General features: G+C 74.3%; 34 protein-coding genes (1 of these 34 cut by a window edge). 16 read left to right on the top strand and 18 right to left on the bottom strand.

Going from position 1 to position 44,860, the window contains the following annotated elements; all coding sequences use genetic code 11:
• The 3 genes from ACFQ9Z_RS28450 to ptsP form a co-directional block, all read left to right on the top strand.
• Positions 1-180, top strand: a 180-nt coding sequence (locus ACFQ9Z_RS28450; RefSeq protein ID WP_383024782.1) for a hypothetical protein, incomplete at its 5' end; no start/stop codon positions are given.
• A gap of 237 nt (positions 181-417) precedes the next feature.
• Positions 418-867: a PTS glucose transporter subunit IIA gene (locus tag ACFQ9Z_RS28445; RefSeq protein ID WP_383024780.1), complete on the top strand. Its 450-nt coding sequence runs from the start codon at positions 418-420 to the stop codon at positions 865-867.
• 75 nt (positions 868-942) lie between these two features.
• Complete coding sequence (gene ptsP / locus ACFQ9Z_RS28440; protein WP_383024777.1) at positions 943-2,613, top strand: phosphoenolpyruvate--protein phosphotransferase; 1,671 nt, start codon at positions 943-945, stop codon at positions 2,611-2,613.
• Positions 2,614-2,683: 70 nt separating this feature from the next.
• On the opposite strand, the gene ACFQ9Z_RS28435 is transcribed toward ptsP, so the two are convergent.
• On the bottom strand, positions 2,684-3,577 hold the full coding sequence (locus tag ACFQ9Z_RS28435) for a hypothetical protein (protein WP_383024773.1): 894 nt from the start codon (positions 3,575-3,577) through the stop codon (positions 2,684-2,686).
• Between the two features lie 154 nt (positions 3,578-3,731).
• On the bottom strand, positions 3,732-5,699 hold the full coding sequence (locus ACFQ9Z_RS28430; RefSeq protein WP_383024770.1) for an acetoacetate--CoA ligase: 1,968 nt from the start codon (positions 5,697-5,699) through the stop codon (positions 3,732-3,734).
• A gap of 212 nt (positions 5,700-5,911) precedes the next feature.
• Here ACFQ9Z_RS28430 and ACFQ9Z_RS28425 point away from each other — a divergent pair, with 212 nt between their 5' ends.
• On the top strand, positions 5,912-8,272 hold the full coding sequence (locus tag ACFQ9Z_RS28425) for a TIM-barrel domain-containing protein (RefSeq protein ID WP_383024767.1): 2,361 nt from the start codon (positions 5,912-5,914) through the stop codon (positions 8,270-8,272).
• 9 nt (positions 8,273-8,281) lie between these two features.
• Here ACFQ9Z_RS28425 and ACFQ9Z_RS28420 read toward each other — a convergent pair whose 3' ends face one another.
• A complete protein-coding gene (locus ACFQ9Z_RS28420) occupies positions 8,282-8,818 on the bottom strand; it encodes an NUDIX domain-containing protein (protein ID WP_383024764.1) in 537 nt (178 codons plus the stop codon).
• A 201-nt stretch (positions 8,819-9,019) separates the two neighbouring features.
• Here ACFQ9Z_RS28420 and ACFQ9Z_RS28415 point away from each other — a divergent pair, with 201 nt between their 5' ends.
• From ACFQ9Z_RS28415 to glpK, 3 genes are all read left to right on the top strand, one after another.
• Positions 9,020-10,669 (top strand): EAL domain-containing protein, encoded by a 1,650-nt coding sequence (locus ACFQ9Z_RS28415; RefSeq protein ID WP_383024760.1) that lies wholly within the window; start codon positions 9,020-9,022, stop codon positions 10,667-10,669.
• Positions 10,670-11,032: 363 nt separating this feature from the next.
• Positions 11,033-11,782, top strand: coding sequence for an MIP/aquaporin family protein (locus tag ACFQ9Z_RS28410; RefSeq protein WP_383024757.1), 750 nt, complete (start codon positions 11,033-11,035; stop codon positions 11,780-11,782).
• Positions 11,783-11,856: 74 nt separating this feature from the next.
• The gene (gene glpK / locus ACFQ9Z_RS28405) at positions 11,857-13,377 is read left to right on the top strand and encodes a glycerol kinase GlpK (protein WP_383024752.1); all 1,521 of its coding nucleotides are present in this window, start codon (positions 11,857-11,859) and stop codon (positions 13,375-13,377) included.
• Between the two features lie 126 nt (positions 13,378-13,503).
• Here glpK and ACFQ9Z_RS28400 read toward each other — a convergent pair whose 3' ends face one another.
• Genes ACFQ9Z_RS28400 through ACFQ9Z_RS28380 form a run of 5 tightly spaced genes read right to left on the bottom strand, consistent with a single transcriptional unit; the run spans position 13,504 to position 21,423 of the window.
• A complete protein-coding gene (locus ACFQ9Z_RS28400) occupies positions 13,504-14,109 on the bottom strand; it encodes an ATP/GTP-binding protein (protein WP_383024746.1) in 606 nt (201 codons plus the stop codon).
• A complete protein-coding gene (locus ACFQ9Z_RS28395) occupies positions 14,090-17,728 on the bottom strand; it encodes a hydantoinase B/oxoprolinase family protein (protein ID WP_383024743.1) in 3,639 nt (1,212 codons plus the stop codon). Before ACFQ9Z_RS28395 ends, ACFQ9Z_RS28400 begins: the two co-directional genes overlap by 20 nt.
• A 24-nt stretch (positions 17,729-17,752) precedes the next feature.
• The gene (locus tag ACFQ9Z_RS28390) at positions 17,753-18,148 is read right to left on the bottom strand and encodes a DUF742 domain-containing protein (protein WP_383024739.1); all 396 of its coding nucleotides are present in this window, start codon (positions 18,146-18,148) and stop codon (positions 17,753-17,755) included.
• Between the two features lie 9 nt (positions 18,149-18,157).
• The gene (locus ACFQ9Z_RS28385; protein WP_143637991.1) at positions 18,158-18,592 is read right to left on the bottom strand and encodes a roadblock/LC7 domain-containing protein; all 435 of its coding nucleotides are present in this window, start codon (positions 18,590-18,592) and stop codon (positions 18,158-18,160) included.
• The gene (locus tag ACFQ9Z_RS28380; RefSeq protein ID WP_383024735.1) at positions 18,589-21,423 is read right to left on the bottom strand and encodes a nitrate- and nitrite sensing domain-containing protein; all 2,835 of its coding nucleotides are present in this window, start codon (positions 21,421-21,423) and stop codon (positions 18,589-18,591) included. The genes ACFQ9Z_RS28385 and ACFQ9Z_RS28380 overlap by 4 nt, the downstream gene beginning before the upstream one ends.
• 419 nt (positions 21,424-21,842) lie before the next feature.
• Here ACFQ9Z_RS28380 and ACFQ9Z_RS28375 point away from each other — a divergent pair, with 419 nt between their 5' ends.
• Entirely contained in the window at positions 21,843-22,373 is a 531-nt protein-coding gene (locus ACFQ9Z_RS28375) for a hypothetical protein (RefSeq protein ID WP_383024816.1), read from the top strand.
• A 61-nt stretch (positions 22,374-22,434) separates the two neighbouring features.
• Here the strand turns inward: ACFQ9Z_RS28375 and ACFQ9Z_RS28370 are convergent, their stop codons facing one another.
• The 4 genes from ACFQ9Z_RS28370 to ACFQ9Z_RS28355 form a co-directional block, all read right to left on the bottom strand.
• Positions 22,435-27,111 (bottom strand): hypothetical protein, encoded by a 4,677-nt coding sequence (locus ACFQ9Z_RS28370; protein WP_383024732.1) that lies wholly within the window; start codon positions 27,109-27,111, stop codon positions 22,435-22,437.
• Positions 27,112-27,148: 37 nt separating this feature from the next.
• Positions 27,149-28,027: a hypothetical protein gene (locus tag ACFQ9Z_RS28365; RefSeq protein ID WP_383024728.1), complete on the bottom strand. Its 879-nt coding sequence runs from the start codon at positions 28,025-28,027 to the stop codon at positions 27,149-27,151.
• Positions 28,028-28,058: 31 nt separating this feature from the next.
• Positions 28,059-29,585 (bottom strand): hypothetical protein, encoded by a 1,527-nt coding sequence (locus ACFQ9Z_RS28360; protein ID WP_383024725.1) that lies wholly within the window; start codon positions 29,583-29,585, stop codon positions 28,059-28,061.
• Positions 29,586-29,714: 129 nt separating this feature from the next.
• The gene (locus tag ACFQ9Z_RS28355) at positions 29,715-30,416 is read right to left on the bottom strand and encodes a GntR family transcriptional regulator (RefSeq protein WP_383024722.1); all 702 of its coding nucleotides are present in this window, start codon (positions 30,414-30,416) and stop codon (positions 29,715-29,717) included.
• A gap of 164 nt (positions 30,417-30,580) precedes the next feature.
• Between ACFQ9Z_RS28355 and ACFQ9Z_RS28350 the strand changes: the two genes are divergently transcribed.
• From ACFQ9Z_RS28350 to ACFQ9Z_RS28330, 5 genes are all read left to right on the top strand, one after another.
• Complete coding sequence (locus ACFQ9Z_RS28350) at positions 30,581-31,900, top strand: MFS transporter (protein WP_383024718.1); 1,320 nt, start codon at positions 30,581-30,583, stop codon at positions 31,898-31,900.
• Entirely contained in the window at positions 31,900-32,736 is an 837-nt protein-coding gene (locus ACFQ9Z_RS28345; RefSeq protein ID WP_383024712.1) for a putative hydro-lyase, read from the top strand. Before ACFQ9Z_RS28350 ends, ACFQ9Z_RS28345 begins: the two co-directional genes overlap by 1 nt.
• A 71-nt stretch (positions 32,737-32,807) precedes the next feature.
• Positions 32,808-33,566 (top strand): LamB/YcsF family protein, encoded by a 759-nt coding sequence (locus tag ACFQ9Z_RS28340; RefSeq protein WP_383024709.1) that lies wholly within the window; start codon positions 32,808-32,810, stop codon positions 33,564-33,566.
• A gap of 5 nt (positions 33,567-33,571) precedes the next feature.
• The gene (locus tag ACFQ9Z_RS28335; RefSeq protein ID WP_383024813.1) at positions 33,572-34,189 is read left to right on the top strand and encodes an allophanate hydrolase subunit 1; all 618 of its coding nucleotides are present in this window, start codon (positions 33,572-33,574) and stop codon (positions 34,187-34,189) included.
• Between the two features lie 40 nt (positions 34,190-34,229).
• Positions 34,230-35,099 carry a biotin-dependent carboxyltransferase family protein gene (locus ACFQ9Z_RS28330; protein WP_383024704.1) on the top strand — a complete coding sequence of 290 codons (870 nt, stop codon included), beginning with the start codon at positions 34,230-34,232 and terminating at the stop codon, positions 35,097-35,099.
• Here ACFQ9Z_RS28330 and ACFQ9Z_RS28325 read toward each other — a convergent pair.
• The 5 genes from ACFQ9Z_RS28325 to ACFQ9Z_RS28305 all read right to left on the bottom strand — a co-directional run bounded on the left by ACFQ9Z_RS28325 (position 35,000) and on the right by ACFQ9Z_RS28305 (position 40,861).
• On the bottom strand, positions 35,000-35,959 hold the full coding sequence (locus tag ACFQ9Z_RS28325; RefSeq protein ID WP_383024700.1) for an SGNH/GDSL hydrolase family protein: 960 nt from the start codon (positions 35,957-35,959) through the stop codon (positions 35,000-35,002). The two genes, ACFQ9Z_RS28330 and ACFQ9Z_RS28325, sit on opposite strands and share 100 nt — an antisense overlap.
• Positions 35,956-37,305: a glycosyltransferase gene (locus ACFQ9Z_RS28320; protein WP_383024695.1), complete on the bottom strand. Its 1,350-nt coding sequence runs from the start codon at positions 37,303-37,305 to the stop codon at positions 35,956-35,958. The genes ACFQ9Z_RS28325 and ACFQ9Z_RS28320 overlap by 4 nt, the downstream gene beginning before the upstream one ends.
• Positions 37,302-38,432, bottom strand: a complete 1,131-nt coding sequence (locus ACFQ9Z_RS28315; RefSeq protein WP_383024692.1) for a glycosyltransferase family 4 protein — start codon at positions 38,430-38,432, stop codon at positions 37,302-37,304. The genes ACFQ9Z_RS28320 and ACFQ9Z_RS28315 overlap by 4 nt, the downstream gene beginning before the upstream one ends.
• 317 nt (positions 38,433-38,749) lie before the next feature.
• Positions 38,750-40,168, bottom strand: a complete 1,419-nt coding sequence (locus ACFQ9Z_RS28310) for a HEAT repeat domain-containing protein (RefSeq protein WP_383024689.1) — start codon at positions 40,166-40,168, stop codon at positions 38,750-38,752.
• Positions 40,169-40,468: 300 nt separating this feature from the next.
• Positions 40,469-40,861 carry an ankyrin repeat domain-containing protein gene (locus tag ACFQ9Z_RS28305; RefSeq protein WP_383024686.1) on the bottom strand — a complete coding sequence of 131 codons (393 nt, stop codon included), beginning with the start codon at positions 40,859-40,861 and terminating at the stop codon, positions 40,469-40,471.
• A 264-nt stretch (positions 40,862-41,125) separates the two neighbouring features.
• Between ACFQ9Z_RS28305 and ACFQ9Z_RS28300 the strand changes: the two genes are divergently transcribed.
• Positions 41,126-41,320 (top strand): hypothetical protein, encoded by a 195-nt coding sequence (locus ACFQ9Z_RS28300; protein ID WP_143638022.1) that lies wholly within the window; start codon positions 41,126-41,128, stop codon positions 41,318-41,320.
• Positions 41,321-41,377: 57 nt separating this feature from the next.
• Entirely contained in the window at positions 41,378-43,006 is a 1,629-nt protein-coding gene (locus tag ACFQ9Z_RS28295; protein ID WP_383024681.1) for a hypothetical protein, read from the top strand.
• A 69-nt stretch (positions 43,007-43,075) separates the two neighbouring features.
• On the opposite strand, the gene ACFQ9Z_RS28290 is transcribed toward ACFQ9Z_RS28295, so the two are convergent.
• A complete protein-coding gene (locus ACFQ9Z_RS28290; RefSeq protein WP_383024677.1) occupies positions 43,076-44,581 on the bottom strand; it encodes a PLP-dependent aminotransferase family protein in 1,506 nt (501 codons plus the stop codon).
• A 102-nt stretch (positions 44,582-44,683) separates the two neighbouring features.
• Between ACFQ9Z_RS28290 and ACFQ9Z_RS28285 the strand changes: the two genes are divergently transcribed.
• Positions 44,684-44,860: the 5' portion of a YitT family protein gene (locus tag ACFQ9Z_RS28285; RefSeq protein WP_383024674.1), read on the top strand. Its footprint extends 477 nt past the window's final position; 177 of the gene's 654 nt are visible here — the first part of the coding sequence; the start codon lies at positions 44,684-44,686; its stop codon lies off the right edge, out of view.

Here is a 44,860-nt window from a genome sequence, read left to right as displayed (position 1 = left end):
CTGGCGTTGATTTTTGGCACGCTGTTGAGTTCTCAAGGAACGGTCGCTTCCTTTGTACTCACCCTCTCGGGCTTTCCTCCGGGCGCTTCCCTTCGATGTTCCAAACTCTATCAGTGTTTTTCCGGCTCTCAGACCACCCTCCCGCAGACATGCGGAAGCGACCCTGAGAAAAGGATCTGACCAGTTTGGTTGCTGCCGGGCCGCGACACTTTCGCGTCGCACCGCCCCAGGCAGGGGTACGACAGTACACGGGGTCTCGGAGGGCATGCAAATCGACAGTGTTGGTGGTCTAGACCACTAGCTGGTAGGTTCCGTACGGAACCGTCACTTCCTTTGGCATACGCTGCTGCTCAGCGCGCCGTTCACGGGACAAGCAGTGACGGCCCTACCTGCAGCTCCACTCCTGGGAGGCTTCCCATGACCACCGTGACGTCCCCTCTCGCCGGACGGGCCATCGGACTGGCCGAAGTGCCGGATCCGGTCTTCTCCGGGGCCATGGTCGGCCCGGGTACCGCGATCGACCCCGTGCGTGAGCCCTCCGAGGCCGTGGCACCGGTGGACGGCGTCGTCGTCTCCCTGCACCCGCACGCGTTCGTCGTGGTCGACGCGAGCGGGCACGGGGTGCTGACCCACCTCGGCATCGACACCGTTCAGCTCAACGGCGAGGGCTTCGAGCTGCTCGTGGGCAAGGGCGACACCGTGACGCGCGGGCAGAGCATCGTGCGCTGGGACCCGGCCGCCGTGGAAGCGGCGGGCAAGTCCCCCGTGTGCCCCGTCGTGGCGCTCGAAGCGACCGCCGAGTCCCTCTCCGACGTGCGGGACAGCGGTGACGTGAAGGCCGGCGACAGCCTTTTCTCCTGGAACTGACGGCAGGCCGCCGGCCGGCGGCGTACAGGACGACCACCGCGGCGGCGGCCCCGCCGCAGTATCGGAGACGGTGAGATGGAGACAACGCTGCGAGGCGTCGGCGTCAGCCACGGTGTGGCGATCGGCGAGGTCCGGCACATGGGGACGGCGGTGCTCGAGCCGCCGGCCAAGCAGATAGCCGCGGGTGAGGCCGCACGCGAGCAGGGCCGGGCCCGTCAGGCGGTGGACGCCGTGGCAGCCGATCTGACGGCGCGCGGCAACCTGGCCGGCGGCGAGGCCCAGGCGGTGCTCGAGGCGCAGGCCATGATGGCCCAGGATCCCGAGCTGATGGCGGACGTGGAGCGGCGAATCGCCGTCGGAAGCACGGCGGAGCGTGCCGTGTACGACGCCTTCGCCTCGTACCGCGAGCTGCTGGCCGGTGCCGGGGAGTACCTCGCCGGGCGCGTGGCCGACCTCGATGACGTGCGGAACCGTATCGTCGCCCGGCTGCTCGGCGTGCCGATGCCGGGCGTTCCGGACAGCGACCAGCCCTATGTGCTGGTGGCCCGCGATCTGGCGCCCGCGGACACCGCGCTGCTCGACCCCGCCCTCGTGCTGGGTTTCGTCACCGAGGAGGGCGGGCCGACCAGCCACAGCGCCATCCTGGCCCGCGCCCTGGGCGTTCCGGCCGTCGTGGCCCTGCCGGGCGCCGGAGAACTGGCCGAGGGCACGACGGTCGCCGTCGACGGCAGCACCGGTGAGGTCTTCGTGAACCCGAGCGCCGGTAAGAAGGCGCAGATGGAGTCGGCGGCCGCCGAGCGCAAGGCCGCGCTGGCCGCTTCCACCGGTCCGGGTGCCACGGCCGACGGGCACAAGATGCCGCTGCTGGCCAATGTCGGCGGGCCGGCTGACGTGCCGGCCGCCGTGGAGGCGGGGGCCGAGGGTGTCGGTCTGTTCCGCACGGAGTTCCTGTTCCTGGACGACAGCAAGAACGCGCCGTCCGAGGAGAAGCAGGTGGAGGCCTACCGGCAGGTGCTGGAGGCGTTCCCCGAAGGCCGTGTGGTCGTGCGGGTGCTGGACGCGGGCGCGGACAAGCCGCTGGAGTTCCTGACTCCCGCGGACGAGCCGAACCCCGCGCTGGGCGTGCGGGGTCTGCGGACGCTCCTCGACCATCCCGACGTGCTGCGCACCCAGCTGACCGCGTTGGCCAGGGCCGCGGAGGGCCTGCCGGTCTACCTCGAGGTCATGGCGCCCATGGTGGCGGACCGTACGGATGCCAGGGCGTTCGCGGACGCCTGCCGGGAGGCGGGGCTGCGGGCGAAGTTCGGCGCGATGGTGGAGATCCCGTCCGCGGCGCTGCGGGCGCGCTCCATCCTGCAGGAGGTCGAGTTCCTCTCGCTGGGGACCAATGACCTCGCGCAGTACACCTTCGCCGCTGACCGTCAGGTGGGTGCGGTGTCCCGGCTCCAGGACCCTTGGCAGCCGGCGCTGCTCGACCTGGTGGCGCTGTCCGCCGAGGCGGCCAAGGCCGAGGGCAAGAGCTGCGGTGTGTGCGGCGAGGCCGCGTCCGATCCGCTGCTGGCCTGTGTGCTGACCGGTCTGGGTGTCACCTCCCTGTCCATGGGTGCGGCGTCGCTCCCGTACGTCCGGGCGACGCTCGCGAAGTACACGCTGGCGCAGTGCGAGCGGGCCGCCGCGGCAGCGCGGGCGGCGGACAGCGCGGCGGAGGCCCGCAGCGCGGCGCAGGCGGTGCTGTCCGGGGAGTAGCCGGGCCCGGCTGACAGTGGTTGACCGGTTCAGGGGCGTCCCGCCTTCGGGTGGGGCGCCCCTGGCGCGTTCAGTGGCGGTGTTCCGGTGGCGCGTCCTCCTGTCCGAGGTCGGGCGGTGCGCAGTAGTCGACGTCCGGTTCGGGGCTGATGATGTCGCCGGATTCGGCGTCGGTGCAGTAGGCGTCGAAGACCTCTGCGGCGCTCAGCGGCACGAGGGCGCCCGCGCGCAGTCGCCAGCCGTGCACGCGGTCGGCCGTGCCGGGAGAGGTGACGCGCATGACCAGGCCGCCGGGGCGGCCGGTGGCCAGGCCGAGTGCCAGGACGCTGGTGAACTCCAGGACCTCCGCTTCGTCGAGTCCGACGGCGCCCGCGGCGTCGTGGTCGGCGTGCAGGACGGCGACGAGGGTTTCCGCCGGCGCGGAGACGCTGCAGACGAGGTGGCGGTCGCCGGGCGGGGCGGTGTCGAGGATGCGGGCGACGAGGCCGGAGGCGCGGGTGAAGGCGGCGCGGCCGATGTCCTCCCCGCAGGTGGCGCAGGGGCCGAGGCGGGTCAGGAGGGTGGTCGCGTACTCCCAGGTGGCCTGTCGAACGGCTTCGTCGACGAGGTCGGGCAGGAGTGCGGTGAGGGGACGGCCGTCGTAGGGGATGGTGGGGCCGGTGGCCGCCAGTCGTGCGGTGAACCGGGTGCGGCTGGCGGGTGCCTCCGGGTCGAGGCCGGTCTCCGCGCAGAACACGGCGTAGTCCTCGGGGTCGAAGAGGGCCAGCGTGGTGTGTCCGCCCTGGGCCGCCCGGGTTTTCAGCAGGGATTCCACTTGTTGCAGGTAGGCGGTGTGGTCGTCGAAGACGAAGCTCCGGTAGCGCCGCATGGCGCGGAAGTCGTGCTCGTCGGTGAGCAGGCCGATGGTGCCGGCGATCTCGCGGCGCAGGACGCGTCGCATGGTCCGCTGGTCGGTGTGCGCCATGTTTCCCCCAAGTGCGCGGTCGATCAGTGCTCACTCACAGTAATCAGGGGCACTGACAACGGGCCGTGACGGGGCGGCCGGCCGGGGGACGGAGGCGCCCGGCCTCGGACCTCGCCGGTGTGCCGGGCGGTCCGGGGCCGTTCGCGAGGGCGGGTCAGGCGCGCTTGCGGGCCAGTTCCTCGTAGAAGCCCAGCAGCGTGAGGTCGTCGATGGAGCCGGGGTTGACGGCCTTCTCGAGGGGGGTGCCCTGGAGAAGGCGCTTGACCGGTACCTCGATGCGCTTGCCGGTGAGCGTGTGCGGGATGCCGGGGACCGCGATGACCTCGTCGGGGACGTGGCGCGGCGAGAGCTGTTCGCGGATGGCCTGCTTGATGCGGCCCAGGAGTGCCTCGTCGAGGACGGCGTCCGGTGCCAGGTGGACGAAGAGCGGCATCCAGTAGCCCCCGTCGGGCTGTTCGATGCCGATGACGAGGGATTCCTTGATCTCGGGCAGCCTTTCGACCACCTCGTAGATGTCGGCCGAGCCCATGCGGACGCCCTGCCGGTTGAGGGTGGAGTCGGAGCGCCCGTGGATGATCACCGATCCGCGTGAGGTGACGGTGATCCAGTCGCCGTGCCGCCAGGCGCCCGGGTAGGTGTCGAAGTAGCTGTCGTGGTAGCGGCGGCCGTCGGGGTCGTTCCAGAAGTGGATCGGCATGGACGGCATGGGGTTGGTGACGACCAGCTCGCCCACCTCGTCGACGAGGGGGCTGCCGCTCGGGTCCCAGGACCGCAGGTCGGTGCCGAGGCCGGGCGCCTGGAGTTCGCCGGTGTAGACGGGCAGGGTGGGTACGGCTCCGGCGAAGCAGGAGCAGACGTCCGTGCCGCCGCTGACGGAGGCGATCCACAGGTCGTCGCGTACCTCGTCGTGCAGCCAGCGGAAGCCGTCCGGGGGCAGCGGCGAGCCGGTGGTGGCGACGCACTGGACGCGGGAGAGGTCGAAGTCACGGGAGGGGTGCACGCCTGCCTTGCGGCAGGCCATGACGTAGGCGGCGGAGGTGCCGAAGAGGGTGGCTCCGGTGCGTTCGGCGACGCGCCACTGGGCGCCGGTGTCCGGGTAGCCGGGACTGCCGTCGTAGAGGACGATCGTCGTGCCCGTGAGCAGGCCGGAGACGAGGAAGTTCCACATCATCCAGCCGGTCGAGGTGTACCAGAAGAAGCGGTCCCCGGGGCCGAGGTCGCAGTGCAGGCCGAGCTGTTTGAGGTGCTCCACCAGGATGCCGCCCTGGGACTGGACGATGGCCTTGGGCAGGCCGGTGGTCCCGGAGGAGTACAGGACCCACAGCGGATGGCCGAAGGGGACCTGTTCGAAGACGGGCTCGGTCTCGGCGGCCGTCAGCGCAGACCACTCCAGGGCGCCCTCGGGCGCCTCGGTGCCGAGGAGCGGGATGTGGACGACGGCGCGCAGGGTGGGCAGTTCCCGGCGCAGTTCGGCGACGGTCTCGCGGCGGTCGTGCTCCTTGCCGCCGTAGCGGTAGCCGTCGACGGTGAACAGGACGACGGGTTCGACCTGCTGGAAGCGGTCGAGGACGCTGCGGGCGCCGAAGTCGGGGGCGCAGGAGGTCCACACGGCGCCCACGGCGGCCGTGGCCAGGAGGGCGGCCACGGCTTCGGGGATGTTCGGGAGGTATCCGCTGACCCGGTCGCCGGGGCGGACGCCGAGGGCACGGAGTTCGGCGGCGAGGGAGCCCACCTGCCGGCGCAGCTCCGCCCAGGTCACCGGGCGTGGTTCGTGGGTCTCGTCGACGTACAGCAGGGCCGGCTCGTCCGGGCGGGCGGCAGCGGCGCGCAGGGCGTGCTCGGCGTAGTTGAGGGTGGCGCCGGGGAACCATTCGGCGCCGGGCATGGTGCGGTCGCCGAGCACGCGCGCGTAAGGGGCCGAGAAGCGGACGTCGAACCACTCGGTGACGGCCTTCCAGAACGTGTCGAGCTGCTCCACGGACCACTGGTGCAGCGCGGGGTACCCACCCTCGGCCGGGGCGCCGTGGTACTCGGCGGCCCAGGCCTGGAACTCGGTGATGCGGGCCTGGGCGATCCGCTCGGGATCGGGCTGCCAGAGCGGCTGGGGGTTCGCTGTCGACATGGGGGCTCCCGGGCTGTGCGCTTCGTGTGCGTCGGTCCGCGCACGGGCTGGGGTGTGCGCGTGACGCGGCTGACACGGACGATGCCATGTGATCGACTTCTGCACCAGGGTGGGCCCCACATAGTCCGTGTCGTGAAGATGTGGCCCGGGCACGGGTGAACGGCAGTTGAACGACACGCGCGCGTGGGGCGTTCAGTGGCAGGGTGAACAGCATGGACGGTCGTGACCTGGTGCGTTCGGTGAGTGTTGGCGGTTCGGGGCGGGCGGCTCAGGGGTTTCGTACCGTGCGGGCGGCATGGCGCCGGCGGCGGATCGACGCCGCCGGGCTGCCCCCGCGGGGGGCGGAGCGTGCGCGTGTCCCCGGGCTGGTGCAGGGGGCGGAGCCGGGGCCCGGGGGCGGTCTGATCCGGTTCGGCCGGTCCGAGCTGCGGATCACCGTGACCGTCAGCGGGGCCGTGTTCTGGGGCTGGGACGGGGCGGGCCCGGCACCGTCGTACGCGCTCGCAGGAGCGTGTCCGGAGCCCGATCCGCGGGCCGTGCTGGAGCCGGACAAGGACGGCGGCTGGCGGGTGGTGGCCGAGCGGGTGACGGTCGTCGTCTCGCGGCACGGGGCGCTCGAGGTGTGCACTCCGGGCGGTGTGGTGCTGCGGCGCGAGATGCCGCCGCGGTGGTGGGAACCGGTCGGCGGGGGCGCCGGGCGGTGGCTGCAGCGGTCCGAGGTGGCGGCGGACGCCCGGTTCTTCGGCCTCGGCGGGCGCGCGGCGGGTCCGCGGCTGCGCGACGGCACCTACCGGCTGTGGAACGCCGATCCGGGTCGTGCGTTCGGTCCGGGGGACGATCCGCTGCACGTGACGATGCCGGTGCAGATGGTGGTCGCGGACGCGGCGACCCATCTGATGTTCCACGACAACACGTGGGACGGCACGGTGACCTTGCGGGAGGGCGAGGAGGGCGCCGGGTCCGGACACGACCGGGCGGGACGCTGCGAGCTGCGCATGGACGGCGGGCCGCTGCGCTGCTGGGTGATGGTGGGCACGCCCGCGCGCGTGCTGCTCACCTGGGCCGCGCTGACCGGGGCGCCCGCGCTGCCGCCGGCGTGGGCACTCGGCCACCAGCACCTGCGGCGGGGGTCGGGCGGTGAGCAGGAGGTGCGCCGGACCGTCACGGCCCATCAGGAGCGGGATCTGCCGCTGGACGCCGTCCACCTGGACGCCGGGCACCAGGACGGCCATCAGGTGTTCACCGTCGGCCAGGAGCGGTTCCCCGAGCTGCCGGTGCTCGCCGAGGAACTGCGCCGGGACGGCATCCGGCTGGTGTCGGCCGTCGGCCCGGCGGTGAGGGCCGCGCCCGGCGGCGCGGTGTACGACAGCGGTTCGGCCCTGGACGCGTTCGTGCGCGACGGTGCGGGGCGGACGGTCCGGGGCGAGGTGCGGGCCGGCGAGTCGGTCTTCCCGGACTTCACGCACGCGCGCGTGCGCAAGTGGTGGGGCGGCCTGTACGAGGAGCGGCTGGGTCAGGGCTTCGCGGGGTTCTGGCACGACATGAACGAGCCCACGTCGTTCAGCGCCTTCGGTGAGACGACGCTGCCGCGCTCGGCCCGGCACGCCGTCGAAGGACGCGGCGGCGACCACCGCGAGGCGCACAACGTGTACGCCCTGTGCATGGCCAGGGCGGGTTACGAGGGGCTGCGCGAGCTGTCGCCCCAGGAGCGGCCGTTCCTGTCCTCCCGGTCCGGCTGGGCGGGCATGCAGCGCTACGGCGGCGCCTGGTCCGGCGAGGTGGCGCCGGGCTGGCCGGGGCTGCGGGCCGCGCTGTCGCTGGTGCTGGGGATGGGACTGTGCGGGGTGCCCTACTCGGGGCCGGACGTGGGCGGCTGCGACGGCGGCCCTTCGCCCGAGCTGTATCTGCGCCGGCTCCAGCTCGGTGCGTACCTGCCGTTGTTCCGGACGCACTCCGGGCCGCCGACGGGGGGCGGGGAGCCGTGGGAGTCCGGTGCCGAGGTGCTGCGGCACGCGCGCGGGGCGCTGCTGGAGCGCCGGCGTCTGCTGCCGTACTTCGTGACGCTGGCGTACCTGGCGCGGCGCACCGGCGCGCCCTATGTGCGGCCGTTGTGGTGGGGGGCGCCCGAGGACCGCGCGCTGCGCGACTGCGAGGACGCGTTCCTGCTCGGGGACCATCTGCTGGTGGCGCCGGTCCTCGGCCCCGGCAGCGAAGGGCGTACGGTGCGGCTGCCGCGGGGCCGCTGGTACGACACGGTGACGGAGGAGGCGTTCGAGGGGCCGGGGCGGGTCCGTCTGGACACGCCGCTGTCGCGGATACCGGTGCTCGCGCGCGCGGGAGCGGTCGTTCCGGTGCGGGGTGAGGACGGCGTGCTCGAACTGGAGGTGTGGGCGCCGGTCCAGGGGCGGGCCGGGGGCGGGCTGGTCGTCCAGGACGCGGGCGACGGCTGGGCCGAGCCGGAGATCGAGCGTTATGCGGCCCGCCGGCAGGGCCGGCGGGTGGTGGTGACCCGGGAGCGGGAGGACGGGGCGGCCGAGCCGCCGCACCGGGTACGCGTACGGGGGCTCGGCTGAGCGGGCGGCTCAGATGTAGCGGCCCTCGAACCAGCCCCGTACGGCCAGGGTGTGCAGCGGGAAGGCGAGTTCCTCGGGTCTGCGCAGCAGGTGCCAGCCCTCGGTCTCGTCGGTGGCGCTGGAGGCCGGGAGCCCCTCGGCCGGGCGTTCGGGCAGGAGACCGAAGAGCAGCAGGTGCCCGTCGGGTGAGCTCATGGCGTCGACGAGGCGCACGTCCCGGGCGGCGGCGTCGATGCCCGTCTCCTCCTTCAGCTCGCGCACGACGGCCTGTTTCCAGTCCTCCCGGTCGTCGACGTAGCCCCCGGGCAGTGCCGTGCCGCCGCGCGCGGGGGCGACGGTCCGGGTGATGACGACCAGGGCGGTGCCCGTGGTGTCGTAGACGGGCTGGAGCGCGACGGCGACCGGGAGCGGGTTGCGGTAGGCGGCGGCGCCGCAGGCGGGGCAGGTGCGCGGCCAGCCCGTGACGCCCTCTCCGTAAGCTGCTCCGCAGCTCGAACAGTGGGAACCCGGCGCGGAGTTGGCGGTTGAATGCTGATTTTCGGACACGCGCGGACTTTATCCGATCGCAGGAGGGCCTTCTTCCGGCACCGGCGGACGGAAAGCCGGCCTGTGCCGGGAGAGCCCGGCCGGTGCGTCGCAGCCGCGGCCGCGACGGCCCTTCCTCACGCTCCGTGATCAGCCGGGAATGCTGTGTGAACGTCTCATGAACTGGGCCTGGGCGTGTTCCGGCGGCGTCATCATGCTCCCGTGCACTCCTGGTCGGATACTCTCCGCTTCGCCTTCCAGCCGGTGGTCAATCTGCGGACCGGCGCGGTCACCGCGCTGGAGGTGCTCGCCCGCCCGGAGACCGGCGACGTCCTGGCCGAGGCCCGCCGTGACCCCGAACTCGACGGCCGGCTGGCCGTGCTGGCGTTCTGCGCGGCGGCGCGCAAGGAGACGCTGCTGCCGCTGCACCTCAACGTGTTCGCGGCCACCCTCGCCGACCTCGGCGGCCTCGCCCCGCTGTACGACGTCGTCCGCGGCGCGGGCCGGATGCCCTGGGAGGTGACCCTCGACATCGTGCCGCCCTGCACCCACGTGCCGCACCGGGCGCTGCTCGAGGCGGTCGGCGCGCTGCGTGAGCAGGGGTTCCGGATCAGCGCGGACGGCATCGGGGACGGAGACGTGCCCCTGCGGCTGCTCACCGACCTCTCCCCCGACCTGGTCAAGCTCGACGCCTCGCTGCTGGCCAGGCCGGCCGCGGTGCGGGCGATGCGGACGCTGTGCGAGCAGCTGGGCGCCCTGGTGGCGGTGGAGGGCGTGGAGACAGAACTGCAGTGCGCGGCGGCGCTGTCGGCCGGTGCGCAGCTCGCCCAGGGCGAGCTGTTCGCGCCGCCGGCCCGCATACCGGCAGCCGACGTGTACGTTCCGCCCCGCTCCCCCGCGGCCCTGACGCAGCCCCGGTCGGGGCCGCCGGTGCGGGAGTTCGTGCGGCCCGCCGCCGTTCTGCCGGTGACCGCCTCGGCGGGGCAGGTGCGGGCGCTGCTGACCGGTTCGCCCGAGGTCTCCGGGGTGCTGCTGGTGGACCAGGCCGGGGTGCCTGTCCGTTCGGTGCACCGCTCGCGCTTCTTGCTGTCGATGTCCGGGCGTTACGGGCACGCCCTGTACGCGGACCGGCCCGCGCACAAGCTGGGCGACGCTCCGCGCGCGGTCGGCGTGGACGCCACCGCCTGGGAGGTGCTGGACGTGGTGGCGGTCGGCGGCAGCGACCGCACCTCGGACGACGTGGCGGTCGTCGACCGCCGTGGCCGGTGCGTGGGGGTGGTGCGGCTCGCGGACCTCGTACGGGCACTGGCCGAGACCCGGGTGGAGGAGGCGGCGGGCCTGAACCCGCTGACCCGGCTGCCCGGTTCGGACGCGATCACGGGTGAGGTGGACCGGCGGATCGCCGAAGGGCGGCCGTTCGCGCTGAGCTGGCTGGACATCGACCACTTCAAACAGGTCAACGACGGCGCCGGGTTCGCCGCGGGCGACGAGCTGATCCGCTCGGTGGGCCGGGCGCTGCAGGAGGCCGCCGCGGGGCACGCGTGCGTGGGGCACATCGGCGGGGACGACTTCCTGGTGCTGGCCGAGGAGGAGGTGCTGGAACCGCTGGCCGCCTCGGTGCTCGACGCTCCCTGGTCGGCGGGCGGCCGCCCGGTGACTCTGTCCCTGTCGACCGTGGTGTGCCGGCCGGGGAGCGTGTTCGACCACCGGCAGGCCGCCGCCCATCTCGCGCCGGTGAAGAAGGCCGCGAAGGCCCTCGCCGGAACGAGCTGGGTGCTCGCGCGCGCGGGCCTGCCGGGTCAGGAGATCCGGCGCGGCCACGGGGCGGAAGCGGCCCGGGCGGGCCGTGCGACGGCCGGGCCCCTCGGATGAACCGCCGCGCCCCACGCGGCCGTTCGGGCGCCCGCCCGCTGGAGGCGGGCCGCCGGCGCCCACGTCCGGGAGACCGCCGCCATCGTTGCCGTCGGCGACCTTGACGGCCTCCCGGCGCCGGTGAACACTTCCCGGTGTCAGCCGACATCGCCGTACATTCACGGCGTATTCAGGCACTGCGCCGCGGGCCTCTTTCCTGCTCATCGGCCTGCCCCTGGAGGCGATACGGCTGCGACGGCACGCTCGTCACGGACGCCGGGCGGGGCGCGGGGCCCTCCCTGTCTTCGGCCGAAGTCGCCAGAGGAACCGTTCCTGCACGGAGAGCCGGGGCCGTGCGCCCAGGCCGGCGTCAAGGGAGCCGCCATGAGCAACGCACACATATTCGTCGGCGAGGTCATCGGTACCGCGATCCTGATCCTGTTCGGCGCCGGCGTCTGCGCCGCCGTCACCCTCCGGTACTCCAAGGCGCGCGCCTCCGGGTGGGTGGTCATCGCGTTCGGCTGGGGGTTCGGCGTGCTCGCCGGCGCCTACACCGCCGCTCCCCTGTCCGGCGGACACCTCAACCCCGCGGTCACCATCGGCATCGCGGTGGACACCGGCAAGTGGGGCCAGGTCTGGGTCTATCTGCTGGGCCAGATGGCCGGCGCGATGCTCGGCGCCGTTCTCGCCTACCTGGTGTACCTCGCGCAGTTCCAGGCCAACGTCCGCAAGGAGGGCACGACGGAGGGGACCGCCGGCGAACCGGTGCCGACACTCGGCATCTTCTCGACCATCCCGGAGATCAGGAACCCGGTCGCCAACCTGATCACCGAGATCATCGCGACGATGTCGCTCGTGCTGCCCGTCCTCGCCTTCGGGCTCACCAAGGGGCTCGGGCAGTCCGGCACGACGGTGCTGATCGTCTCACTGCTCGTCGTCGGCATCGGTCTCTCCCTCGGCGGCCCCACCGGATACGCCATCAATCCCGCCCGCGACCTCGGCCCGCGCATCGTGCACACCTTCCTGCCGATCCCGAACAAGGGCTCCAGTGACTGGGGTTACTCATGGATCCCGGTCGTCGGCCCGCTGATCGGCGGCGCGCTCGCGGGCCTCGTCTACAACATCGCCTTCTGATCCGCGACCCGACCGCGCGGACCCGGCCACGAGAGCCCGGTCCGGCGACCCGACCCAGCGACCCAGGGACAGCCATGACGGACAACGCCGAGAAGTACGTCGCCGCCATCGACCAGGGCACCACGTCCAGCCGCTGCATGATCTTCGACCACGGCGGCTCGATCGTCGCCGTGGACCAGCGCGAGCACCGCCAGATCTTCCCCAAGCCGGGCTGGGTGGAGCACGACGCCACCGAGATCTGGTCGAAGGTGCAGGCCGTGGTCGCCGGGGCGCTGGCCAAGGCCGGGCTGCGCGCCGACCGGCTCAGCGCGCTCGGCATCACCAACCAGCGGGAGACCACGGTCCTGTGGGACCGGGCGACGGGCAAGCCCGTGCACAACGCGATCGTGTGGCAGGACACCCGGACCGCGGCCCTGTGCCGCGAACTGGGCGGCAGCGACGGACCGGACCGCTTCCGGGAAGCCACCGGGCTGCCGCTGGCCAGCTACTTCTCCGGGCCGAAGGCGGCCTGGCTGCTCGACCACGTGCCGGGCCTCAGGGAGCGGGCCGACCGCGGTGAGATCGCCTTCGGCACCATCGACTCGTGGCTGATCTGGAACCTCACCGGCGGCCCCGACGGCGGCCGGCACGTCACCGACGTCACGAACGCCGGCCGGACCATGCTGATGAACCTGGACACCCTCCAGTGGGACCCCGCCATCCTCGCCGCGATGAACGTGCCCGAAGCGGTCCTGCCGGAGATCCGGTCGTCCGCCGAGGTGTACGGCACGGCGGTCGGACCGCTCGCCGGGGTGCCCGTCGCCGCTGCGCTCGGCGACCAGCAGGCGGCCGTCTTCGGACAGGCCTGCTACGACGTCGGCACCGCCAAGAACACCTACGGCACGGGCAGCTTCCTGCTCCTCAACACCGGCGACCGGCCGGTGCCGTCCAAGAACGGCCTGCTGACGACGATGGGCTACAAGATCGGCGGGGAGGCGCCGGTGTACTGCCTGGAGGGTTCCATCGCGATAACGGGCGCACTGGTGCAGTGGTTCCGCGACCAGCTCGGCATCATCCGCGGCGCCGACGAGATCGAGACCCTGGCGGCGAGCGTCGAGGACAACGGCGGCGCCTACATCGTGCCCGCCTTCTCCGGGCTGTTCGCGCCCTACTGGCGCTCCGACGCGCGCGGGGTCGTCACCGGGCTGACCCGCTACGTCACGAAGGCCCACCTCGCGCGCGCGGTGCTGGAGGCGACGAGCTGGCAGACGCGCGAGGTCGTGGACGCCATGTACCAGGACTCCGGGGTGCGGATCACGACCCTGAAGGTCGACGGCGGCATGACGAGGAACAACCTGCTCATGCAGCACCAGGCCGACGTGCTCGGGGTGCCGGTGATCCGGCCGCGGGTCTCCGAGACCACCTGCCTCGGGGCCGCCTACGCGGCCGGTCTCGCCACAGGTGTGTGGAACGGCCTGGACGAGCTGAAGTCGCACTGGCAGCGGGACGCCGAGTGGACCCCGGCGATGGCGGCGGAGGAGCGCGACCGCGAGTACCGCAACTGGCGCCGGGCGGTGGAGAAGAGCTTCGGCTGGCTCGAGGAGGACGACGTGTAGGGCGAGGACGGCCGGCACGCGCGCGTGCGAGACGTCACGCCCCACGCGCGCGCCGGTCGTCCGTCCGAGACCACGGTCCGTACCCCTGTCGGCGGGGGTACGGACCGTGCCGTTGCCCGGAGGGGGTCAGTTGGCGAGGGTCCGGCGTCGGTCGGCGGCGTGGGCCATCGCGTGCTGGACGACGCGGATGAGCACCTCCTTGACCGACTCCCGGTCGCGGGCGTCGCACAGCACGACCGGCACCTCCTCGTCCAGGTCGAGGGCCTGCCGCACGGCGTCGGCCGGGTGACGGACGGCGCCCTCGAAGCAGTTGACGCCGACGACGAACGGTATCGAACGGCGCTCGAAGTAGTCGACGGCGGCGAAGCAGTCCTCCAGGCGGCGCGTGTCCGCGAGGACCACGGCACCGAGCGCGCCCTCGGACAGCTCGTCCCACATGAACCAGAACCGTTCCTGTCCGGGGGTCCCGAACAGGTAGAGCACGAGGTCCTCGCGCAGGGTGATGCGGCCGAAGTCCATGGCCACGGTGGTGGTGTGCTTCCCCTCGACGCCGCTCGTGTCGTCGACCGGACGCCCGGCCTCGGTGAGCAGTTCCTCGGTGCGCAGCGGCCTGATCTCGCTGACCGCGCCGACCAGCGTCGTCTTGCCCACGCCGAAGCCGCCGGCCACCAGGATCTTGAGCGTGACGGGCTCGACCGGGGGCTTGCCGCGTTCAGAACGCCCGAAGATCATCCGTCTCTTCTCCCGCTTGATCGTGTTCGGGTGACGGCCGGCCGTAGCCGCCGCCACCGGGGGTTTCGACGACGAGAACGTCGCCCGGACCCACGTCCGCCGAGCCGCTCCCGCCGAGATCGGTGACCGTTCCGTCGGCCCGCTCCACCCGGTTGGCGCCGAGCGCTCCGGGTTCGCCGCCGGCCATGCCGTAGGGCGGCACGCGGCGGTGCTGGGAGAGCGTGGAGACGGTCATGGGTTCGAGGAAGCGGATCCGGCGCACCGCACCGTCGCCGCCGCGCCGGCGCCCCGCGCCTCCGCTGCCCCGCCGTACGGTGAACTCCTCGAGCCGGACGGGGAGCCGCCACTCCAGCACTTCCGGGTCGGTGAGCCGCGAGTTGGTCATGTGGGTCTGCACGGCGTCGGCGCCGGGGAAGCCGTCGCCGGCGCCGGATCCGGAGGCGACGGTCTCGTAGTACTGGTGGCGTTCGTTGCCGAAGGTGACGTTGTTCATGGTCCCGGAGCCCTCGGCCTGCACGCCGAGCGCGGCGTAGAGGGCGCCGGTGACGGCCTGGGAGGTCTCCACGTTGCCCGCGACGACGGCGGCTGGGGGCTCGGGGGCCAGCATCGAGCCGGGCGGCACGACGATCTCGAGCGGGCGCAGACAGCCGTCGTTGAGCGGGATGTCGTCGTCGACCAGGGTGCGGAAGACGTACAGGACGGCCGCGTCGACCACCGAGGACGGGGCGTTGAAGTTGGTGGCGAGCTGGGCCGAGGTGCCGGTGAAGTCGATGGTCGCGCACCTCCCGGCGCGGTCGACGCGGACACGGACGCGGATGACGGCGCCGGAGTCCGTCTCGTAGGCGTACTCCCCGTCGTCGAGGGCGTCGACGACCCGGCGGACCGCCTCCTCCGCGTTGTCCTGGACGTGCCGCATGTAGGCCTGGACGACGTCGAGGCCGAACTCCTCGATCATGCGGCGGACCTCGTCGACGCCCTTGCGGTTGGCGGCGATCTGCGCGCGCAGGTCGGCGAGGTTGGTCCGGACGTTGCGGGAGGGGTGGGGTGCCTCGGTGAGCAGGCGGCGGGTCTCCTCCTCGCGGAAGCGGCCGTCCTGGGCGAGCAGCCAGTTGTCGAAGAGGACGCCCTCCTCGTCGATGGTCCGGCTGTGGGCGGGCATCGAGCCGGGCGCGATGCCGCCGATCTCGGCGTGGTGACCGCGGGAGGCGACGTGGAAGAGGAGCTCCGGATCACTCTCCGTCGCTGTCGCCTCGTCCGTGTCGAAGACCGGGGTGATCACGGTGACGTCGGGCAGGTGGGTGCCGCCGTGGTACGGATCGTTGACGGCGTAGGTGTCGCCGGGGCGCATGGAGGCGCCGCGGCGGCGGATGACCTCCTTCACGCTGGTGCCCATGGAGCCCAGGTGGACGGGGATGTGGGGCGCGTTGGCCACCAGGTTCCCGTGCGGGTCGAACAGGGCGCAGGAGAAGTCCAGCCGCTCCTTGATGTTGACGGACTGGGCGGTGGACTCAAGCCGGGCGCCCATCTGCTCGGCGATCGACATGAAGAGGTTGTTGAAGACCTCAAGCAGAACGGGGTCCACTTCGGTGTCGGCTTCGGAACTCTCCGTGACCGTCGCGCGTTCCATGACCAGATGCCCGTCGTCCGCGGCCGCGGCCCGCCAGCCGTCGTCGACGACGGTCGTCGCGCCGGGCTCGGTGATGATCGCGGGTCCGGTGACGGTCTCGCCGGGGGGAAGGGCCTCCCGGCGGTGGAGGGGTACGTCGTGCCAGGCGCCGCCGGTGTGCAGGCGGACGGTGCGCGGGGCGGCGCGGTGGCCCGTGTAAGGAGCGAGGGCGGAGAGATCGGGGGGTGCGGTGATGCCGGTGGCTTCCACGGAGAGCGCTTCGACGACGACCGGGCGGTCGAGGGTGAAGGAGTATGTGGCGCGATGACGTTCTTCGAAGGCGCGCTGCATGGTGCCGGGCTCGGTCAGCTCGACGGTGAGGGTGGTGTCGGTGCCGTCGTAGCGGAGCTGCGCGCGCCGGGTGACCTCGATGCGGTCCTCCGGGACGTCCTCGGCCCGCAGTTCGGCGCGGGCGGCGCGCTCCAGGTCGTCGGCCGTCTGGCGGACGCCGGGCATCGAGGCGGCCTCCAGCGGCGCCTCGACGGACTGTTCGCGCATGGCCGTGGTGTCGGCGAGGCCGATACCGAGGGCGGAGAGCAAGCCGGCCATGGGTGGTACGAGGACGGTGCGGACGCCCAGCGAGTCGGCGACCCGGCACGCGTGCTGGCCGCCCGCTCCGCCGAAGGTGGTCAGGGCGTAGCGGGTGACGTCGTGGCCCTTCTGGACGGAGATCCGCTTGACGGCGTTGGCGATGTTGGCGACGGCGATCCGCAGGTAGCCCTCGGCCACCTGCTCGGGCGTGCGGTCGTCGCCGGTCCGCTCGCGGATTTCGTCTGCGAGGGCGGTGAAGCGGTCGCGGACGACGGCGTCGTCCAGGGGCTGGTCGCCGCCGGGGCCGAACACCGCCGGGAAGTGGGCGGCCGGGATGCGGCCGAGCATCACGTTGGCGTCGGTCACGGTGAGCGGGCCGCCGGCGCGGTAGCAGGCGGGTCCGGGGGTGGCGCCGGCCGAGTCGGGGCCGACGCGGTAGCGGGAGCCGTCGAAGTGGAGCACGGAGCCGCCGCCGGCGGCGACGGTGTGGATGTCCAGCATCGGGGCGCGCAGCCGGACGCCGGCGATCTGGCTGGTGAAGACGCGTTCGTAGGCGCCGGCGAAGTGCGAGACGTCGGTGGAGGTGCCCCCCATGTCGAAGCCGATGACGCGGTCGAAGCCGGCTCGCTGCGACATGCGGGCCATGCCCACGATGCCGCCGGCCGGCCCGGACAGGACGGCGTCCTTGCCCCGGAACTGTCCGGCCTCGGTGAGTCCGCCGTTGGACTGCATGAACATCAGCCGCACACCGCGCAGTTCTCGGGCGACGTGCCGTACGTAGCGGTGGAGCACCGGGGACAGGTAGGCGTCGACGACGGCGGTGTCACCGCGCGGGACGAGCTTCATCAGCGGGCTGGTCTCGCTGGACAGCGAGACCTGCGGGAAGCCGGTGCGGGCGGCGAGGTCGCCGATGGCGCGTTCGTGGGCGGGGTGCAGGTGGCTGTGCAGGCAGACGACGGCGACCGCGCGGATCCCGTCGTCGTGCGCCTGCCGGAGCGCTCCCGCGAGCGTGTCGAGGTCGGGGGCGCGCAGCACGGTCCCGTCGGCGGCGATGCGTTCGTCCACCTCGACGACCCGCTCGTACAGCGGCCGGGGGAGCCGGATGTGCCGGGCGAAGATGGCGGGGCGGTTCTGGTAGGCGATGCGCAGGGCGTCGCGGAAGCCCCGGGTGATCACCAGCAGGGTCCGCTCGCCCTTGCGTTCCAGCAGCGCGTTGGTGGCGACCGTGGTGCCCATGCGCACGGCGTCGACGGGCTCCCGGGAGCCGCGCAGCAGTTCCCGGACGCCCGCGACCGCCGCGTCGGCGTACCGCTCGGGGTTGTCGGACAGCAGCTTGTGGGTGAGCAGCCGGCCGTCCGGGCGACGCGCGACGATGTCGGTGAAGGTGCCGCCTCGGTCGACCCAGAACTGCCAGCCTGTCACGTCCTCACTCCGCTTCCGCGCCGGTCACAGCGCCCGGAGGCCGTTGATCACGTCGCGCAGAATACTCTCGTCCGGCAGCTCGGCCGGGGGCACCGGGCGTGTCACGTGGACGAGTTCCGCGTGCACCAGGTCCCCGATCAGGACGCGCACGACACCGATGGGCAGATCCAGTTCCGCGGCGAGTTCGGCGACGGACTGCGGCGCCCGCGCGCACATCCCGACGATCTCCACGTGCTCCGGGGCGAGCGCCGGGTCGGCCTCCGGGTCCTGGGCGTCCGGCTCGGTGACGACCACCGCGATCAGATCGAGGCGGTGCTGGCCCGCGCTCGTGGTGCGGCCGCGCGTCATGGCGTACGGACGGACGACCGGTCCGGCCTCGTCGTCGAACCAGTGGCTGCTTCCCTGACCGTCTCCGCTCATGTCATCCCACTACCCGCCCGCGGGCAGATCGGTGCGCGGTGCGGTGACCAGATGCACGCCGACCCGCTTGACCAGCAGAGTCATCTCGTAGGCGACCTGCCCGACGTCGGAATCCGCGTCGGAGAGGACGGCGAGGCAGCTCCCGTCCCCGGCGGCGGTGACGAACAGGAAGGCGTCGTCGAGCTCGACCACCGTCTGCCGGACGCTGCCCGCCTCGAAGTGGCGGCCGACGCCCTTGGCGAGGCTGTGGAAGCCGGAGGCGACGGCGGCCAGGTGTTCGCTGTCCTCGCGGGTCAGGTCCTTGGACACCCCCGTGGGGAGGCCGTCGCCGGAGAGCACAACGGCCTTGCGGATGCTGGCGACCCGGTCGACGAGTTCGTCGAGGAGCCAGTTCAGCTCGCCCTTGTTCGGCTCCGTGCGGCCGGTGGCCTTCGGTGCGGTCATCGACCGTCCCCCTTAGTCGTTCCTTGTGCTGTGCCGTTGCTGGTCTCGTCGCCCGAGGCGTTCTCCTCACGGCCGCGCCGCCAGCCGCGCTGCAGCGAGGCCATCCGGTCGCGGACCTCCTCGGCGTCGCGGTCGGCGGGCTCTCCGGCGCCCTCGGGGCGCCGTGCGGGTTCCTGTTTCAGCTGCGGGGCCAGGCTGGCCTGCCGTACGCGCCGGGGCAGCGGTCCGGCGCCGGACGCGGGGTCCGGGGCCGGGTCGCCCGCGGGCGGGGCGCCCTCGCCGCCGCCACGCCCGGAAGCCGGCCGCGGGACCCGGGTCCGCCGGGGCAGCTCGGTGGCCTCCGGGGTCTGTCCCGCGCCGTCGCCCGGGGGGACCGTGTGCTCGTCAGCCCGCTCGGGCAGCGCAGGTGTGCGCCGGGCCGCCGTGCCGCGGCGGCGGGCCGGCAGCGGCGCCGGCCCCCCGGCGTCGGTGCGGCGCGGGCCGGGCGCGGACTGGCCGTCAAAGTCGCCGCGCCGGGCGCGCTGTTCCGCCACGGGCCGGCCGTGCGAGCTGACCAGCTTGGGCGTCTGCCGCCGGGGCAGCGGTACGGGGCCGCCGGTGCGGTCCGGGTCCGGACCGTCGGCGACGCGCGGTGGGACCGGGTGGTGCGGCTCGTCGGACAGGGCGATCCGCCGTTCCTCGGCGCGGTCGCGGGTGCGGCGGGCGCGGAACAGGCCGCCGCGCTCGCTCTCCTCGTCCGTCAGGGCGCCCGGGAAGTCGTCGATGGCGTCCAGGTCCACCGGCGCCTCGAGCTCGACCGGCCCGTCCAGCAGGGAGGTCGGCAGCCCGGGGAGCTGGACGGGGGCGTGGGACCGGGCGGGGCCGAGGCCCGCCGCGTGCCCGGCCTCCTTCGCCGGGCGGTCCCGGTCGAGGCGGAAGCCGATGCCGTTGGTGTCGGGGACGTCGTCGGACAGCAGCAGGTCGGGGATGAAGACGACGGCGGTGGTGCCGCCGTAGGGGGACGGCTGCAGGGAGACCCGGACGTTCTGGCGCTGGGCGAGGCGGCTGACCACGAACAGGCCGAGCCGGTCCGTGTCGGAGAGTTCGAACTCGGGTGTCTCGGCGAGCCTGAGGTTGGCGTCCAGCAGGGCCTCGGCGGTCATGCCCAGACCCCGGTCGTGGATCTCCAGGGTGAAGCCGTTGGCCACCCGCTCACCGAGGACCTGGACGGCGGTGTGCGGAGGCGAGAAGACCGTGGCGTTCTCGAGGAGTTCGGCCACCAGGTGGGTGATGTCGGCGACGGCCGGGCCGGTGACCGCGACCCGCGGCAGGCGCCGGACCTCGATGCGCTCGTAGTCCTCCACCTCGGCGACCGCTGCCCGGACGATGTCCATGAGCTGCACCGGGCGGCGCCACTGCCGCGACGGCGCCGCGCCGGAGAGGATCACCAAGCCCTCGGCGTGCCGGCGCATGCGGGTGGTGAGGTGGTCCAGACGGAAGAGGTCGGCGAGTTCGTCGGTGTCCTCGGTCCTGCGCTCCATGGTGTCGAGCAGGGTGAGCTGCTTGTGCAGCAGTACCTGGCTGCGGCGGGCGAGGTTCACGAACACCTCGGAGACGCCGGAGCGCAGTTCGGCCTGCTTGACGGCGGCCTCGACGGCGGCGCGCTGGAGGGTGTTGAGGGCCTGGCCGACCTCGCCGATCTCGTTCTTGTCGTACTCCAGCCGGGGCACCTCGGTCTCCACGTCGACCTGTTCACCGGCGGAGAGGCGGCGCATCACGCTGGGCAGCCGCACGCCGGACGCCTCGTGCGCCTCCAGGCGGAGCTGGCGCAGGTCGCGCACCAGGCCCCGGCCGACGCGCACGGAGAGGACCACGGAGAGGAGGAGGGCGACCAGACCGAGGGCGCCCGCGACGGCCGCCTGCACGATCACGCCGACGGCCACCGGCCGCATCCGGTCCTGGAACCGGTCGCCGGCCTGGTCGTCGAGGGTGCCGAGGTCGTCCAGGACGCTCGCCGCGGCGGAGTCCCAGCCCTGCGCGGTGAGCGGGCGCGGTGTCCCCGCACCCGTGCCTGTGACGGACTGCTCGGCCGCCAGCAGCGGGGCGGTGACGGCGTTCTCCCAGAAGCGCTCGTACCGGTCGCGTTCCGGGGCCGGGAGCAGCGGCAGGCTGATGTCGTAGAGCAGCTCGCGCTGGGCGACGAGGTCGGAGACGTCGCGGCTCTCGTCGCGGGAGATCTCGCCCACGACCAGCGCGGAGCCGAGCAACGCGTCCTCACGGGAGAGCAGTTCGCGGGCGCGGGTGAGGTTGACCAGGGCGCGGGACTGCTTGTCCATCTCGACGTCGTCGACGCCGTCGAGGGAGGCCAGGAAGGTGTAGCAGGGGTCGATCAGGTGGTTGTAGCGGTCGAAGGCCTGGGCGCGGCTGACCGTGCGCGTCTCGACGCCGCGGCGCAGGGCGTCCAGGCCGTCGAACGCGTCCAGGACCGCGGTCAGCCGCTCGCCGTCGTCGCCGTCCATGCCCTCGCGGACGTCCTTCTCGCGGGAGTGCCGGCGGATCTCGGCGAGGGAGCGGTCGGTGGCGGTGCGGGTGCGGTGCAGCGCCGACAGGGCGTCGGCCGCGCGCGGGTCGGCGAGGTAGACGAGGGTCTGGCGGCGTTCCTGCTGCAGTCCGCGGGCGGCGTCCTCGGTGGGGTAGCCGACGTCCTGCGCGATGTCGGTCACGCTGAAGAGGCGGGTGACCTCACGACCCGTGAGCACCGTGGCGAAGCCCCAGATGGCGGCCAGGGACACCAGCGGCACGAGAAGCAGCGCCACGATCTTCCGGCGGATCGACTTCCCGCGAAAGCGCATGGCCTCCCCCAGCTCGACCCCCGCCGGCCGGGGGCACACATGTGCGTCAACAAACGGCGCGAGCCTACTACCGCCGCACAGTTAACTCGAAGACGCGTGTGGCGTGCGAACTCCCTTATCGCTGGCGAGAGATGACGAGTTGTCCGGGCATTGCGGGACTTTGCGCCCCGGGTCCGGGGCCGGCTGCCGCGCCGACCGGAGGAGTACGGACAACTGGTTGGCCGGAATCTTTCGCCGGAGGGAATCTTCGCGGCTCGTCGCGCGTCTGACTACACAGGAAATGGGGGGCGGAATCGGCCGCAGGAGCCGCATCCCGCATCCCGGCGGCGTAAAAGTGCGCAAGCCGGGCAGCCCAAGGGGAGTCGGCGTCTTCGGACATCGGGGCAAGGGGCCTGCCGGCGGTGGGGAGTGACACGGTGATGGGCACGGCGGAGCGGCGCGGGGCGACCGTGGCGAGCGCGGCGGAGCGCTCGCCGGTGCGGCGGCACCGGGAAGCGCCGGATCACGACATTCCGGCGGGTGAGCGCGCCGGGGAGTTCACTGACGAGTTCCGGCAGCCGGAACGGCAGTTGTGGGTCGAGGAGCCCGCGCGGCGGCGCCGGTTGCCGGACCCGGTGCGCACGTCGGCGGTGCGGGCGGTGCTGATCATCTCGGTGACGCTGATCCAGGCGGTGGTGGCGTTCCTGTGCACCATGGCCGGGTCCTGGCTGGCCTTCCCGATGGTGATAAGCAGCGTGGTCAGCACGATCGTCGCCACCTGGGGTGTGGCCGACGTCTGGGTGACCCGTCAGGTGTGGAACCAGCGTTACGGCGTCGTCTCCGAGCCGAGCAGCACGGCCCGGGCGCTGCGCCGGGAGCGCCGCGCCCACCGGCGTAAGGAGCGGGTCGCCCAGCGGGAGCAGGCCCGGACACGGCGGCGGGGCGGCGCCGGGCAGCTGTCGCACTCCTGACGGAGCCGGACGGACGGGAGGGGCCGGTGGAACCGGCCCGGCACCGTCCGGGACGCCCTGGTCAGGAAGTGGCGGAGGCCGGCCGCTTGTACATGCGGGTCGCCGTGATCTCGCTGTGCACCGCCTCTCCGGCCTGCGGCTGCTGCGGCAGGCCGGGCCGCAGGTGCTCCTCCACGCTGATGTACTTCAGGCCCGCTCTGAGGTCGGCGTCGTTGCGGAGCCGGATGACCAGCGGGAACTCGGCCAGCGCCGTCGTGTCGAACAGGCCGGTGGTGTAGAGCAGTTGCACGCCCAGCGCGTCGGACACCGCCCGCTGCAGTTCCAGCAGGTAGGTGGCGTTCGCGCGGCCGATCGGGTTGTCGAGGAACAGCGTCCCGGCGTGCCGGTGCTTGTCCCGGCCCCGGTCGTTGGAGCGCAGGGCCGCCATGGTGCAGTACAGGGCGATGGCGGCGGTGAGCAGCTGCCCGCCGGAGAACACGTCGCCCATCTGGCCGACGGGGACGCGCTCGGCGCGCAGCACGGCGTCCGGTTTGAGGATCTCCACGGCCACGCCCTTCGGCTGCAGCGCGGCCGCGACTCCGCGCAGCAGCAGTGACATGCCGTCGCGCCGCAGGTCGGAGTTCTTCCGCACGGCCGCGCGCGTGGCCTCGTCGATGACCTCGCCGAGCCGTTCGGTGAGCGTCGCCTGGTCGGGCTCCTCGAACCGGATGCGCAGGAACTCCTGCCCGGACCACTCGCCGAGCCCTTCCGGGAGGCGGGACAGCCGCTGGGCGGAGCGCAGGGTGGCCAGAGCCGACTCGACCAGGCCCCGCAGCCGGTCCACGATCGAATCTCGGTTGCGCTCCAGCTGGGCCAGCTCGTCGGTGAGCACGCGCAGGCGGGGCGCGAAGGCGGCCGCCCACTTCTGGGCGTGCTCGGGCAGGGCGGAGGCGGGCAGCTCGCGGATCTGCTGCCGGGCGGGGGTGCGCACCTGCTCGTACCGCGTGGAGTTGGCGTGCCGCACCAGCACGTCGCTCGCCTCGCGCACGGCCGCCTCGGCGGCGGACAGGTCGGCGGCGCAGCCGCGCAGGGAACGGCGGGCCTCCCCGGCCGAGTGCCGGGCCTCCTCCAGGGTGCCGGGGTAGGGCTCGGGCTCCTCCTGCTCATCGTCGACGCTGTGTTCGCGCAGCAGGTCGCGGAGCATCGCGGCGATCTCGTCGAAGCCGCCGGCGGCGTCCTCGGCGGCCCGGTGGGCCTCCTGCAGCCCGGCGTGCGCGTCCCGGGCCTCGGCCAGCGCCTCGGTGCGGGCGGCGAGTTCGGCCGTGGCGGTGCGCAGCAGGGCCTGGGCGTGCTCGGCGTCGCGCGGGGTGAGTTCCCCGGGCAGCTCGGTGTGCGCCTCGCCGTCCTCGGGGGCGTGCCGTTCGGCCTCGCCGCGCAGCCGGCCGAGCTGCTCGCTCGCGGTGGACGCCCGGGTCTCCAGGAGCTGCACCAGCTCCTCCGCCCGTGCGGCGGCCGCCTGCCGGGAGGGGCCGTCGGACCCGTCCGGCGACTGCAGCAGCTGCTCGGCGCGGGTGCGGACCTTGTTGCTGAGGCGGTCCAGTTCGGCGCGGGCGGCGCTCTCGTCGCTCTCCGCGCGGGCCTGCTCGGCCCGCAGGTCGGCGCCGACGCCGACCTTCTCGTACACCTGGGAGGCGGCTCGGTAGGCCTCGCGCAGGGCGGGCAGGGAGGTCTTCGAGGCGTCGGTGTCCGCCGCGGGTACGTCGTCGGGGGCGCCCGCGATCTCGGAGCGCTCGGCGCGCAGCGCACGCGCGGTGCGGCGGGCGTCGTCGGCGGCCCGCTGGGCGGCGCGGCGGTCCTCGTCGGCGGCGCGGGCGCGTTCCAGGCAGGCCTGGGCGCGGGCCTCCGACTCGGCCGCCTCGTCGGCGAGTTCGCGGAGCCTGGCCTGCCAGCCGGCGCGCTCGCGGAGCCGGAAGGCGAGCCCGGCGAGGGCGTCGGCGGCGCGCCGGGCCCGCTGCGCGGCCTCCTGCCGCTCGTCGCGGACCTGCGTGGCCTCGGCGGCGGCCTCGTCGGCCTCCGCGCGCGCGGTGCGTGCCTCGGCGAGTTCGGCCTCCGCCTCCTCGGCGAACGCGCGCGCCTCCTCGGCGGCCTCGCCCAGTTCGGTGAGCCGCCCGGCCGGGCAGCCGGTGCGCCAGGAGGCGAGGCGGGCCGCCAGCTCGCGGTCCCGGCCGAGCCGGGCGGCGAGCGCGCGGATCTCCTCGTCGCGCTCGGTGGCCCGCGCGCGCAGGGCCTGCCGCTCCTCGTCGGCGGCGTGCTCGTCGTGCATGGCGGGGTTCGGCGGCACCAGGAAGACGTCGCCGGGGGTGGTACCGGGCGCCGGGGTGGGGGCCAGCAGCGCCGCGGCCGTGCCGACGGCGACGGCGGAGCGGGGGAGCAGGGCGGCGTCGCCGAGCGCTTCGCGGGCGCGCGCGTGCGTGTCGGGGTCGGTGATGATGACGCCGTCGACCAGTTCGGGGCGGGCGGCGAGCACGCGCGCGTGGTCGGCGGGGTCGACGGCCTGCGCGAGGTAGCGCCAGCCGGGCAGCGCGGGGATGCCGTGCTCGCCGAGGAACTCGACGGTGGCCAGCACGTCCGGCCCGGGCGGCAGCAGCCCGCCGTCGCCCAGGGCGCCCAGGATGCGGGCGTCGTCGGCGGCGGCCGTGCGCAGCTCGAACAGCTGCCGCTCGGCGGTCGACACGGCGGCGTCGAGGAGTTCGCGCAGCTCGTCGGCGAAGCGGTCGAGTCCCTCGGGACCCAGCGGGCCCTCGGCGCGGGAGCGGGTGGCCGCCACCGGCTCGGCGGCCCGCACCGGCTCGTCGGCGGACCCGGTCCTGGGCGCGGGCACAGCCGGTACCCCGGACCGTGCCGCCGCGGCGGCGGTCGGCAGGCTCAGCAGTTCGGCGAGCCGTTCCTCGGCGGCGAGGGTCTCTGCGAGGCGCCGCTCGGCGTCGTGGGCGCGTTCCGCCGCGGTCGCGGCGTCCGCCGCGCGGGCCGCCGTCAGCTCGGCGCGCGCCTCGGCGGAGGCCGCCTCGCGCGCGTGCTCGGTGGCCTTGCGGGCGGCCTCGCGGGCCGCGTCCCAGGCGGCGACGGCGGTCTTCTCGGCGTCGCTCGCGGCGAGCGCGGCACGGGCCGGGTCGGCGTCCGGCGCGCTGTCGTCGAGCCAGCCCGCGCGGACCGCCTCGGCCGTCTCCTGCTCGACCTCGGTGAGGCGCTGGCGCAGGTGCCCGGCCTCGCTGCGGGCGCGCTGGGCCTCGGTGGCGGCGGCGGTGGAGTCGCGGTAGCCGCTCTCGCCGGCCTCCTGGAGGACCGCCGAGCGCTCCTCCTGCTCGTTGGCGAGGCTCTCGGCGCTCTCGGCGGCCGCGTGCAGGGCCCGTACGAGGTCCACGGCCGCCTTGGCGCGGGCGGCGAGCGCGGGGGCCGCGTCCCGTTCGGCCTCCTGGATGGCGGCGGACACGCGCGTGACGCGGTCGGCGGCGGCGCGGTGCCGCAGCACGGCCTCGGCCGCCTGCCAGGCGGAGTGCAGGGTGCGCGCGTCGGCCAGTTCGCGCTTCTGCGCGGCGGCGGCCTTCTCGGCGGCGGCGAGGGCCAGGGACGCGTGGCGGTAGGCGAGTTCGGCGGCGACGAGCGAGCTGCGCTCGCGCGCACCCTCTGAGTGCGTGACGGCGTAGGCGGCCGCCGTGACGCGCTGCGCCAGGTCGGCGGCGCGCACCCGTTCCCGCACGGCCCGCGCGGACAGCCGCCGGGCCAGGGTGCGGGTGCGGCGCTCGGCGCCGGAGTGGACGTCACGCGCGCGCGAGCGTGTCTCGGCGGCTTCGACGATCTTCCCCAGCAGGTCGGCGGAGCCGGCCGTGAAGTCCCGCTCCGCGATCAGCTCGGCCCGCCGGCCCAGCTTGTTGCCGAAGCCGCTGACCAGGTCGGCGAGGCCGTCGGTGTCACGGGTGTCGGTGACCGCGCGCAGCAGCAGGTCGGTGAAGTCGGAGTCCTTCTTGACCGCGAAGAGGCCCGCGGCCTCGCCCTCGTCGGCGTTCATCTCCCGCTGGTAGCGGAAGAGTTCGGGGTCGAGGCCGAGGTCGCCGAGGTGCTCGATCCAGCGGTCGTGGATCTCCTCCCAGTGCACCTCGAGGTGCGGGTAGGCCTTGCCGGCCTCGGTGAGGGCGTCGCGGAAGCCCTTCATGGTGCGACGGCGGCCCTGGGCGCCCGAGCTGCCCTCGACGGGCGGCCGTACCGCGGTGGACTCGGCGACGGGCAGGTTGTCCAGGCTGAGGCCGGGACCGGGCCGGAAGGAGTACCAGGCCTCGGCGAACTTCCGCGGGTCGCTGGAGACCTGGCGTCCGCGCCACTCGCTTACCTTGCCGACGACGACGCACTCGCCGGTCTGCACGTGCTGCCACTCCAGCGCCACGTGCCCGCAGTCGTCGGCGAGCAGGAACTTGCGCAGCACGCCGGAGCTGGCGCCGCCGAGGGTGTTGCGGTGGCCGGGCAGCATCACCGAGAAGATCAGTTTGAGCAGGACGGACTTGCCGCCGCCGTTCTCCAGGAAGAGCACGCCCGCGGGCGCGGGCCGGCGCGGCGGGCCGGACGGCTCCTCCGCGAAGAACTCCGCCTGCGTGGGCGCGGGGTCGGGCACGGGCTCGCCCACGCCCCGCAGGTCGAGCACGGTGTCGGCGTAGCGCGCACCGGCCGGCCCGATGGAGTAGAGGCGGACCCGGGACAGCTCGTACATGGCGGACTCTCGTAAGTCTGGTCAGGAGTGCGGTGGATCAGGAGTGGAACGGCAGCCCGGCGTCGGCCACCAGGTCCAGGTCGTCGGTGTCCTCGGGGGGCAGCAGGCTGGCCGTGCCGTCGGTGACCGGGACGACGCCCAGTTCGAGCAGTTCGGCCATCGCGGCGGCGCCCGCCAGGTCGCGTACCTGGAGCTGGTAGCGCGCCGTGGTGCGGTAGGTGCCGCCGTGGTCGTCCCCGGTGCGCTGCAGGAAGCCGGAGTCGGTGAGGAAGGCCGCGGCCTTGGCGACGATGCCCGTGGTGGAGGCGGCCGGCCGGCGCGCGTCCTTGGTGGCGCCGGTGGCGCTGCGCCGGGCCCAGATCCGCCAGGCCGTCTCGAGGCCCGGCGCGCCGGTGGCCGGGTCGGTGTTCTCGCCGCGTTCCTCGGCCCGTTCCTCCAGACGGCGGCAGGCCTGCCGTACGAAGGCGTCGACGCCGTTGACGGTGATCCGGCCGATGTAGGAGTCGTCGGCCAGGTCCTCCGGGCGCGGGAAGGCGAGCGCGGCGACGGCGAGGTGGGCCAGCCCGTGCAGGAAGCGGTCCCCGGAGTCGGCGGCGGTGCGACGCGCGTAGTCGCCCATGCGTACGGCGAACACGGAGTCCTCGGCGGCCGTCACGGCCATCCCCGCGCGCGGGGACACCTCGAGCACGACCAGCCCGAGTCCGGCGGCGACGGCGTCCGCCAGCCGCGCGAAGGCCGGCTCCTCGCGGTAGCGGCGCAGCAGCTCGGTGTACTCCTGGTCGCGCGCCGGCTGCAGTTTGGGCTGCAGCCCGAAGGCGACGAGCCGCGCCGCGTCGGCGGCGTCGGCGGGGGTGACGGCGGCGGACGCCGACGGGGCCGGGGCCTCCGTGTCACTCCACTCGACGTGCTCGGTCACGGTCTGGGCTCCTTGTCGCGTGCTGGCTCGTTCATGCTGCTTCCGTCCGGTCGGCGGCCATTCCCGCCGCGTCCAGCAGCGCCGTTCCGACGATCAGGTCCGCCCCGCCGAACTCGGGATCGTCCAGTTCGGTCCCGTCGTCGACGGCGAACAGCAGTCTCTGCTCGCCCTGCCGGTAGGCGGTGCCGACCGCGGGGCTGGCCGCGTGCACGGCCAGCAGTGCGACCAGGTAGGGCAGTTCGGGGTCCCGTACGCGCGCCTCGGCGAGCAGTCCGGACAGTCGGCGCGGCGCGTCCGCCGGCAGGTCCAGCAGCTCCATGGCGGTGGCGAGCTGCTCCTCGCTGAACCGGCTGTCGTCCGGGGTCGCGATCAGGTCGGGCTCGGGCATCTCGGCGCCCAGGTGCTCCCGTTCCACCGGCGGCGTCAACAGGATGTCCACGAGGTCGCCGACCCGCACGGACACGGGTGTGCGCAGCCCGGTGGCGTTGGCGAAGAAGGCGTCCGTGACGCGGACCGCCCGCTCCAGCTCCAGCGGCAGCGCGGGCGCGAGGAGGTGGCCGTACAGGTCGGTGCCGGAGGCGGTCGCCGGTGTGGCGAACGCCTGTCTGTCCTGTTCGGCGCGGAACAGCGGGCCCGCTTCCAGCAGCCGGGACTGCAGCTGGGTGTGCCGGCGGATGCAGTCCTTGACGATGTCGACCAGTTCGGCCGCGCGGCGCTTGTGCCCGGTGTCCTCGGTCTCGTCGCGGGCCTTGCGGATGTTGGTGAGGATCGCGTTCTCGTGCCGGTAGCGGTCGGCCACGTGGTCGAGGGCCTCGGCGATCATGTCGGGCACGGCGTTCAGCCAGTCGACGGCGCGGACGTTGCGCCGGGTGGCCTCCAGGGCGCGGCGCAGGGTCTCGGAGTACTGCACGGTGCGGTAGCGGGCCTGCTCGGCGGCGAGCTGGGCGTCGGCGAGGCGGCCCCGGTTGATCAGCACCTCGAGCTTGACCTCGGCGGCGATCTGCGCGCTGGTGACATCCGTGTCCAGGGCGCCGACGAGGACGTTGACCGCTTCGTCGGTGGTGCGCAGGTACACCGTGCCGCCGGGGCCGGGGACCTCCTCGATCAGCTTGAAGTCGTAGTCGCGGCGCACGTAGGTGCCGTCCGGCGCGAAGGTGCCGTACACCGCGCGGAAGCCGCGGTCCACGCTGCCGACGTTGATCAGGTTCTCCAGGACCCAGCGGGCCACGCGCTCGTGTTCGGCTGCGGGCCGGTGCGGCGCCTGGGCGGCGATGCGGGGGACGAGCCGGGCCACGATCTGCTCGTGGTCGGCGCCCGTGTCGAAGTCCATGTTCAGCGTGACCAGGTCGATGGCGGCCAGCGCCACCTCGGCCATGCCGTACACCGAGTACTCGCCGGCGAGGTTGGCCTTGCGCGCGTCGAGGTCGTGCAGCGGCGCGGTGCAGGCGAGCGCGCGCAGCCGGCGCGCCAGCCCCTCGTCGGCGGCCGGGCCCGGCGCCGGGCGCGGTCCCGCGCTGAGCTGGGGCGGAGCGCTGTCCGTCGATGCAGGCGAAGTCACGGTGCACAGACTAGGTCCTCGGTCTGACAACGACCCAAACGGCGCAGAAGCGACCGTCGTCACAGAGGCTCTACAGGCACCGGCGGCCGGCTGCGCGGGCACGGCTCGCGCTCCCCGCGGGACCCGGCGTCAGCAGGCGCCGTCCTCGCCGACGCGGCGCCGGTACACCTCCACCACCCGCTCCAGCGAGTCGGCGAGGTAGGTCCGCAGCAGCCGCTCGGCCCCGCGCCGGTCCCCGGCCTGGAGGGCCCGCAGGATCTCGCGGTTGCGGGCGAGGTACGGCTCGTGCAGCCGGCGCGGGTCGTCGACGACGTGGAAGGCCAGCCTCAGCTCGGCGAAGACGCTGCGCATCAGCTCGTCGGTGCGTTCGCTGCCGGCGAGGGCCACCAGTTCGCGGTGGAAGTGGATGTTGGCCGTGCCCAGCGTTTTCCAGTCGTTCTCCTGGGTGGCGAGCTGTCCCTCGGTGACGGCGGCGGCGAGGCCGTCGACGGCGTACGGCGGCTCGCCGAGACCGCGCACGACGGCGCACTCGACGAGGGTGCGGACGCGGTAGATGTCCTCGACGTCCTCCACGGCCAGGACCCGGACGAAGACGCCGCGGTTGAGTTCGTGGACGAGCAGGCGCTCGTGGGTGAGCAGGCGGAACGCCTCGCGCAGGGTGTTGCGGGAGACCCCCAGGGCGCCGCCTATGGCGTCCTCGGACAGGCGGGTGCCCGGCGGGAAATAACCCTCGGCGATACGGCTGCGGAGGATGTCGGAGACCCGTTCGGCGGTGCTGGTGCGCCCCAGGAGGGCGCGGTCGCCGGCCAGTCCCGTCAGCTGCTCTGCCATGCCCGGAATTCAACCGCAGTCAGGAGGACGGGACAACAGGGGTATTGAAGGATCGTTGAACAATCCTCTACGGTGCTTCGCACGGCACAATCCCCGCACCGCACAACTCCCGCACGGCACCGCTCAGTTCACCGCACTCTCCGTCTCCTTCCTGCGAGGTGCCCATGAGCACGACTCCTCCGTCCCGGTCCGCGGCACCGGACCTGCGACCGGCAACCGGTGAACGCGACGCCGAGGACGGCGCGTTCGGCTGGCTGCGGGCCCTCGGCCCGCGCGGCCGCCGGGCGTTCGCCGGAGCCTTCGGCGGATACGCCCTCGACTCCTACGACTACTTCACGCTGCCGCTGAGCATGGTGGCGCTCGCGGCGTACTTCGGTCTGGACAGCGGCCAGACCGGCCTGTTCACCACCGTCACGCTGGTGGTCTCCGCGATCGGCGGGGCCGTGGCGGGCGTGGTCGCGGACCGGGTGGGCCGGGTCCGGGCGCTGATGATCACGGTGATCACCTACGCCGTCTTCACCGTGGCCTGCGGTTTCGCGCCCGACTACGAGACGCTGCTGGTCTTCCGCGCCCTTCAAGGGCTCGGCTTCGGCGGCGAATGGGCGGTCGGCGCCATCCTGGTCGCCGAGTACGCCGGCGCCAGGCACCGGGGCCGCACCCTCGGCGCGATCCAGAGTTCCTGGGCGGTCGGCTGGGCGCTCGCCGCGGTCGTCTACACGCTGGTCTTCTCCTTCGCCGGCGAGGACGTGGCCTGGCGGATCATGTTCTGGACCGGGGCGCTGCCCGCGCTGCTCGTGGTGTGGCTGCGCCGCCGGGTGCACGACGCGCCCGGGGCGACGGCGGCCCGGGAACAGAGCCCCGGACGCGGCTCGTTCACGGCGATCTTCCGGCCGGCCTCGGACGGCGATCCGGGTCTGCTGCGCACGACGGTCCTGGCGAGTCTGCTGTCCACCGGCGTGCAGGGCGGCTACTACACGCTGGCGACCTGGGTGCCGACGTACCTGAAGAGCGAGCGCGGCCTGTCCGTGGTGGGCACCGGCGGCTATCTGACCTTCCTGATCTCCGGGGCCTTCCTGGGCTACCTGACCGGCGGGCACCTCACCGACCGGCTCGGCAGGCGGCCCAACATCTGGCTGTTCGCGCTGCTCTCGGCGGTCTGCGTGCTGGCCTACGCCAACATCCCGCACGGCGCCGACACCCTGCTGCTGGTGCTCGGGTTCCCGCTCGGCTTCTGCATGTCGGCCATCTTCAGCGGCTTCGGCTCCTACCTCAGCGAGCTGTACCCGACGCAGGTGCGCGGCACCGGGCAGGGCTTCACGTACAACACCGGCCGCGCGGTGGGCGCGGTCTTCCCGACCCTGGTGGGTTTCCTGGCCGACAGCTGGGGCGTGGGCGGCGCGCTGGTCTTCGGCGCGGTCGGCTACGGCCTGGCGGCGCTCGCCCTGCTCGGGCTGCCGGAGACGCGCGGGAAGGAGCTGGCGTGATGCGGGCGAACCGTGCCTCTGACCGGCCCGTGACCCTCGTCGACGAGCACGCGCACGCGTGGAGTCCGGCGGCCGCGCGGAACCGCTTCCGCGAGGGCCTCTCCGGCCCCACCGCGGGCGTGGCGGCCGGGCACACCCAGGCCAACCTGATCGCGGTGCCGGCCGACTGGGCCTACGACATGCTGCTGTTCTGCCAGCGCAACCCCAAGCCCTGCCCCGTGCTGGACGTCACGGACGCGGGTTCCGTCACGACGGTGCTCGCCCCGGGCGCGGACCTGCGCACCGATCTGCCGCGCTACCGGGTGTGGCGGGACGGCGAGCTGGTCGAGGAGCCCGCGGACGCGCGCGCGTTCTGGCGGGACGACCTGGTGTCGTTCCTGCTCGGCTGCAGTTTCACCTTCGAGTGGGCGCTGGCCGCTGCGGGGGTGCCGATCCGGCACGTCGAGCAGGGCCGCAACGTGCCGATGTACGTGACCGGACGGCAGTGCCGTCCGGCGGGCCGGCTGCGCGGGCCGATGGTGGTGTCCATGCGCCCGGTGCCGCCGCAGCACCTGCGCACCGCGATCCGGGAGAGCGGCCTGCTGCCTGCCGTGCACGGCGGTCCGGTGCACTGCGGCGACCCCGCGGCCCTCGGCATCGAGGACCTCGGCCGGCCCGACTTCGGCGACCCGGTGGACGCCGCGCCCGACGACATACCGGTGTTCTGGGCCTGCGGGGTGACCCCGCAGGCGGCCGTGATGGCGTCCCGGCCGCCGTTCGCCATCACCCACGCGCCGGGCCAGATGTTCCTGACCGACGCGCGGGACGAGCAGTACCGCGTGGCCGGCGTCGACTGACGCCGGCGGGCGGCGCGCCCGGCACGACGGCCCGGGCGGCATCCGACACGAGGACCAAGGACACGAGGGACATGACCGCGATCGATCTGAACGCCGACCTGGGCGAGGGCTTCGGCCGCTGGCGGCTGACCGACGACGAGCAGCTGCTGTCCGTCGTCACCAGCGCCAACGTGGCCTGCGGGTTCCACGCCGGAGACGCGGCCACCATGCGCCGGGTGTGCGAGCTGGCCGCCGCACGCGGGGTGACGATCGGCGCCCAGGTCTCCTACCGGGACCTCGCCGGGTTCGGGCGGCGCGCGATGGACGTGCCGCCCGCCGAGCTGGCGGCCGAAGTGGCCTACCAGATCGGTGCCCTGGAGGTGTTCGCCCGGGCGGCGGGCGCGCGCGTGGCGTACGTCAAGCCGCACGGCGCGCTCTACAACCGGGTGGTGCGCGACGAGGAGCAGGCCGCGGCGGTGGTCGACGGCGTGCTGCTGGCGGACGCCTCGCTGCCGGTCCTCGGCCTGCCCGGCTCCCGGCTGCTGGAACTGGCCGGGAAGGCGGGCCTGCCGGCCGTCACCGAGGCGTTCGCCGACCGCGCCTACACGGACGCGGGCACACTGGTGCCGCGCGACCGGGACGGCGCGGTGGTGAGCGACCCGGAGGCCGTCGTGGAGCGCTCGGTCGGGCTCGCGCGCTCCGGCTCCGTCGTCACGCACTCCGGCGCGCGCATCCGGATGCGCGCCCGTTCGCTGTGCCTGCACGGCGACACGGCCGGCGCGGTGGACCTGGCCCGCCGGGTGCGCGAACGGCTGGTGGCGGCGGGCGTCCGGGTGGAGGCCTTCGCATGAGCGGCGTGACGGCCCTGCCCGTCGGCGACGACGCACTGCTGGTGGAGGTCGCCTCGGGTGCGCAGGCGCAGGCCCTGCACGCGGAGTTGCTGCGGCGCCGGGCGGAGGGTTCGCTGACCGTCCGCGAGATCGTCCCGGCGGCCCGTACGGTCCTGCTCGACGGCCTGGCCGACCCTGCCCGGCTGGCGTCCGAACTGGCCTCCGCCGAAGTGCCGGCCGCTCCCCCGCACACGCGTGAGCTGGTCGAGCTGCGTGTGCGCTACGACGGCCCGGACCTCGCCGAGGTCGCCGCGCACTGGGGGGTGCCCGTCGGCGAGGCCGTGCGGATCCATGCCGGCACCGAGTTCACGGTGGCCTTCTGCGGGTTCGCGCCGGGCTTCGGCTACCTCACCGGCCTGCCCGCCCGCTACGGCGTCCCGCGCCGGGCCACCCCGCGCACGGCGGTACCGGCCGGCGCCGTGGCGCTCGCGGGTCCGTACACGGGTGTCTACCCGCGCTCCTCGCCGGGCGGCTGGCAGCTCATCGGCACCACGGAGGCGGTGCTGTGGGACCACACGCGCGTACCGGCCGCGTTGCTCTCACCGGGCACGCGGGTGCGCTTCGTACCGGCGGGGGACGAGTGACCGCGTACGCGCGCGCGTGCCCGGAGTCCGGGGAGGGGTCATGACCGACCGTGCGCTCGTCGTGGTGCGGGCCGGGGCCCTGACCACCGTGCAGGACCGCGGGCGCCCCGGGTACGCCCACCTCGGCGTGCCCCGCTCCGGTGCGCTCGATCCGCGCGCGGCGGCCCTCGTCAACCGGCTGGCGGGCAATCCCGCGGCCGCGGCGGTCCTGGAGACCACGGTCGACGGCTGCGCGCTGCGCCCGCGTTCGACGGTGACCGTCGCCGTCGGGGGCGCGCCGTGCCCGGTCACCGTGGGCGGCCGCCCGGCCGCCTGGGGCGCACCGGTCGTCGTGCCCGCGGGTGAACTGCTGGAGGTGGGCACGGCCGTGGCGGGCCTGCGCACCTACGTGGCCGTGTCCGGCGGCATCGCCGTGGAGCCCGTGCTCGGCAGCCGCTCACGCGACCTGCTGTCCGGCCTCGGTCCGCCGCCCCTAACGGACGGCGTGCTACTGCCGCTGGGCGCCCCGGCCGGCCCTCCCGCGCGCGTGGACACCGCCCCGCAGCCCGGTGTGCCGGACGAACTGGTGCTCCGGGTGACCCTGGGACCGCGCGACGACTGGTTCACGGCGGGCGCGCTGCGCGCGCTGACCACGCGCGCGTACCGGGTGTCCCCGGCCGCCAACCGCATCGGCCTGCGCACCGAGGGGCCCGCCCTCGAGCGGGCCCGCGACGGCGAGCTCCCCAGCGAGGGCATGGTCCTCGGCGCGGTCCAGGTGCCGCCGGACGGCCGCCCGGTGGTGTTCCTGGCCGACCATCCGACGACCGGGGGCTACCCGGTGATCGCCGTGGTGCGCGTCGCTGACCTCCCCGCGGCCGCGCAGGCGGTCCCGGGCACCCCGGTGCGCTTCGTGGCGGCCGGGCGCCGCTGAGCACCGGCGCCGGCCCCGCCGGGCCGCGCCACGGGCAGGGCGGCCAGCGCCCGTGCCGCCGCGGCGGACGCGCGCAGGTCGAGCCGGTCGCCGGTGCCCCGCGCGCGGTGCCGCGCCTCGTCCGCCGCCAGGAGCAGCAACTGAGGCAGCAGATCGGTGCTGCGGCGGGCCACCCAGCCGGTCCCGGCGGTGGCGAGCCACCACAGGCTCGCCGCGCGGGTCGGGGACGGGAGGTCCGGTTCGGTGGACGGCGGTGTCCCGGTGGCGAGGCCCGCCGCGGCGAGCAGGGCGTGGAAGCGGGCCGCGAACTGACGGTGGCCGCATTCGCCCGGGTGCAGCCGGTCCGCGCTCCACAGGGCGCGGTCGGTGAGCCAGGCGCCCCGCGAGGCGTGCAGGTGGACCGCCCCGTACCGGTCGGACAGCACGTGCACGACCGTGTTGACCGCCCGCTGCCGGCGGGCCAGCGGGCGGGCCAGGGCGCCGGGGATGCCCAGCATCGCGCCGGGGTCGGGCAGACAGGCGGTGAGCAGCGTGGCGCCCTGGCCGGTGAAGGCCGCGTACACCTGGTCGAGCCGGGCGGCCACGGCACCGATGTCGAAGGTGCGGCGGAGGGTGTCGTTGACGCCGACGACCACGGAGACCAGGTCGGGGCGCAGGGCGAGCCCGGCCGGCGTCTGGTACTCGCGCACGTCCCGCGTCAGCGCCCCGCTGACGGCCAGGTTCGTGAACTCCGTCCGGCCGGGGTCCTCGGTGAGGGCCGCGGCCAGCAGGGCGGCCCAGCCGCGCCAGGCGTCCCCGGCACGGTCGCCCACGCCCTCCGTCAGCGAGTCCCCGAGCGCCACGAAGCGGACGGGTCTCATGCCGCGCCCTCCTGAGCGTCGGGCCGGCCCGACGCGTCCGGAGAGCCGAGCACGCCGGCACCGGAACGTGCTGGGGCGTCACCCCGCCCGAACGCCTCCCCGGCCGAGCAGCCCGCCGCACCCGCACGCCCACGGGCCACCGCAGCCGACCCGGCCGACGTGGCCGCACCCCCGGACACCTCCCCCGTCGAACCAGCCGCCGCATCCCTTCGCCCCAGCACCTCGGCGTCGTGGGCGGCCAGGAAGGCCTCCACCGCCGTGCCCCAGCCGAAGCACTCGGCACGCGCGCGTGCCGCCTCCCTCCGCTCGGGCTCGGAGCGCGTCAGCAGGAGTTCGACGGCGTCCGCGAAGGCCTCGCCCCGGTCGGCCGCCGCCGCTCCCGCGGACCCGAGCACCTCGGGCAGCGCCGAGGACGCGCTCGCCACCACGGGCGTCCCGCAGGCCATGGCCTCCAGCGCGGCCAGCCCGAAGGTCTCGGCGGGTCCGGGCGCGAGGCAGACGTCGGCGGACGCCTGGAGCGTGCCGAGGTCCGTCCGGTCCGTGACATGGCCGAGGAACGTCACCGGCAGCCCGCGTTCGCGCGCCCGGTGCTCCAGCCGCGTCCGCAGCGGCCCGTCCCCGGCCACCACCAGCACCGCCCGCCGGCCGCGCAGCAGCAGGGCCTCGAGGGCGTCCAGGGCGGTTCCGGGCCGTTTCTCCACGGACAGCCGAGAGCACATCACCAGCAGCGCCTCGTCCCCGCGCGCGTGGAGGGCCCGCAGCCCGGGGTCCCGCAGGCCGGGGTGCCGCTCCGTCAGGTCGACACCCAGCGGGGCGCGTACGACGTTGCGCGCGCCGACGCGTACGAACTCGCGCTCGGCGAACTCCGTGGTGCACACCACGCGCGCGTAGACGTGCGCGGTGCGGATGTTCAGGGCGTCGGCGGCCCGCCGGGCGAGCCGCTCCGGCAGGCCCCAGGTGCGCAGGACGCCGTCCGCGGTCTCGTGGGAGACCATCACGGCGGGCACGCGCGCGCGGCGCGCCCAGCGGCCGGTCCAGCGCAGGGTGGTGCGGTCGGACACCTCCAGGCGGTCCGGGCGGAGCCCTTCCAGGAGCGCGGCGAGGCGCCGCCTGTCGGCCAGGACGCGGTAGCCGCCGGTGCCGGGCAGCACGGGGCCGGGCAGGGTGATGACCCGGCCCTGCTCCGTGTCGCGGTCGGTGTGCCGTTCGCCCGGCACCACCAGCACCGGTTCGTGGCCCGCCGCCCGGTACCCCCGGCCCAGTTCCCGCAGCGCGGTGCGCAGGCCGCCGGAGGCCGGGGTGACGAAGTTGGCGAGCCGGACGATGCGCAGGGGTGTGCCGGTCATGCCGCCACCGCCGTCCTGTGGGCCGCGAGCACGTCCTCGTAGTGGGCGATCAGCCGGTCGCCCACGGCGGCCCAGGTGCGGCCCTCGACCGTCTCCCGCCCGGCGGCGCCGTAGGCGGCCCGCGTCCCCGCGTCGGCGGCCAGGGTGCGCACGGCCTCCCGCACGGCGACCGGGTCGCGCGGCGGTACGAGCAGGCCGGTGCGCCCGTGGGCGACCAGGTCGAGCGGTCCGCCGGCGGCGGGGGCCACCACGGGCACCCCGCTGGCCATGGCCTCCTGGACCGTCTGGCAGAAGGTCTCGAAGGGGCCGGTGTGCGCGAACAGGTCGAGCGAGGCGAAGATCCGGGCGAGGTCGTCGCCGGTGCGCCGGCCCAGGAAGACGGCGCCCGGCAGGGCCTCGGCCAGGTGGGCGCGGCTGGGTCCGTCGCCGACCACCACGACCCGTACGCCCCGCAGTCCGCAGACGCCGGCCAGGAGGTCGACCTGCTTCTCGGGGGCGAGCCTGCCGACGTAACCGACGATCACCTCGCCGTTCGGGGCGAGTTCACGGCGCAGCGCCTCGTCCCGCCGGTCCGGCCGGAAGCGGTCGGTGTCCACGCCGCGCGGCCACAGCCGGACCCGGGGCACGCCCTGCGCCTCGAGGTCGCGCAGGGCGGCGCTGGACGGGGCGAGGGTGCGGTCGGCCGCGCTGTGCACGGAGCGGATCCGGCGCCAGGCCGCCGCCTCGCCGGCGCCCATGTAGGTACGGGCGTATCCGGCCAGGTCGGTCTGGTAGACGGCGACCGCGGGTATGCCGAGCCGGGCGGCGGCGGCCATGCCCCGGACGCCGAGGACGAAGGGGCCGGCCAGGTGGACCAGGTCGGCCCGGTGCCCGGTCAGCGCGGCGGCGAGCCGCCGGCTGGGCAGGGCCACCCGGACCTGCGGGTAGCCGGGCAGCGGGAGGGAGGGGACGCGGACGACGGGACAGGGCTCGGCCAGGGCGTCGGGCCTGGTGCCGGGCGCGGTGGCCGGGGCGACGACGAGCGGGTGGTGACCGCGGTCCACGAGGTGGCGGGCGGTCTGGAGCGCGCAGTGGGCGACGCCGTTCACGTCGGGGGGAAAGGATTCGGTCACGATGACGACACGCATACGGGTGTTGTCGCCGTGCTGGACGTGGCCGCGTCAACGTCGATCTTTCCGGCCGGGGAACGTCCCATGAGCGTTGGACCGCGCACCCGGGCGGGTCGCAGTGCCGCCATGTCCGCCTGCCCCGCGGGTCATCCGGCGTTCACGCGGCGGGCGGGTCCCCGCCCGGACCGCGAGCGCGCCCGGGCGGCCCGGCGCGGGCCCGCCGGGTGCCTTCGAGGGCCCGCCGCGTACGCTCAGCGCCCCGTCCGGCGGGGCCTGCCCGCGTCCTCGGCCACGGTGCGGAGCCGCGACGGGGAGCCGCGGCGCCGGGCCGCGCGTCACATGGTCTGCGCGTCCGGTCCGAAGCGGCTGCGGACGGCCGTCTGCACCTCGTCCTCCTCGGCCGGGTCGGCGGCGAGGCGGCGCAGACGTTCGACGACCCGGATGTCGCCGGTCTCGGCGTGCCGGGCGGCGATCTCCCGGGTGGTCTCCTCGCAGTCCCACAGGCATTCGACGGCGAAGCCGGTGGCGAAGGAGGGGTCGGTGGCGGCCAGGGCGCGGGCGGCGCGGCCGCGCAGGTGGGACGAGGCCGTCTCGCGGTAGACGTGGCGCAGCACGGGGGCCGCACAGGCGATGCCGAGGCGTCCGGCGCCGTCGACCAGGGTCCACAGGGTGGGCGCGTCGGGCCCCTCGACGCGCGCCGCCTCGCGCAGGGCGCCGAGGACGAGGTCGCTGTCCTGGGCGCCGCCGCGGCAGGCGAGCACGCGGCCGGCGGCCGCCCCGAGGGCGTCGGGGCGCTGGGCCCAGCGGCGGGCGCGCTGGACGGCGGCGATGCTGCGCATGCGTTCGAAGGAGTCGACGGCGGCCTCCACGACGACCGGCGTTCCGTCGGCGACCGCGGCCTCCACCAGGTCGAGGGCGTCGGGGTCGTTGCCGTCGGCCAGGTAGCGCAGGGCGGTGCAGCGGGCTCCGTCGGTGCCGGTCCGGGCGGCCTGGAGGATCTCCGGCCGGTCCTCCGGACCCGCGACGGCGACCAGGCAGCGGGCGGCCGGCACATGGAGGGCGGCGCCGCGCTCGACGCCCTGCTGGGCCCACTCGAAGACGGCCCGCACGCTCCAGCCGGGACGTGGCCCGGTGGGCCGCATCTGGCGCTGCCAGCGGTCGAAACAACCGGCCTCCTGGGCGGTACGCACGCGCGTGGCGATCGATGCGCGCGCGTCCTCGGCCCACAGCCGCCAGGGCCTGGGCTCGAAGGCGTCGCGGACGGCGGCGGCCAGCTCGGCGTCGCCCTCCGGATCCGCGGGGAAGCGGGCCAGTACGGGGGCGGCGAGGGCGCGCAGGCCCGCGTCGTCGTCCCGCAGGGCCAGTTCGTCCAGGGCCCAGGCCCAGTTGGAGCCGTGGGCGGCGTACCTGCGCAGCAGTTCCAGCGCGTCGCGCCGGCCGTAGGAGGCGAGGTGCCCGAGCACGGCCAGGGCGAGGCCGGTACGGGACTCCTCGGTGTCCAGGACGTCTTCCGCGCCGAAGAGGTGCGCCTCGACGGCGTCCAGTTCGCCGTTGAGGTCGAGGTAGAGCCGGGCGTAGTAGAGGGAGCGGTTCTCCACCTGCCAGTCGTGGCGGGGGTCGTGCAGCACACAGTGGTTCAGGGCCGCGAGCGCCTCGGCGCGCGGGGCGGTGAGCGCGTGCAGCGTGCCGTCGCCACGGCCCCGCTGGAGCAGGCCGAGCAGCGTACCGCTGGGCGCTATGACCGGATCGAACATGGGAAACAGCCTCACATCAAGCGTCGACGCAACCGGGAAACACGCATTACCTGGCCGCGTGACACAACGTCGGAGCGCCCGCCGTCTCTTGCTTGCTGTAGCCCATCTCTCTCTGCCTCTCGTCGGTGGCCCATGCGGACCGCATCACGGCCCGCGCGGTGCGGCAACACCTGCCCAGCCATCGCGTCCGTGAATCACGTCGTCATGATGACCCGCGCCGTGAGCTGCCGCGACCGTATTTCCGGCGGCTTTGTACCGCCTCCCCCGTTGTCCGTGTCGTACCTGGTCAGGTCGGTCGCGTCAGTGCGCGCCGAACAGCTCCAGGAGTTCCGTCTTGCCGAACATGCGCGCCGTGTCGACGGCCGAGGGGGTGCCCGCGGCCGGGTCGGCGCCGCCCTCCAGGAGGGCTCTGATCACTTCCGTCTCCCCCTTGAAGACGGCCCCCGCGAGCGGGGTCTGCCCCCGGTCGTTGATCCGGTCGGCCTCGGCGCCCCGGGCGAGCAGGGCGCGCACGGCTTCGGCGTGACCGTGGTACGCGGCGAGCATCACCAGGGAGTCGCCGCGGTCGTTGGTCAGGTTGGCCGGCACGCCGGCGTCGAGGTACGCCACGAGCTCGTCCGTCCGCCCCTGCCGGGCCAGATCGAAGATCTTGGTCGCCAGCTCCACGACCTCGGGGTCGGGAACGTCACTCATCGGCGGGACCGCCTCTCGTTGCAACCGTTCAGGTGAATCGCAAGGGTACTGGCTCGCGCCTCGCGGGAGCCGAAGTGCCCGAGGCAAAGATCACCCCTGACCGCGGCGGACGCAAACGCCCTGCCCGACCGGACCGCCGACGACTCCGCCAGTCGAGGGAAAAGCGCCGGAATTCACCCAGTTGCACCTTTTATCGTATAGATACATCCTGTGATCCTGGAACAACTCACGGTGACTGTCCCCCTCGACACCAGGAGGCCTCAAATGATCCTCTCCATGTCCGGCGTCGTCCTGCTCGGCGTCGTCGTCTTCCTCTTCTTCCGCAAGGACGGACTCAAGGGCTCGCACGCCTGCGTCTCGGCCCTGTTCGGCTTCTATCTCTCCAGCACGGCCATCGCCCCCAGCATCAAGGCCGGCGGCGAGAGCCTGGCGAGCCTGCTCGGCGGCATCAAGTTCTGACGCCCCCGCACGCCGTCCGTACGCACCGACACCCGTACGACTCAACAGGAGACAGCAGTGGCCCGGCGCCCTCTTCCCCGCATTCTGAGCAAGGACAGCGCGCAGATCGCCCGGACGCAGATCGCCCGGAGCCGGGAGCTGGCCCGGACGGCGGCCGACAGCGCCACCGACGTCCTTCACCCGCTGATCACCGTCTCGCGCGGGCTGCGCCGGCTGGCCTCGGCCGGGCGGCGCAGATGGGCCGGGACACCCAAGGACAAGCGCGGGCCACTGCTGTTCCTCGCGGCCTCCCTGGTCCTGGTGGTGGTGCTGATGCCGTACGGCCCGCTGCTCGCCGTCATCGCCCTGATGGCGGTGGCCGCATGGCACGGCCGCGACCGTACGCCATCGGCGCCCGAAGGACCCGACGAGGCACAGGCCGAACGCCTCCGGTCGCTCTACGAAGCCCTCGTGCCGCACTTCTCCATCGCCGAGGACCCCGACCCGCTGTACGCGCACGGCGGCGAGTGGGCGCGGGCCTTCGAGGCGCACGAGTTCGAAGACGGCGGGCGCCTCGCCCACCTCGTGATCCGCTACCCCGCGTACTTCCCGGACGGCGAGCCCGCGGCCCGCGCGCGGATCGAGCACCTGCTCGCCGCGAAGGCCGGGCGGGGCCGCGAGTACCACTTCGGCTGGGACGAGGAGGCGAACCGGCTCACGGTGTCCGTCCTCGCGCCGCTGCCCGCCGGCATCGCCGCCCAGCGGTTCGTCACCTCGCCCGGCGAGACGGTCCTCGGGTTCACCGACCCGAGCGAGGTCCAGCGCACCCTGCCGCTCTCCTACGAGGAGGAACGTCGCGACGTGCCGCCGGTCGTCTGGCGCACCGGCATCCGCTCCACCGAGCCGCACCTGCTGGCCATGGGCCACCCCGGCAGCGGCACCTCCACCCTGCTGCGCTCGATCGCCCTGCAGGCCCTGCGGTACGGCGACGTGGTCGTCGTCGACGGCGGCGGCACCGGCGAGTACGCGTGCCTGATCGGCCGGGACGGCGTGCTCGCCGTGGAGTGCGCGCCGGCCGGGGCGCTGGCCAGCCTGGAATGGGCCGCGCAGGAGACCGAGCGGCGGCTCGCCGCGGTCAACCGCGCCCGGCAGGCGGGCGACCCGCCGCCCGAGGACACCCGGCGTCCGCTGTGGATCCTGCTGGACCGGCCGACCGTCTTCACCCACCTGGCGGAGGCCGACCACCGCAGGGATCCGCAGACGTATCTGCAGGTGCCGCTGCGGCACGGCCGCGCCGCGAACGTGACCGTGGTGGTGGCCGAGCAGTTCGACAGCGCGGAGTCGCTCAGCGAGGCGGTGCGGCAGCACACGCGCGCGCGTGTCGTGCTGGGGCCCGCGGCGCCGCAGCAGGTGGAGGCGGTGCTGGGGATGCCGCCGCACACCAGCCCGCCGGCACAGGTGCCGGCCGGGCGGGGGTACGCGCGGCTCGGGACGGGGCCGGTGCACCGGCTGCAGGTGCCGGCTACGCCGGATCCCTACGACGACGCGACGAGTGACGCGGACCGGCAGGCGGTGATGCAGCTGTTGCCGCCTCGCACCACGCCCGTCGACGCGGAGGGTGCCGAGGCGGAGGCCGTCGAGACGGCGGAGCCGGTCGAGGCGGCGCCGGTGAGTGCCAAGAAGGCTGTCGCCGCCGAGAGTGCGTGAGGTTGTCGGCTCACGCCGGGCGAGGGGTCCCGTTCGCCCCGGCGGGCGGCCGGGGTATGTCGGGTGCGGTCAGGCCACGAAGGTGCGGGGCGACTCCGTGTCGCTGGTCGCGCCCGTCTTCACCAGGCGGGACGCGGCCGCAAGGCGGGACGCCGCCTCGTCCGCCACGGCTCCGCCCACCGTGAACGGAAGGCGTACGTAGCCCTCGAAGGCGCCGTCGACGCCGAAACGGGGGCCCGAGGGAACCCGGACGCCGACCCGCTCCCCCGCCTCGGCCACCCTCGAACCGGAGAGGCCGCCGGCGCGGACCCACAGGGTCAGGCCCCCCTTCGGGACCTCGAACTCCCAGTCGGGCAGTTCCCGGCGCAGCGCGGCCACCAGGGCGTCGCGGTTCTCGCGGGCCTGGCCCCGGCGCAGCTCCACGGCCTGCTCCCAGCCACCGGTGGAGAACAGCCAGTTCACGGCGAGCTGTTCCAGCACGGGGGTGCCGAGGTCGGCGTACGCGCGCGCGGCGACCAGGCTGCGGATGACGTCCGGGGCCGCGCGCACCCAGCCGATGCGCATGCCCGCCCAGAAGGCCTTGCTGGCCGAGCCGACCGTGATCACGGTGGAGCCTGCCGGGTCGAAGCCGCAGACCGGGCGCGGCATCCCGGCGTCGTACTCCTCGTCGAGCCACAGCTCGGTCATCGTCTCGTCGGCGACGAGGACGGTGCCCGCCGAGCGGGCCGCGTCCACAAGCCGGCGCCGCTGGTCCTCGTCGGCGAGCGCGCCGGTCGGGTTGTGGAAGTCGGCGACGACGTAGGCGAGGCGGGGCGCGGACTCCCGCAGGACCTGCCGCCAGCGGTCCAGGTCCCACCCGGACAGCCCCTCGGCCATGGCGACGGGCACCAGCCGCGCGCCGGCCTCCCGCATGAGCTGGAGGATGTTGGCGTACGACGGCGACTCGACGGCGACGCGCTCGCCGCGGCCCGCGAAGAGATGGCAGATCGCGTCCATGGCGCCCATCGCGCCGGTCGTCACCATGATCTGCTCGGGCATGGTGGGGATGCCGCGCGCGGTGTAGCGCTCGGCGATCATCGAGCGCAGGGCGGGCAGACCGGCCGGGTAGTCGCCGTGGGTGTGGGCGTAGGGGGGCAGTTCCTCCAGGGCGCCCTGCACGGCGCGGGTGAGCCACGGCTCCGGGGCCGGGAGCGAGGCGCAGCCCAGGTCGATGACGGAGCCGAGCGCCTCGGGCGGCAGGGGCTCGAGGCCCCGCGCAGGCAGCGGGTTGCCCGCCGGCACGGCCGTCCAGCTGCCGGCTCCGCGCCGCGACTCCAGGAATCCCTCGGTGCGCAGCGCCTCGTAGGCGGCGGCGACCGTGGTGCGGCTGACGGTGAGGGAGAGGGCGAGCTCCCGCTCGGCGGGGAGGCGGGCGGCCACCGGCACCCGGCCTTCGAGGACCAGCAGCCGGATGCCGTCGGCCAGGGCGCGGTAGGCGGGCGGCCGGCGGCTGCCGGGGCCGGCCGGGCGGTCCTGCTGGGAGGTCAGCAGCCGGGCGAGCTGTGCGGCACCCACCGCGGAGGTCCAATGTGCCATGCCGATCAGTCCACCTTCCCCGAATTGGCCATGGAAGGGATGTCCTCCCACGCCACAGAGTGACATGCGCCGGTCCACCGCCACCACTCAGGGGGGTATGTCGTGTCCACTTCCGGCCGTCCAGGACGACGGCTGATCCAGTTGTACGCGGGTCTCGCGCTCTACGGCGCGAGCTCGGCGCTGCTCGTGGCGGCCGGGCTGGGCCTGGAGCCCTGGAACGTGCTGCACCAGGGGCTCGCGGAACTCACCGGGCTGACCATCGGCATGGTGTCGATCGCC

Origin of the sequence: Streptomyces sp. NPDC056580 (genome assembly GCF_042793175.1) — a bacterium.
Classification (GTDB): domain Bacteria; phylum Actinomycetota; class Actinomycetes; order Streptomycetales; family Streptomycetaceae; genus Streptomyces.
The sequence above is the reverse complement of the archived record's forward strand: the minus strand, read 5'-3'. Positions and strand labels throughout refer to the sequence as shown.

What these genes read in the sequence shown, in the direction of transcription:
- ACFQ9Z_RS28445 (WP_383024780.1), top strand. Translation starts at nt 418, where the DNA reads ATGACCACCGTGACGTCCCCTCTCGCCGGACGGGCCATCGGACTGGCC.
- ptsP (WP_383024777.1), top strand. Translation starts at nt 943, where the DNA reads ATGGAGACAACGCTGCGAGGCGTCGGCGTCAGCCACGGTGTGGCGATC.
- ACFQ9Z_RS28435 (WP_383024773.1), bottom strand. Translation starts at nt 3,577, where the DNA reads ATGGCGCACACCGACCAGCGGACCATGCGACGCGTCCTGCGCCGCGAG.
- ACFQ9Z_RS28430 (WP_383024770.1), bottom strand. Translation starts at nt 5,699, where the DNA reads ATGTCGACAGCGAACCCCCAGCCGCTCTGGCAGCCCGATCCCGAGCGG.
- ACFQ9Z_RS28425 (WP_383024767.1), top strand. Translation starts at nt 5,912, where the DNA reads ATGGACGGTCGTGACCTGGTGCGTTCGGTGAGTGTTGGCGGTTCGGGG.
- ACFQ9Z_RS28410 (WP_383024757.1), top strand. Translation starts at nt 11,033, where the DNA reads ATGAGCAACGCACACATATTCGTCGGCGAGGTCATCGGTACCGCGATC.
- glpK (WP_383024752.1), top strand. Translation starts at nt 11,857, where the DNA reads ATGACGGACAACGCCGAGAAGTACGTCGCCGCCATCGACCAGGGCACC.
- ACFQ9Z_RS28400 (WP_383024746.1), bottom strand. Translation starts at nt 14,109, where the DNA reads ATGATCTTCGGGCGTTCTGAACGCGGCAAGCCCCCGGTCGAGCCCGTC.
- ACFQ9Z_RS28390 (WP_383024739.1), bottom strand. Translation starts at nt 18,148, where the DNA reads ATGAGCGGAGACGGTCAGGGAAGCAGCCACTGGTTCGACGACGAGGCC.
- ACFQ9Z_RS28385 (WP_143637991.1), bottom strand. Translation starts at nt 18,592, where the DNA reads ATGACCGCACCGAAGGCCACCGGCCGCACGGAGCCGAACAAGGGCGAG.
- ACFQ9Z_RS28380 (WP_383024735.1), bottom strand. Translation starts at nt 21,423, where the DNA reads ATGCGCTTTCGCGGGAAGTCGATCCGCCGGAAGATCGTGGCGCTGCTT.
- ACFQ9Z_RS28375 (WP_383024816.1), top strand. Translation starts at nt 21,843, where the DNA reads ATGGGCACGGCGGAGCGGCGCGGGGCGACCGTGGCGAGCGCGGCGGAG.
- ACFQ9Z_RS28370 (WP_383024732.1), bottom strand. Translation starts at nt 27,111, where the DNA reads ATGTACGAGCTGTCCCGGGTCCGCCTCTACTCCATCGGGCCGGCCGGT.
- ACFQ9Z_RS28355 (WP_383024722.1), bottom strand. Translation starts at nt 30,416, where the DNA reads ATGGCAGAGCAGCTGACGGGACTGGCCGGCGACCGCGCCCTCCTGGGG.
- ACFQ9Z_RS28350 (WP_383024718.1), top strand. Translation starts at nt 30,581, where the DNA reads ATGAGCACGACTCCTCCGTCCCGGTCCGCGGCACCGGACCTGCGACCG.
- ACFQ9Z_RS28345 (WP_383024712.1), top strand. Translation starts at nt 31,900, where the DNA reads ATGCGGGCGAACCGTGCCTCTGACCGGCCCGTGACCCTCGTCGACGAG.
- ACFQ9Z_RS28340 (WP_383024709.1), top strand. Translation starts at nt 32,808, where the DNA reads ATGACCGCGATCGATCTGAACGCCGACCTGGGCGAGGGCTTCGGCCGC.
- ACFQ9Z_RS28330 (WP_383024704.1), top strand. Translation starts at nt 34,230, where the DNA reads ATGACCGACCGTGCGCTCGTCGTGGTGCGGGCCGGGGCCCTGACCACC.
- ACFQ9Z_RS28325 (WP_383024700.1), bottom strand. Translation starts at nt 35,959, where the DNA reads ATGAGACCCGTCCGCTTCGTGGCGCTCGGGGACTCGCTGACGGAGGGC.
- ACFQ9Z_RS28320 (WP_383024695.1), bottom strand. Translation starts at nt 37,305, where the DNA reads ATGACCGGCACACCCCTGCGCATCGTCCGGCTCGCCAACTTCGTCACC.
- ACFQ9Z_RS28315 (WP_383024692.1), bottom strand. Translation starts at nt 38,432, where the DNA reads ATGCGTGTCGTCATCGTGACCGAATCCTTTCCCCCCGACGTGAACGGC.
- ACFQ9Z_RS28310 (WP_383024689.1), bottom strand. Translation starts at nt 40,168, where the DNA reads ATGTTCGATCCGGTCATAGCGCCCAGCGGTACGCTGCTCGGCCTGCTC.
- ACFQ9Z_RS28305 (WP_383024686.1), bottom strand. Translation starts at nt 40,861, where the DNA reads ATGAGTGACGTTCCCGACCCCGAGGTCGTGGAGCTGGCGACCAAGATC.
- ACFQ9Z_RS28300 (WP_143638022.1), top strand. Translation starts at nt 41,126, where the DNA reads ATGATCCTCTCCATGTCCGGCGTCGTCCTGCTCGGCGTCGTCGTCTTC.
- ACFQ9Z_RS28290 (WP_383024677.1), bottom strand. Translation starts at nt 44,581, where the DNA reads ATGGCACATTGGACCTCCGCGGTGGGTGCCGCACAGCTCGCCCGGCTG.